The organism is Cryobacterium sp. MP_M3 (genome assembly GCF_015752155.1).
Classification (GTDB): domain Bacteria; phylum Actinomycetota; class Actinomycetes; order Actinomycetales; family Microbacteriaceae; genus Cryobacterium.
In genome coordinates, this window is the sequence record NZ_JADOVI010000004.1 from 1 (window position 1) to 56,042 (window position 56,042).

At 67.3% G+C, this 56,042-nt stretch carries 58 protein-coding genes, 2 tRNA genes and 1 other RNA gene; 28 read left to right on the top strand and 33 right to left on the bottom strand.

What is annotated here, in order from left to right; genetic code table 11:
* Positions 1-55 precede the first annotated feature (55 nt).
* Entirely contained in the window at positions 56-247 is a 192-nt protein-coding gene (locus IWX89_RS06085; protein ID WP_196902680.1) for a hypothetical protein, read from the bottom strand.
* Between IWX89_RS06085 and IWX89_RS18975 the strand changes: the two genes are divergently transcribed.
* The 5 genes from IWX89_RS18975 to IWX89_RS06110 all read left to right on the top strand — a co-directional run bounded on the left by IWX89_RS18975 (position 230) and on the right by IWX89_RS06110 (position 6,432).
* Complete coding sequence (locus tag IWX89_RS18975) at positions 230-1,573, top strand: LeoA/HP0731 family dynamin-like GTPase (protein ID WP_196902681.1); 1,344 nt, start codon at positions 230-232, stop codon at positions 1,571-1,573. The two genes, IWX89_RS06085 and IWX89_RS18975, sit on opposite strands and share 18 nt — an antisense overlap.
* Before the next feature lie 41 nt (positions 1,574-1,614).
* Positions 1,615-3,180 carry a GTPase domain-containing protein gene (locus IWX89_RS06095; RefSeq protein ID WP_196902682.1) on the top strand — a complete coding sequence of 522 codons (1,566 nt, stop codon included), beginning with the start codon at positions 1,615-1,617 and terminating at the stop codon, positions 3,178-3,180.
* Between the two features lie 165 nt (positions 3,181-3,345).
* Positions 3,346-3,615, top strand: coding sequence for a DUF6112 family protein (locus IWX89_RS06100; RefSeq protein ID WP_196902683.1), 270 nt, complete (start codon positions 3,346-3,348; stop codon positions 3,613-3,615).
* Between the two features lie 30 nt (positions 3,616-3,645).
* Entirely contained in the window at positions 3,646-4,962 is a 1,317-nt protein-coding gene (locus IWX89_RS06105) for a conjugal transfer protein TrbL (protein WP_196902684.1), read from the top strand.
* A 3-nt stretch (positions 4,963-4,965) separates the two neighbouring features.
* Positions 4,966-6,432, top strand: a complete 1,467-nt coding sequence (locus tag IWX89_RS06110; RefSeq protein ID WP_196902685.1) for an SCO6880 family protein — start codon at positions 4,966-4,968, stop codon at positions 6,430-6,432.
* Between the two features lie 101 nt (positions 6,433-6,533).
* Here the strand turns inward: IWX89_RS06110 and IWX89_RS06115 are convergent, their stop codons facing one another.
* The 3 genes from IWX89_RS06115 to IWX89_RS06125 all read right to left on the bottom strand — a co-directional run bounded on the left by IWX89_RS06115 (position 6,534) and on the right by IWX89_RS06125 (position 9,001).
* A complete protein-coding gene (locus IWX89_RS06115) occupies positions 6,534-6,725 on the bottom strand; it encodes a hypothetical protein (RefSeq protein ID WP_196902686.1) in 192 nt (63 codons plus the stop codon).
* A gap of 291 nt (positions 6,726-7,016) precedes the next feature.
* Positions 7,017-8,420 (bottom strand): hypothetical protein, encoded by a 1,404-nt coding sequence (locus IWX89_RS06120; protein WP_196902687.1) that lies wholly within the window; start codon positions 8,418-8,420, stop codon positions 7,017-7,019.
* Positions 8,417-9,001 carry a hypothetical protein gene (locus IWX89_RS06125; protein WP_196902688.1) on the bottom strand — a complete coding sequence of 195 codons (585 nt, stop codon included), beginning with the start codon at positions 8,999-9,001 and terminating at the stop codon, positions 8,417-8,419. Before IWX89_RS06125 ends, IWX89_RS06120 begins: the two co-directional genes overlap by 4 nt.
* A gap of 174 nt (positions 9,002-9,175) precedes the next feature.
* On the opposite strand from IWX89_RS06125, the gene IWX89_RS06130 reads away from it, so the two are divergent.
* Together IWX89_RS06130 and IWX89_RS06135 are read left to right on the top strand one after the other, a co-directional pair.
* Complete coding sequence (locus IWX89_RS06130) at positions 9,176-9,391, top strand: hypothetical protein (protein ID WP_196902689.1); 216 nt, start codon at positions 9,176-9,178, stop codon at positions 9,389-9,391.
* Positions 9,392-9,689: 298 nt separating this feature from the next.
* Entirely contained in the window at positions 9,690-9,851 is a 162-nt protein-coding gene (locus tag IWX89_RS06135; protein ID WP_196902690.1) for a hypothetical protein, read from the top strand.
* Positions 9,852-9,860: 9 nt separating this feature from the next.
* Here IWX89_RS06135 and IWX89_RS06140 read toward each other — a convergent pair whose 3' ends face one another.
* Complete coding sequence (locus IWX89_RS06140; RefSeq protein ID WP_196902691.1) at positions 9,861-10,910, bottom strand: hypothetical protein; 1,050 nt, start codon at positions 10,908-10,910, stop codon at positions 9,861-9,863.
* 114 nt (positions 10,911-11,024) lie between these two features.
* On the opposite strand from IWX89_RS06140, the gene IWX89_RS06145 reads away from it, so the two are divergent.
* The 6 genes from IWX89_RS06145 (at position 11,025) to IWX89_RS06170 (ending at position 16,418) form a co-directional block, all read left to right on the top strand.
* On the top strand, positions 11,025-11,480 hold the full coding sequence (locus IWX89_RS06145; RefSeq protein ID WP_196902692.1) for a hypothetical protein: 456 nt from the start codon (positions 11,025-11,027) through the stop codon (positions 11,478-11,480).
* A complete protein-coding gene (locus IWX89_RS06150) occupies positions 11,477-12,970 on the top strand; it encodes an ATP-binding protein (protein WP_196902693.1) in 1,494 nt (497 codons plus the stop codon). The genes IWX89_RS06145 and IWX89_RS06150 overlap by 4 nt, the downstream gene beginning before the upstream one ends.
* Positions 12,967-13,545 (top strand): hypothetical protein, encoded by a 579-nt coding sequence (locus IWX89_RS06155; RefSeq protein ID WP_196902694.1) that lies wholly within the window; start codon positions 12,967-12,969, stop codon positions 13,543-13,545. Before IWX89_RS06150 ends, IWX89_RS06155 begins: the two co-directional genes overlap by 4 nt.
* Positions 13,542-15,314: a TraM recognition domain-containing protein gene (locus tag IWX89_RS06160; RefSeq protein ID WP_307836442.1), complete on the top strand. Its 1,773-nt coding sequence runs from the start codon at positions 13,542-13,544 to the stop codon at positions 15,312-15,314. Before IWX89_RS06155 ends, IWX89_RS06160 begins: the two co-directional genes overlap by 4 nt.
* 66 nt (positions 15,315-15,380) lie before the next feature.
* Positions 15,381-15,815, top strand: a complete 435-nt coding sequence (locus IWX89_RS06165; RefSeq protein WP_196902695.1) for a single-stranded DNA-binding protein — start codon at positions 15,381-15,383, stop codon at positions 15,813-15,815.
* A gap of 90 nt (positions 15,816-15,905) precedes the next feature.
* Positions 15,906-16,418: a hypothetical protein gene (locus IWX89_RS06170; protein WP_196902909.1), complete on the top strand. Its 513-nt coding sequence runs from the start codon at positions 15,906-15,908 to the stop codon at positions 16,416-16,418.
* A gap of 144 nt (positions 16,419-16,562) precedes the next feature.
* On the opposite strand, the gene IWX89_RS06175 is transcribed toward IWX89_RS06170, so the two are convergent.
* From IWX89_RS06175 to IWX89_RS06195, 5 genes are all read right to left on the bottom strand, one after another.
* The gene (locus tag IWX89_RS06175; protein ID WP_196902696.1) at positions 16,563-17,264 is read right to left on the bottom strand and encodes a hypothetical protein; all 702 of its coding nucleotides are present in this window, start codon (positions 17,262-17,264) and stop codon (positions 16,563-16,565) included.
* Positions 17,227-17,595, bottom strand: coding sequence for an excisionase family DNA-binding protein (locus IWX89_RS06180; RefSeq protein WP_196902697.1), 369 nt, complete (start codon positions 17,593-17,595; stop codon positions 17,227-17,229). Before IWX89_RS06180 ends, IWX89_RS06175 begins: the two co-directional genes overlap by 38 nt.
* 59 nt (positions 17,596-17,654) lie before the next feature.
* Complete coding sequence (locus IWX89_RS06185) at positions 17,655-18,899, bottom strand: tyrosine-type recombinase/integrase (RefSeq protein WP_165067444.1); 1,245 nt, start codon at positions 18,897-18,899, stop codon at positions 17,655-17,657.
* Entirely contained in the window at positions 18,896-19,102 is a 207-nt protein-coding gene (locus tag IWX89_RS06190) for a helix-turn-helix domain-containing protein (RefSeq protein ID WP_196902698.1), read from the bottom strand. Before IWX89_RS06190 ends, IWX89_RS06185 begins: the two co-directional genes overlap by 4 nt.
* A gap of 203 nt (positions 19,103-19,305) precedes the next feature.
* Positions 19,306-19,381, bottom strand: a tRNA-Lys gene (locus IWX89_RS06195).
* 116 nt (positions 19,382-19,497) lie between these two features.
* Between IWX89_RS06195 and IWX89_RS06200 the strand changes: the two genes are divergently transcribed.
* The 5 genes from IWX89_RS06200 to IWX89_RS06220 all read left to right on the top strand — a co-directional run bounded on the left by IWX89_RS06200 (position 19,498) and on the right by IWX89_RS06220 (position 24,044).
* On the top strand, positions 19,498-20,328 hold the full coding sequence (locus IWX89_RS06200; RefSeq protein WP_196902699.1) for an inositol monophosphatase family protein: 831 nt from the start codon (positions 19,498-19,500) through the stop codon (positions 20,326-20,328).
* Positions 20,328-20,825: a septum formation family protein gene (locus IWX89_RS18980; RefSeq protein ID WP_196902700.1), complete on the top strand. Its 498-nt coding sequence runs from the start codon at positions 20,328-20,330 to the stop codon at positions 20,823-20,825. Before IWX89_RS06200 ends, IWX89_RS18980 begins: the two co-directional genes overlap by 1 nt.
* 37 nt (positions 20,826-20,862) lie before the next feature.
* Positions 20,863-21,318 carry an Rrf2 family transcriptional regulator gene (locus tag IWX89_RS06210; RefSeq protein ID WP_196902701.1) on the top strand — a complete coding sequence of 152 codons (456 nt, stop codon included), beginning with the start codon at positions 20,863-20,865 and terminating at the stop codon, positions 21,316-21,318.
* A gap of 100 nt (positions 21,319-21,418) precedes the next feature.
* Entirely contained in the window at positions 21,419-22,597 is a 1,179-nt protein-coding gene (locus IWX89_RS06215) for a globin domain-containing protein (RefSeq protein ID WP_196902702.1), read from the top strand.
* A 232-nt stretch (positions 22,598-22,829) separates the two neighbouring features.
* On the top strand, positions 22,830-24,044 hold the full coding sequence (locus IWX89_RS06220) for a multicopper oxidase domain-containing protein (RefSeq protein ID WP_196902703.1): 1,215 nt from the start codon (positions 22,830-22,832) through the stop codon (positions 24,042-24,044).
* A gap of 43 nt (positions 24,045-24,087) precedes the next feature.
* On the opposite strand, the gene IWX89_RS06225 is transcribed toward IWX89_RS06220, so the two are convergent.
* On the bottom strand, positions 24,088-25,812 hold the full coding sequence (locus IWX89_RS06225) for a SulP family inorganic anion transporter (RefSeq protein WP_196902704.1): 1,725 nt from the start codon (positions 25,810-25,812) through the stop codon (positions 24,088-24,090).
* A 176-nt stretch (positions 25,813-25,988) separates the two neighbouring features.
* Between IWX89_RS06225 and IWX89_RS06230 the strand changes: the two genes are divergently transcribed.
* Positions 25,989-28,475: a bifunctional YncE family protein/alkaline phosphatase family protein gene (locus tag IWX89_RS06230; protein ID WP_196902705.1), complete on the top strand. Its 2,487-nt coding sequence runs from the start codon at positions 25,989-25,991 to the stop codon at positions 28,473-28,475.
* 101 nt (positions 28,476-28,576) lie between these two features.
* Here the strand turns inward: IWX89_RS06230 and ssrA are convergent.
* From ssrA to prfB, 5 genes are all read right to left on the bottom strand, one after another.
* Positions 28,577-28,951: a transfer-messenger RNA gene (gene ssrA / locus IWX89_RS06235) on the bottom strand.
* A gap of 165 nt (positions 28,952-29,116) precedes the next feature.
* Entirely contained in the window at positions 29,117-29,593 is a 477-nt protein-coding gene (gene smpB / locus IWX89_RS06240; protein WP_134509681.1) for an SsrA-binding protein SmpB, read from the bottom strand.
* Between the two features lie 81 nt (positions 29,594-29,674).
* Complete coding sequence (ftsX, locus tag IWX89_RS06245; protein WP_196902706.1) at positions 29,675-30,589, bottom strand: permease-like cell division protein FtsX; 915 nt, start codon at positions 30,587-30,589, stop codon at positions 29,675-29,677.
* Entirely contained in the window at positions 30,586-31,740 is a 1,155-nt protein-coding gene (gene ftsE, locus IWX89_RS06250; protein ID WP_196902707.1) for a cell division ATP-binding protein FtsE, read from the bottom strand. Before ftsE ends, ftsX begins: the two co-directional genes overlap by 4 nt.
* A gap of 77 nt (positions 31,741-31,817) precedes the next feature.
* A complete protein-coding gene (gene prfB / locus IWX89_RS06255) occupies positions 31,818-32,930 on the bottom strand; it encodes a peptide chain release factor 2 (RefSeq protein WP_196902708.1) in 1,113 nt (370 codons plus the stop codon).
* Positions 32,931-33,002: 72 nt separating this feature from the next.
* Here prfB and IWX89_RS06260 point away from each other — a divergent pair, with 72 nt between their 5' ends.
* Genes IWX89_RS06260 through IWX89_RS06270 form a run of 3 tightly spaced genes read left to right on the top strand, consistent with a single transcriptional unit; the run spans position 33,003 to position 35,426 of the window.
* Positions 33,003-34,283: an MFS transporter gene (locus IWX89_RS06260; protein WP_196902709.1), complete on the top strand. Its 1,281-nt coding sequence runs from the start codon at positions 33,003-33,005 to the stop codon at positions 34,281-34,283.
* Between the two features lie 40 nt (positions 34,284-34,323).
* Positions 34,324-34,767 (top strand): nitroreductase family deazaflavin-dependent oxidoreductase, encoded by a 444-nt coding sequence (locus IWX89_RS06265; protein WP_196902710.1) that lies wholly within the window; start codon positions 34,324-34,326, stop codon positions 34,765-34,767.
* The gene (locus tag IWX89_RS06270) at positions 34,767-35,426 is read left to right on the top strand and encodes a pentapeptide repeat-containing protein (RefSeq protein WP_196902711.1); all 660 of its coding nucleotides are present in this window, start codon (positions 34,767-34,769) and stop codon (positions 35,424-35,426) included. The genes IWX89_RS06265 and IWX89_RS06270 overlap by 1 nt, the downstream gene beginning before the upstream one ends.
* 25 nt (positions 35,427-35,451) lie before the next feature.
* On the opposite strand, the gene IWX89_RS06275 is transcribed toward IWX89_RS06270, so the two are convergent.
* The 10 genes from IWX89_RS06275 to IWX89_RS06320 form a co-directional block, all read right to left on the bottom strand.
* A complete protein-coding gene (locus IWX89_RS06275; protein WP_196902712.1) occupies positions 35,452-36,336 on the bottom strand; it encodes a DMT family transporter in 885 nt (294 codons plus the stop codon).
* A gap of 85 nt (positions 36,337-36,421) precedes the next feature.
* Complete coding sequence (locus IWX89_RS06280) at positions 36,422-36,916, bottom strand: pilus assembly protein TadG-related protein (protein ID WP_307836443.1); 495 nt, start codon at positions 36,914-36,916, stop codon at positions 36,422-36,424.
* 11 nt (positions 36,917-36,927) lie between these two features.
* Positions 36,928-37,443, bottom strand: a complete 516-nt coding sequence (locus IWX89_RS06285; protein WP_231382968.1) for a hypothetical protein — start codon at positions 37,441-37,443, stop codon at positions 36,928-36,930.
* Positions 37,418-37,822 carry a TadE/TadG family type IV pilus assembly protein gene (locus IWX89_RS06290; RefSeq protein ID WP_196902714.1) on the bottom strand — a complete coding sequence of 135 codons (405 nt, stop codon included), beginning with the start codon at positions 37,820-37,822 and terminating at the stop codon, positions 37,418-37,420. The genes IWX89_RS06285 and IWX89_RS06290 overlap by 26 nt, the downstream gene beginning before the upstream one ends.
* A 9-nt stretch (positions 37,823-37,831) precedes the next feature.
* Positions 37,832-38,008, bottom strand: coding sequence for a hypothetical protein (locus tag IWX89_RS06295; RefSeq protein WP_307836444.1), 177 nt, complete (start codon positions 38,006-38,008; stop codon positions 37,832-37,834).
* Positions 38,009-38,051: 43 nt separating this feature from the next.
* Positions 38,052-38,999, bottom strand: coding sequence for a type II secretion system F family protein (locus IWX89_RS06300; protein ID WP_307836445.1), 948 nt, complete (start codon positions 38,997-38,999; stop codon positions 38,052-38,054).
* Complete coding sequence (locus IWX89_RS06305) at positions 38,987-39,850, bottom strand: type II secretion system F family protein (protein WP_196902716.1); 864 nt, start codon at positions 39,848-39,850, stop codon at positions 38,987-38,989. Before IWX89_RS06305 ends, IWX89_RS06300 begins: the two co-directional genes overlap by 13 nt.
* Entirely contained in the window at positions 39,847-41,079 is a 1,233-nt protein-coding gene (locus tag IWX89_RS06310) for a CpaF family protein (RefSeq protein ID WP_196902717.1), read from the bottom strand. Before IWX89_RS06310 ends, IWX89_RS06305 begins: the two co-directional genes overlap by 4 nt.
* 122 nt (positions 41,080-41,201) lie before the next feature.
* A complete protein-coding gene (locus tag IWX89_RS06315) occupies positions 41,202-42,008 on the bottom strand; it encodes a 3-hydroxybutyrate dehydrogenase (RefSeq protein WP_196902718.1) in 807 nt (268 codons plus the stop codon).
* A gap of 59 nt (positions 42,009-42,067) precedes the next feature.
* The gene (locus tag IWX89_RS06320) at positions 42,068-43,474 is read right to left on the bottom strand and encodes an MFS transporter (protein ID WP_196902719.1); all 1,407 of its coding nucleotides are present in this window, start codon (positions 43,472-43,474) and stop codon (positions 42,068-42,070) included.
* Positions 43,475-43,620: 146 nt separating this feature from the next.
* Here IWX89_RS06320 and IWX89_RS06325 point away from each other — a divergent pair, with 146 nt between their 5' ends.
* The 4 genes from IWX89_RS06325 to IWX89_RS06340 all read left to right on the top strand — a co-directional run bounded on the left by IWX89_RS06325 (position 43,621) and on the right by IWX89_RS06340 (position 46,183).
* A complete protein-coding gene (locus IWX89_RS06325) occupies positions 43,621-44,571 on the top strand; it encodes a LysR family transcriptional regulator (protein WP_231382969.1) in 951 nt (316 codons plus the stop codon).
* A tRNA-Leu gene (locus IWX89_RS06330) sits at positions 44,559-44,640 on the top strand. Before IWX89_RS06325 ends, IWX89_RS06330 begins: the two co-directional genes overlap by 13 nt.
* Before the next feature lies 1 nt (position 44,641).
* Positions 44,642-45,310, top strand: coding sequence for a DedA family protein (locus IWX89_RS06335; RefSeq protein ID WP_231382970.1), 669 nt, complete (start codon positions 44,642-44,644; stop codon positions 45,308-45,310).
* Positions 45,311-45,451: 141 nt separating this feature from the next.
* Positions 45,452-46,183 carry a DedA family protein gene (locus IWX89_RS06340; RefSeq protein ID WP_196902913.1) on the top strand — a complete coding sequence of 244 codons (732 nt, stop codon included), beginning with the start codon at positions 45,452-45,454 and terminating at the stop codon, positions 46,181-46,183.
* Positions 46,184-46,259: 76 nt separating this feature from the next.
* Here IWX89_RS06340 and IWX89_RS06345 read toward each other — a convergent pair whose 3' ends face one another.
* Genes IWX89_RS06345 through murI form a run of 4 tightly spaced genes read right to left on the bottom strand, consistent with a single transcriptional unit; the run spans position 46,260 to position 49,411 of the window.
* Positions 46,260-47,171: a cation diffusion facilitator family transporter gene (locus IWX89_RS06345; protein ID WP_196902721.1), complete on the bottom strand. Its 912-nt coding sequence runs from the start codon at positions 47,169-47,171 to the stop codon at positions 46,260-46,262.
* A gap of 49 nt (positions 47,172-47,220) precedes the next feature.
* Positions 47,221-47,811, bottom strand: coding sequence for an RdgB/HAM1 family non-canonical purine NTP pyrophosphatase (gene rdgB, locus IWX89_RS06350; RefSeq protein WP_196902722.1), 591 nt, complete (start codon positions 47,809-47,811; stop codon positions 47,221-47,223).
* Positions 47,812-47,813: 2 nt separating this feature from the next.
* On the bottom strand, positions 47,814-48,548 hold the full coding sequence (rph, locus tag IWX89_RS06355) for a ribonuclease PH (protein ID WP_307836446.1): 735 nt from the start codon (positions 48,546-48,548) through the stop codon (positions 47,814-47,816).
* Positions 48,545-49,411, bottom strand: a complete 867-nt coding sequence (gene murI / locus IWX89_RS06360; protein WP_196902723.1) for a glutamate racemase — start codon at positions 49,409-49,411, stop codon at positions 48,545-48,547. The genes rph and murI overlap by 4 nt, the downstream gene beginning before the upstream one ends.
* A gap of 246 nt (positions 49,412-49,657) precedes the next feature.
* Here murI and IWX89_RS06365 point away from each other — a divergent pair, with 246 nt between their 5' ends.
* Both IWX89_RS06365 and IWX89_RS06370 read left to right on the top strand, forming a co-directional pair.
* A complete protein-coding gene (locus IWX89_RS06365) occupies positions 49,658-50,890 on the top strand; it encodes a beta-ketoacyl synthase (RefSeq protein ID WP_196902724.1) in 1,233 nt (410 codons plus the stop codon).
* A gap of 47 nt (positions 50,891-50,937) precedes the next feature.
* Complete coding sequence (locus IWX89_RS06370; protein ID WP_196902725.1) at positions 50,938-52,260, top strand: nicotinate phosphoribosyltransferase; 1,323 nt, start codon at positions 50,938-50,940, stop codon at positions 52,258-52,260.
* Between the two features lie 9 nt (positions 52,261-52,269).
* Here the strand turns inward: IWX89_RS06370 and IWX89_RS06375 are convergent, their stop codons facing one another.
* From IWX89_RS06375 to IWX89_RS18985, 3 genes are read right to left on the bottom strand one after another with little or no spacing between them, the layout of a single operon-like run.
* Positions 52,270-52,554: a DUF3039 domain-containing protein gene (locus IWX89_RS06375; protein WP_134509720.1), complete on the bottom strand. Its 285-nt coding sequence runs from the start codon at positions 52,552-52,554 to the stop codon at positions 52,270-52,272.
* 42 nt (positions 52,555-52,596) lie between these two features.
* The gene (locus IWX89_RS06380) at positions 52,597-54,171 is read right to left on the bottom strand and encodes a hypothetical protein (protein WP_196902726.1); all 1,575 of its coding nucleotides are present in this window, start codon (positions 54,169-54,171) and stop codon (positions 52,597-52,599) included.
* Positions 54,147-55,922, bottom strand: a complete 1,776-nt coding sequence (locus tag IWX89_RS18985; protein ID WP_307836447.1) for an ATP-binding cassette domain-containing protein — start codon at positions 55,920-55,922, stop codon at positions 54,147-54,149. Before IWX89_RS18985 ends, IWX89_RS06380 begins: the two co-directional genes overlap by 25 nt.
* Positions 55,923-56,042 lie beyond the last annotated feature (120 nt).

The window sequence follows — 56,042 nt, forward strand, 5'->3', positions numbered from 1 at the left end:
GAAGTGGCCCGCCAAACGCCTCCACCACGCACAATGGCCACAACCCCTCCACGCCTCAGAAATCACCATTCAAAACGCTTAACTGAACGGTCTTGAGGCAAGCCCGGTTACAAGCGCACTGCGCCACTGCCGATTCGGACCGCTCGACCTCGTCGACGTCCCAGGGTTTCAGAGCGGTCGAGACAGCCATGATGCCGCTGCTGCGGAAGCTGCCCAGGATGCCGCGCTCGTGATCGTGGTGCTTCACGTCAACCTGCTGATTGGTGACACCTCCGCACTGGAGCGTCTGCTCGTTGGTGACGAGGCAAGCATCGGGAGCGCCAGCCGCACTATCTTCGTGATCGGGCGAATCGATGAGGTCGGAGTGGATCCCCATTTCGCTGCACGCGACTTCCTCGTGCGCCGCCATCGGAAGATCGAGGAACTGCTCACGATCTTCCGGTCAAAGAGCATCGTCGTCAGGCCACAGCAGGTACTCGCCGTCGCCGCTGATCCGTACGGTCTGGTCGGCGACCGTTCACCCGTAACGCAGGCAGACTACGCACCCGCCGCGCGGGTCTGGGATGGCGTGGCCGCGCTGTGTGAACCACTGCTCTCACTTGATGGCGAGCGCCTGCTCAGTCTTGCCGTGGAGGCGGCGCTGGATCGTGCGCGCTCGGCACTCCGACTTGCGAAGCACCGTGTGGAGTCTGAGATCGATGACCTAGATGCGGCCCAGTCCGCACGCGCGCGGCTGGAGCGGCTCGTCGAGATGTCGCTGGCCGAACTGAGGCTGCTGACGCGCTCGATCAAGGGGCGGACTCGTCGCGTTGCAGAAGACCACGCCAGCGAAGTTTTGGCCGAAGCGCTCGGAGCCGGTCCAGACGCGGTCGATGTCATGGCGAAACGGCTGGATACCTGGTGGGAGGATCCGCGGCTTGGAAGCGCGATGGACTCGCTGTCGGTAGAGATTGAGCGCGAACTCGACGAGTGGTCACGCCGTCACGCATCCGAGTTTGACCGCGAGCTGAAGCGTTTCGAGTTTGCGGCGGAAACCAAGAGGAGCGGGAAGGACCAAGGCGGGGGGCTGGCTGGAGGCGTTCACGCGGCGGCCGTCGGCGTCAAACACGTCGGGGTCGTCGTAAAGGCGATCGGCAACCGCGACGCCGTGTACGCGATCGGAAAGGCATTGGGTGCGAAGTTCAAGCCCTGGGGAGCAGTGAAACTGGGAGCGAAGGTCGGCAAGGCGGGCGCCATCTTGGGGGTCGTGTCCGTGGGCTTTGACATCATGGACTGGGCGATGGACGCCAAGAAGGAGGCGCGGCGCGAGCTGGCCCGCCAGACAGCCGCAGAGCATATCCGGGCCACGACGGACGATGTTGTGGCAGGCCTGCTTGACCAAGAGGAAGGCCCCATGAACTACGTCCGGGGGGTCGATGCGCTATTCGCCGGTCACCTCCAACAGCTCGTCGACCAAGGAATGCGCCAACAACAATCGATGGTCGACGCCGCCCACCGTCGGGACGGCATGATGGAGTTGCACGCGGCTGGCGAGAGCTTGGCCGAGGTACCTACGGAAAGAGCTGCAAGATGACAGTGCACTCAGCGACAGAACTCCAGTCGTGGATCAGCGACGTGTCTGGAGAGGACGACACCGCGAAGTTGAGCGTCGAGTGGGCAGAGTTTGCCGGACGGCGGCAGCCCGTCCTCACTCTGTTCGGTGCGTTCGATACGGGCAAGAGTTCAATCCTCCGACGTCTCTTGGTCGAGGCGGGCCAGCCGCTGCCCGAGTGGCTAACCATCAGCGCTCGGCACGAGACCTTCGCAGAGAACCTGATCGAGGTCGACGGCTGCCTGGTCCGCGACACTCCGGGCCTCTCCCCGGAGGGGCAGGATGCGCGGTCGCTGAGCAACTCCGAGGTAGCGCGCTCAACGCTCGGCCTGACCGACGTGCTTCTGGTCACGTTGAATCCGCAATTGTCGACGGGCGAACGTCCCGAGCTACTCGAAGTGCTCTCAATGGGGTGGCCCCCCGGGTGCGTATGGTTCCTCATCTCGCGGGCGGACGAGGGTGGCGTGGACCCTACGCTCAACCTGGACGGGTTCAAGGAGTGGGCCGCGCGTAAGCGCGATGAATTACGCGAGTCGCTGAGCTTGACCGATGCACACCGCATCTTCGTCATCGTTCCTGACTTCGCTGGACTGGGTGCCTTCGAGTCCGCCCCAGAGTCGAGCGTCTGGGACTCATCGCGGTCGTGGGATGGGATGGACGAGCTCCATTCGGCGCTCGTCGAGTTGTCCGGGGAAGACCACAAGGATGCTCGGTGCGCTGCGGAGCTGCGATTCTGGACGCGAGCCGCGTCTGTTCGTCTCGCGAGCGCTACTGCCACGGTTGACGACCTGAAGGTGTCCGCCGATGTCGCCAACGCTTCACTTCAGCGGAGGAGTCTCTTCCTGAAGCAGGTCGACGCGCTCGTCGGGGCCGCCGAGGCTTCGCTCAACGGTTCGATCGAGGATGCAATCCGACGCGCCGTCAACAACCCACAGGTGGACGCCGAGTCGATTCAAAACACTGTCGATCCCGTGCTTGAGGAGTGGTGGCAGAAACAGCAGGTCGGTCTTGCGCGCATCCGTCAGGACGCAATTCAGGCGCTCGACCAACAGCGCGAGGGCCAGGGCTGGGCGAAGTTCGAGTCCGTCTATCGGCGGTTCACTCAACCTGCGGAGGAAGATGCAACGAGGGCGCCAAGCCTCGTTCCGCGGCTCGAAGAGCTGGGCCAGAAAGCCATCGGCGCACTTCAAGGCGCGGACCGTCTGTGGCAGGCACACCTGGCGGCCAAGCAACCTGGAAAGGTCGCCGAAATCACGAAGTCCGCTGGCAAGCTGGGCCTCGCCGGTGGCATCGCCTCCGCCGCACTGCCCGTCGTCGCCGAACTTGCCTCGATGATCGAGGACAAAGTCCAGATTGACCGCGACAAGGTGCGCCAGCGGGAACAACGGGAGCAACTACACGCAGCGGTCGCCGAAATCGTGAAAGTTGCGGCCGATGAGGCAATGCGGGCTATGGAACCCAGCATTGAGGCCCTCAGGCGAGAGATCACGGCGCAGACAGTTGAAGAAGCTGAGGTTAGAAGTCTCGAAGCGGCCGTGCACGAGGCCAGCGATCTCGTGATCCGAGGCAAAGCGCTTCTATCTCACTGAGAATCGCGGCCTGGCCCCGCATGATCTAACTGATGTTCAGGCAGGGCGAAAACCTCGCAGCGCCAAATCCTCAGCACGTTCGCAGGCACGCGACTCACGTGTCGCCGGGACGCCGTACGCACCTTCCAAGCAGGTTCTTCTTCCGCCTGCCAAAGGAGCACACCAGTGATTGACATCGGCCCCAACACCGACGGCCTACCGGGCATCGAACAACTGCGCGTCATCGTCGGCGCAGCGATGACCGTGGGGCTCATCCTCGCAGTCCTCGCACTCATCATCGCGGCCGTCGTCTGGGGCTTCGGTGCAAACTCCTCCAACCCTCACCTCGCGTCCCGCGGCAAGCTCGGCGTGCTCGTGGCATGTGGGGCGGCGATTGTCTGCGGCGCATCCGTGACCCTCGTGAACTTCTTCTGGACCGTCGGCCAGTCGGTCTGACGCCTCATCGACACTTGGGCGGCAGAGCCGATGAGCGTGTGTGACGTGCCGGTCATCGCGACTGTGTGCGATTCGGTTGGCGAGGGCGTCGCATCGCTCGTGTCAGCACCGTTCGATTGGCTCGCGCAGGCGATGGGTCAGGCGGCCGCGTGGATGTTCGAGGCGGTCTGGGGTGTGTTCGACACGACCACGCTCGTTGATGTGACGGGCGGGCAATACATCGACGTGTACAACGTGCTCTTCGGTGTGGCGGTCTTCGTCATGCTCATCTTCTTCTGCCTCCAGCTCATCACCGGCCTCGTGAACCGCGACCCGATGGCACTCTCACGGGCGGGCCTCGGCCTCGCCAAGTCAGTACTCGGCTCGTTCATCGCGATCTCGCTCACCGCGACGCTGCTCGAAGTGGTGGATCAACTCGCCATCGGAGTTGTGCAGGCGACCGGCAACACGATGGAGGGCATGGGTGATCGGATCACGCTGCTCGCTGCCGGGCTCACGACCATCAACATCGCCTCACCCGGCGTCGGCGCGATCGTCACGATCTTTCTCGCCGGTCTCGGCATCGCAGGCGCGGCGATCGTGTGGTTCTCACTACTCATTCGCAAGGCGCTGCTACTGGTGGCGATCGTCTTCGCACCCATCGCGCTCGCCGGGTTCACCTGGGATACGGCGAAAGGATGGTTCGCTAGGTGGGCCGCCTTCGTCATTGCCCTGATCTTCTCGAAGCTCGTGCTGGTCGTCATTTTCCTCGTCGCCATCGAGCAGGTCAGCGCCCCAATCGACCTCGACCTCGCCTCAATTAGCGATCCAATCTCGGGCATCGTGCTCATGTTCATCGCAGCCTTCGCCCCATACCTGACCTACAAGTTCATCTCCTTCATCGGCTTCGACATGTACCACGCGATGTCGAGCGAGCAGGAGGCGAAGTCGGCGATGAATCGGCCGATCCCGATCCCGGTCAAGCCCCAGCCGAACGCCGCGAAGTCAGTGCTCGACGGGCAAAGCAGCTCGGGCGGCAGCCCTACTCCCGCGCCGAACGCGGCAGCCACGGCGACTCCGGCCACCAGCGGAACGGCAAGCGGAGCTGCCGCCTCGGGCAGCGGCGCTGCGGCGTCGAGCGGAGCGGCAGGAGCGGGGGCGGCTGCCGCCGGCCCTGCCGCCGCCGCAGTCGTTGGCGCACAGGTCGTCAAGGCCGCGACCACCGCAGGGCCGAAGGTGGGGGCCGCGGTGGGCGGCGCTGCGATGGGGCACGCAGAGGCCGCTCCCCCGACGTCTGCTCCCTCACCGGCCTCCACCGTCCGCCAGCGACCGCCCGCTCCCACGCCCGTCGGGTCACGAAAGGGGTAGATCATGGCGACGCATCACGACCCGACGAACGGCCAGCAGCTCTCATCGATGCAGTTCTCCCGGCTGCCTCGGCGCGGTATCCTGCTCGGGCTGTCGGTCTCGCAGCTCCTCGTTTTCGGCATCGGGATCGTCACGTTTGTGATCGCGATCTACTCGGGCGGCGCAATGGTTGTCGTCGGGTCGTCGCCAATCTGGCTAACCTGCCTCCTGCTCGCCTCCGTCTTGGTGAGGGGCCGCAAGCTCGTCGACTGGCTGCCGATCGTCACCCGCTGGACGTGGCGCAGCACGGCAGGCCAGCTGATCTTCCGGCATCGGGTCATCAAACCGCGGCCCGTGGGCACGCTCTCGTTGCCGGGTGACGCGGCGGCACTCCGTGAGTGGGTCGATCCCGAGACCGGCGCAGCGATGGTGCACGATCCGCACGCGCAGACACTCACCGCCGTCCTCGGCGTCACACACCCCGCCTTCGTGCTGCTCGACCCCGGCGAGCAGCAACGGCGAGTCAGCGGCTGGGGACGAGTGCTCGCCACCGCATGCCACTCGGGCAGGATCGCCCGCCTCCAAGTATCGGAGCGAACCCTTCCCGACTCCGGCAGCGGACTCGCCGAGTGGTGGGCGACGCACGGCAAAGACGACGACTCCTGGCCCGCGACGACGTACCGCGAACTGATCGAACGCGCGGGGCCGACCAGCGAGCGTCACGCGACGACAATCTCGCTCGCGCTCGACATGCACGCTGCGGCGCGGCAGATCCGCTCCTCGGGCGGCGGTCTCCGCGGGGCTGCCTCGGTGCTGCGGCAGGAGATGACCACGCTCGTCACCGCGCTGCGCGCCGCCGACCTCACGACGACCGGCTGGCTCTCACCGGGTGAGGTCGCGGTCATCCTCCGCTCGGCCTACGATCCGGCTGCCGCGCCCGCCCTCGAACGACACTCCGAGATCAGCCGGTCGCTCGCCACCGCGGGGCCGGTCGCGTTGACCGAAAGCTGGGACAAGATGCGGACAGACTCGGCGCACCACACGGTGCTCTGGATCTCAGAGTGGCCGCGCTCGCAGGTCTACCCAGGGTTCCTCGCCCCCATGCTGCTGACCTCGGGAGTCAAGCGCACGTTCTCGCTGATCTGCACACCGGTGCGCGCCGACCTGGCGGTGCGCGACATCCGCAAGAAGAAGGTTGGGCTCCTCTCGGACGCGGCGCAGCGCGCGAAGATCGGGCAGATCGAAGACGCTGCCCGCACCGCCGAGTACCAGGACGTGCTCCAGCAGGAGTCCGACCTCACCGCCGGCCACGGTGTACTCCGCTACACCGGGCTCATCGCCGTCTCGGCTCCGACCGTCGACGAACTGGATGCCGCCGTCGCCGCGATCGAACAGGCCGCCGTACAGGCGTCGTGCGAGACGCGGCGGCTGGTCGGGCAACAAGCCCAAGCGTTCGCCGCGGCCGCTCTGCCACTCTGCCGGGACGTGTGACCGATCCGCGGGAGCACATGAATGGCCGTGACCTCAGGACTGGGCTGGGGCCATGCTCTCCAGCCGTCCCGCTGCCCTCTCCGAAAGCTTCGCCAAGTCCGTCAACACCTCTCGGCCTTCGCGTGGGCGTCAGCTTGCAGAGTGGCGTAGTCGGCGCGGCGGTCCTTGTGGTCCGCGAGTTCCAGCCGATAACGCTCCATCCGGTTGCGATGCTCCGAAGGATCGTCCGCCTCGCAGTAGTCATCTTGGGCCCGTTCGAGATCGCGCTGAACCTTGGTGATCTGCGTGTCCATTCCAGCCAAGATTGGGGCGCTGTCACTGAGATCCGGGCCCTCCGGCACCTCCAACCATTGGCGAGCCCGCGACAATCCAAGCCAGGATCGCCTCGTGTTGCCCTTGCTGGCCGCTACGAAGACGTTCCTTTGTACTCGCAGGCGAGTCCTTGGCCTGCCCTGGATACAACTCGACCCCCAGTGGAATCCAGGGGTCGAATCGTGCAATCAGAGATAGAAATGGAATAGAGAGTCCGTCACCAAGAAAATCCAAACACGGGGTTTGCCTACCGGACAAGTACCAGCAAGGAGCTAGCTACGCTCACGACCGGTCAGCAAATCAATATCCTCACGTGCGAGCGGCGACTGGAATGCCAATAGCCGTGTCGCTTCCACAAAGGAAGCTACCGGCGCGTTCGGTGCTGATGCGGTCATAGCCCCGAAATCGACAACGATCGCGACATTCTCCTCGTCGTACTCTCTGCGGACTGTTGCGGATGGAACATGAAAATCATCCTGGATCGTATTGCGAATACTGAGGACATCTTCGAAGACGTTTGCCGACTTTTCCCCTTCAACGCGTACGGACCGAGAGAGGCCTTGCAGCTGAACTGCCCCGACAATGAGTGAATCGAAAAGTGGGAAGAGATTGTCCCACCTAGCTGCCCCGCGGGCATCTCGACCCTTCAAGCGACGTTGATCCGCAGTCAGGAACATCGTCCAGGGCCCTACATCTGCGGCGAGCAGGCGAGCTTTGATTCGCCAACCCGACGAAGGAGCCACACCTTCAATCTCCTCCGCAAACGTTAATTGAGCCCGTGAAGCGCCCCACCTTTCCACGTTCGCTGAAACAAGAGGAGTGAGGTCTAACCCAGCAAGATCGTCGGCGATGGATTCGAGCCTGCCCAGATCCATTAATCCGCCGACCGCTGCCCAATACGATCGATTCTTCGTAACTCGCTCGTCCGCAAGCAAGTAGGGCAGCAGTACGCGAAGTTCACTATCGGACAGTCCCGCGTCTTCGTCAAGGGCCTCGATATCGCCGAGGTCAGTTTCAAGGCCAAGCCGGATAAGTCGAATGGCTTCATGAAGGCGCGAAGCGGCAGGTGCGAGGAACAGCTGGTCAATCTGGGTTTGAAACGCCATCATCGCTTCAGCTGAATCGGTCGAGTCATTGCCGGACTCAACGAGCGCACGAGAGTCCTCTTCTGCTAGAACCCCGCGGCCCCCTCTCACGATGCTGCCACGCACCAGATCAAGGATGGGCGCCTTTCGCACTGTTGAAGTGCTTGGTACTTCGACAGCGACTCTGGTCAAGTCGGCAACGGCCGACAACTCGGTTACGAAAGCACGGGGTGCTTCCTTGAATTGATCCCGCACCTCCTCGATGAGTTCCTTTTCGTCCTCAGTACGTAGGCCAAGCATGACGGGTTCCAGCCCGGCCAGCGCTTCGGCTTGATCCCCCATGGCCATCGATCCAAGCGAGTTACGCAGGTAGATACGCCGCTCACGCTTCTTGCCCGAATCTCGCCACTGGATCACCATGTCTGGCACATATGAATGATTGAAGTAGTCCGTGAACACAATGTTTGCGTCCGGATCAAGCATCGTCAGCTCAGCGGCAACGGCAGACTTCACTCCCTGGACTACGTCGCCCTCGCGGCTGGCACTCATTGCTTCGCGGACGGCTGCGACGCTGTCAAAGATTTCGCTCATTCTGTTCCCCTTCTTCCGAGGACGCTGTGCACTTTGTCCAGTTCTACTTGGGTGAGATTAAGTTGGTGCTGCCGAGCGTTTACCACCAGCACCCAGAGACGGCCCGCAACTCGGGTCAGGAGGTCTTCGTCTATATCCAACCCGTTTAGTACCTCAGGATGCTTCTCGGTAACCGCAGTCTTGAGGCGTTCACGAGTGGCGAGTTCAACCCATTTTGTTTGCTCAAACGGATGGGTCGTCACCCACATGAAATTCGCTTTGGGATCTCCGATCCCCTTAGCTTCCATCTTGGCACTGACACTGTATGCATTAGCGAGGAACTCCCAGAACTCGTCAGGCTGCTTCCCGCCCGGCCCCCCGTAGTCCTTCACTTCGACATACAGCGGTTCCTTCGTTGAGAGGATCTTGCCGAAGAGATCATAGGTCTTTATCTCACCGTCAAGGCGTTCGAGAGTGCATAAAGCGGTGTAGTAGTAGGAGTCAAAACCAAGCTCAATATGCGTGGTGCTTTCGAGCCAGCGCTTGGAATCGAAAACGCCTTTACGACCCTTCTCATGCGCCCCTTCGCGAAGTGATGCCAATTATCTGCTCCTAGTCAGGTCGTTATTGGAACATTAGCTGCTCTCAGTATTCTCGTGTTTCATTGTCCTGCCCGTTTCCTGGGGGCACGCCGGTCCCCCGAGGAAACTGACCAACGGTCATCCGAACGAAGCGAACCCCTCGTCGTAAATTGTCCGACTCGGTAGCATCGGGGGATGCCCACAGGACCCGACCACGCCCGCGCCGTCAACAGCATCGTGAATGGCGAACTCACGCAGGAGGCATTTCCCTGCCGTTGCATGATCGGGGAGGACCACATCGAAGGTCCGACATCGCTGAACTATGAGGAAGAGCCTGAAGACCACTCGTTCGCGGGAGCCGAGGAAATTTGGGATTCGAGCGGCAGGGACGAGGACTACGACTTCCGCTAGTTGAAAGTGACTGAGGCGGGCCGCCGCGCGAGAGTCAAAGTGCTAACGCGCCTACTGCGTCGAGAACTTTCATGGTCGCCAGCACAGCGTTGCCCCAGTACTGCTTGCTGCCTGCCACCTCGCGGACCGCAACTGCCGACCATGAACGAAGACTGGCACGACGATGCTGTGTGCAGTAACAACGGCAACGAGTCGCACCGCCCCTACCTGCGTGAGTGAGACGACTTCGTGACCAAGGCCGAACTCAAGGAGTCGGCGCGCGATTACGCGGCGGAACTCAACGCCGGTTGACACGCCTATGACCAACCAAGCGGCGAACCCGACGCCGTGGGCGCACCTCGACCTCGATCGTCGCTGCGGGATTCCTACGACGACTGCCGACGTCGAGCGAGGTGGGACCGAGGCTGCGCTCGCGGCGAGCATCGACGAAGAACTTGCCGAATCGGCTTACGCCGAGTAAGCGCCGCTGCTACTCCGCTGGGCGAACAAGCAACGTAGCAGCGGGGTCGACACCCTCAGACCACGCGAGGGTGGGCAGATCGGCTCCGTTGAGCCCGGCGAGCTGTAGCGCCGCCTGGCCGGATAGATGCGCGGAGTGGATCGACTGTCCGTTGGCGACCGCAGCGTAGAACTGCGCCGCGTAGCTGATCGCATCGCCGTCGTCGATCTCGTCTGCCATGCCGATTGCGAACGGCACAACGTCCTGAACGAGCGCGTCGATCTGGCCGGCCGACCTGCACGAGTTGAGCAGCACGAGCAACGGCGGGTCGTCCGTGGCGCGGATCGCGGCGGCGAATGCTCGCGCGGTCACGATTACGCCTTCGTGGGGCTCATCGCGCTCGTCCTCGAAGACGATGAGGTCTTCATTGCTGTGCCCGGAGAAGTGCACGACGTGCGGGCGGAACTTCGTGATGCCGTCCATGAGGTCTGCAGTCGTGGCCGCCGGGCGTACGTCCAGCGTGATTCGGTCGCGATGCAGCGCGGATTCGACGGCGGCACGGATGCGCTTCTGTTCACGCCCGACGCGGAGGTCTCCCTCGGAGGAGGCGCCCAGGATCAGCACGCGAAGCGTTTCCGGCTTGGGCGGGCGCAGCTCACGGATTGCCTGAGTCACGGATTGCTCAGTGTGGACAAGGCGCCGCTCGACCGACGCACGCGCTACGGCTGCCTGCTGCTGGTCGCGTTTGCGACGCTGTTCGGCCGTGTTCGCCTCTGAAAGCTCTGCCTTGACGAGTTTGCCGGCCAACGCAGCCTCCTCTTTCGCGTATCCCGCAGCACGCGATTGCCAGCGACCTGCTTCTTTGCCGGCCGCGGCTGCCTCGGACTCACGCCTTTCGGCGTCCCGCAGCTTGGTCTGCACCATGCTGGTGCTCTTGGACTTTGACGCCGCAGAGCGGGCAGCCCCTGCTTCAGCCCGCTTCTTGGATTCCTTGCTGCGGTATTCGCCCGCCTTCTTGTCGGCGTCAACACGCTGCTTACGTTTCCGCTCAAGTTGGCCGCGGTACATACTCGCGCTCATCCGACCCCTTTGCTGTGACTGACCCCGACCTTACCTGGGGCCTCCGACGTAGGGCGTGTGACGCCGGGTAGCGCCGGCGTACCTCCTTGGTAATTCCGACCATCAGGAGCCCCGATGCCAACCTTCCACGACCCTGTGGCCGATGCCGCGGAAGCACGCGAGGTGCTGCGGGCATTGGCTCACGCCTCACGCACGTTCGATGATCCCGCGCACACGTACACGGTGATAGGCGAGTTGCTCGGCGGTCTCCGGTCGCTCGTGCAGGTGCTGGAGCAGGTCGCCACTGCGCACACCTGGGATGAGTCCAGGGCGCACACCGATAGCGGCGACCACTGGGCTGGCGTAGAGGAGGCATTCGCCGCCGCGAACGCGCTTCGGCGGGCGGCGAGTCTCGTGCGTCGCGCCGAGCTGGCCGTCGATCAGGCGTCCCAGCATTCCGGTCGCGTCGCGTGGGCACCGGCTGCGGAGCGCCGAGGCACCTCGCCTGAGCAAACGCCTCGGGCTCTCTTCGGCGACGGCGACCGGTTCGCACATCGTGCGCTCTCCGAACGGCGGGGGCTGTCGCTGTGAACGACGACGAGCGCGAGCGCCTCCACACGACAGTGCTGCTCGACCCGGCGAACGAGCGTCGATCAGTGCGAAGGGCACGGCGACAGGCGGCGCAGCGAATCGCTACCGACGACCGCAAGGCGCACCAGGCACAGGCCCGAGCCGAGTGGGAAGCCGAGCGCGATGCGCAACGCGCGACGACTTACCTGCCGAGCGCGGGCGAGGCCCGCCCCGCCGCTTTGCGCACGCCGGGCAAGCTCCGCCTCCCGCGCCACCAAGACACGAGTGCGACGCTCGCGGGCGCATACCCGTTCCTCGCCGAGGGTGGGCTGGGATCGCAAGGTGTCTTCGTCGGACAAGATCTCTACTCCGGGGCATCCTTCGTCTACGACCCGTGGGTGCTCTATGCGAGGGGCGCCATCACCGCGCCGAACATCGTGCTCGCCGGAATCGTGGGCTCGGGCAAGTCGTCACTGGCGAAGAGCCTCTACACCCGCAGCATCCCGTTCGGCCGTCGCGTCTACGTGCCCGGAGATCCCAAGGGTGAGCACACGGCCGTCGCCGAAGCCGTAGGCGGCCGGGCCATCGTGCTCGGGCACGGGATGCCGAACCGCCTCAACCCGCTGGATGAAGGCCACCGCCCCTCGGCACTCAGCGACACCGAATGGCTGAGCCAAGTCACATCGAGGCGTCGCGACCTCATCGGTGCGCTCGCCGAGACGGTGCTCGATCGACCGCTCACACCGCTGGAACACACCGCTATCGACCTCGCCCTCGCCGACGCCGTGCGATCGTCCGACGTTCCGATCCTCCCGATGGTCGTCGACCGCATCCTCGCGCCCGCCATCGACAACAATGTCGACGGCCGCCTCATCGAAGACGGTCGTGTCGTCGGTCACGCGCTGCGGCGGCTCGTCGCTGGTGACCTCCAGGGCCTCTTCGACGGGCCGAGCACGGTGAAGTTCGATCCGTCCCTGCCGATGATCTCGCTCGATCTCTCGCGCGTCGCCGAGAACTCGACCCTCGTATCGGTGCTGATGACCTGCTCATCCGCGTGGATGGAGTCGGCGCTGCTCGACCCGCAAGGCGGGCAGCGATGGGTGATCTATGACGAGGCGTGGCGCTTGATGTCGCACCCCGCGCTCCTTCGGCGAATGGATGCACAGTGGCGGTTGGCGAGGCACTTCGGCATCGCCAACATGCTGATCTTCCACAAACTCAGCGACCTCGACAACGTGGGCGATCAGGGTTCTGCGATGCGCGCTCTCGCGTCGTCGCTGCTCGCCAACGCGGAGACCAGGATCATCTACCGCCAGGAGTCCGACCAGCTCGGCGCAACGGCGAGCGCGCTGGGGTTGACCGGCACCGAGGAAGGGCTGCTCCCGGGGCTCGGCACCGGACAGGGGCTCTGGCGCATCAAGGACAGAAGCTTCGTCGTGCAGCACCAGCTCCACCCCGCCGAGCTGGCGGCATTCGACACGACCAGCCGGATGACAGGAGGCGTGCGATGAGCAGCACACTGACGAAGCGACGCAAGCCCAGCTCCAGCAGCGAGACCGAGGCTGCGCGGCCCATACAAGTACCCCCGGTGCTTCCGATCATCGTGATGACCGTCCAGCCGGATGCAACGCTCAGCGTCGCCGTCGATGGGCAGCCGCTCGACTCGCCGACCTTCGCCCCGCGGTGGCAGCGCCACTCGTTCGCGCAGGTCATCAGCCAGGTGATCGAGCAGCGTCATTCGCCCGTCCGCGTGGTCATCAACGAGCAGGATGGCAGCGTCTACACCGACATCGTGACGCAGCCGATCCTGGGCACCCTGGCGACTGAGCCAGGCGAGGAACCGGCGCCGGTTACGGCTGAACCGAGCGCGGGCATATCTGCGCATTTGCTGGCCGTGCACGGCGACGAGGGATTCATCCCCGGCGAGCAGGTCGCGGTGGCGATCATCATCCGCCACACTGACGCGCAGAGCGAAGGCTCCGCCCGAGCGCTGATCGAGCCGGGACTACTCGACCTCAGCCCCACCCGCGAGGTTGTCCTTCTCGGGCGCATGTCGGGCACCTGCATCGTCGGGCAGCCGACGTGAGCAGCGCGTCGACGCGATCGGGCTCGTTCGGCGACGAGCTGACAAACCTCGCGCTCGGCGCACTGATCGGTGCGATGGTGCTAGCCGGAACACTGCGGCTCGCGGGCAACGTGGCGGCGTTCCTGACGGGACCGGCACAGCCGACGGCGGGCCTTGAGGCCGGGTTCGGCGTCGTCTTCCACGCCGACGACCCCGGCTCGGCACTCGGCTCGGAGACCCTTCATCCCGTGGCCTACTGGCTGACTGCCGGTGTGATGGTCGCGGGTGCCGGAGTCGCCGGATGGTTTCTCTGGCGATTCGTCCACGAACTGAGTCGTCGCTCGAAAGCCGACCCGAACAAGATCGTCGGTATCGCCGAGACCGGCGACATCGTGCGCTCCGCCTCGGATCGCGCGCTGCTCACCCGCGCGGGCATCCTTCGTCCCTCGCTCGACAAGCCCCGACCCGTGGACGTCGGCTATCTGATCGGCACCGCTCACGGGAAGCGGGTCTGGACCTCGGTGGAGGACTCCATCCTGCTCATCGGGCCGCCACGTTCTGGCAAGGGTACGCACATTGTCATCAACAGCATCCTCGATGCCCCCGGCGCGGTCGTGACTACCTCGACGCGCCCCGACAACCTCACTGCCACGCTCCGCGCACGCTCGCAGCACGGACCGGTCGCCGTCTTCGACCCGCAGCGGCTCGCCCAGGGCGTGCCTGCTGGTCTGCGTTGGAATCCGGTGCGGGGGTGCGAGCTGCCGCTCACGGCGATGATCCGTGCCACCGGGCTCGCCGCGGGCACCGGGCTCTCCGGCCCCGCTGTGGAGAACGGCGGCTTCTGGGAGGGCAAGACCCGCACCGCACTTCAAGCACTGCTGCACGCGGCCGCCCTCGACGGCAGACCACCCACCGAGCTGTTCCGCTGGACGCTCGATCCCGCGGCGGCAGCGGATGCCGTCGCCATCCTGTCCGCCTCCTCCGGTGCGGCGACCGGCTGGGCGGAGTCCCTCGACGCGATGCTCCAGTCCGACCCGCGTACGCGCGACTCGATTTGGCAGGGGGTCTCGTTGGCTCTGGCAGCGCTCGCCGACCCGCGGGTGCTCGAAGCAGTCAGTCCGAGCGAGGACGAGCAGTTCGACCCCGAGGCATTTCTCCGCAACTCGGGCACGCTCTACCTGCTGGCAACGGGTGCCGGTGCTGGTGCATCGTCGGCACTCGTCGCCGCATTCGTCGAAGACCTCGTGGAAACCGCGCGCCGTCTCGCCGCGCGCTCACCCGGCGCACGACTCGACCCGCCGGTGCTGCTCGCGCTCGATGAGATCGGTAACCTCGCGCCCCTGCCGTCGCTCCCAGTACTCATGGCCGAGGGCGGGGGTACCGGGCTGACGGTGATGCCCGTCTTGCAGTCGATGGCCCAGGCGCGCGAACGCTGGGGTGAGAATGCGGCGACAGCGATCTGGGATGCCAGCATCGCCAAGATCGTGCTCGGCGGCGCATCCGGCTCCCGCGACCTTCAGGATCTCTCCACCCTCATCGGCGACCGTGATGAGATCACCGACTCCGTGACCATCGGCGAGCGCGGGTTGCGCTCGAATCAGCGCTCGACACGGCGCGTGCCGATCATGCCGCCCGACGTCATCCGTACCCTGCCGTATGGCACGGCGCTCGTGCTGCTCCGCTCCGCTCCGCCCATCGTGACCCGGATGCGCGAGTGGACTGCGCGCCCCGACGCCGCCGATCTGAGCGCGCAGCGGGCTGGGGTCGAGAGGCTGCTTCGCCGGGGATAACGCGCGCACCTGTCTAGCAAGCCGAGACCCATTTGGGTCACCTGACCAGACTAAGGAGCATCTCTGATGGCGATCCACACCCAACAATCCCTCTCGGGATTCATCGCCACTGATCCGCAACTCTCGTTCAATGCCAACGGCGAAGCACGTCTGCATGCGCGTATCGGCCAAGAGCATTTCGAGCGCAATCCCGACGGCAGCTTCACGCAGCAGGAGACAACGTTTCACGACCTCGTGATGTACCGCCGGAGTGCGGAGCGGGCATTCGCGCAGCTCGCCAAGGGTGACAATTTCGTCGCCGAGGGCTACGTGCACCCGTACAGCTACGAGCGCGATGGACAAACCATCACCGGTGAGGAGTTCGTCGCCAAGCGTCTCGGACATGATGCGGCCCGGTCGATCTACGCCGTGGACCGCAGCCGCGGTCAGGGTGCGGGGATCGAGCAAACCGCCCCGGACGCCGCGGCGGCGGCGAAGCCGAGCCGCCCGATCACGCTGTGAGGCCCGACCATGCCAATCGACGACAACACGCTCGCCATCCCCGGCTTCGACTTCGAGCCGCCGCCGGCCGATGAACCCGAGCCCGAGCTGATGGCCGCACCCGGCGAAGACGATGCGCACACCCCGGAGCCCCCTCGACCAATCAACTGGAACCTGCTCACCGCCGAGGAGGCGCAGGTCGAATGGCTGGAGCTCAACGCCTGGATCACCTGGCTGCGGCACACCTACGGACTCAACGTCGGCATCATCCCACCGCTGTGGCACCGGCATCCCGAACTCATCTGGGAGCTGTCGGCGTTGCGCCAACACTGGCTGAGCGCGTACGACCCGAAGCAGCACGGTTCGGCCCCGACCGGCTGGCACCGTGACTTCGCTGACGCCAAGCAACGGCTGCACGACTGGGTTGCCGCCTGCGGCACCCGCCTCGACAGCGACCGGCCAACAAGGCAGGCCGCGTGGCCCGGCGAAGACCCCGCCCCGACTATCGAGGAATCGGCGATCACCAACCGGGACGAGGACTTCGTGCAGTTCGTCCGTGACGACATCGCTCGGCGTCGCGCAGCAGAGGACGCGTTCTACGCGCAGCTCGCTGTGGATCATTAGGCCGTCGCGCTTGGCACGGTGACGCATGGCGCAGCGGCACCTTCGGAAGCCTTCGCCGGGGCAGCTCAAGTTCGACCCCTGGGGTCTCGACGAGGCAACCTCCGACGAGACCCTGGCCGCTGCACGCGACGGTGCGACGCTGAGCTACGGGCGGTCGCGAGCACGGCGGCAGTCCGCGCAGAGCCCGTCAATCAGCTCGCCGAGCTGGGCCACGATCGTTTCGCAGCTCAGGCACCGTGTGCCCCGGAAGATCACCGAGGGCTCTCGGTGGATGCTCGGTGAAGGCCCGACATTGTGGAGATCGGCGTGCGCGGCGAACAACCGCGGGTGCTGGCGTGCTACCGCGCTATGGAATTGGGCCGCGGTGGTCGGCGGCGCGACTTGGCGTTCGACGAACAGGTCGATCACGAGTGCATAAGCCTCGCGGGTCAGCCGCTCGGCGAGGAACAAGTCGGGGTTCACCGCCGATATGCCGAGGCTGATGAGGTCGACTTCAGCGAAATCGTCCACGTCTTCGGTGACGAGGAATGTCGCTCGAGCCGCCTCCGCGTCGGCGAGGATCTGCCTGTCGTTGCCTTTGGTCGATGCAAACCGGCCCACGATGTCACCGGTCGGCCCGAGTGGGATTTCGAACCGGCGGCGAACATCAGCGGGTGTGACGGCGCGCGGACGTAGGTGCCGAGCGGCTTCCTGCTCCGCAGTTTCGCTCCAGAGCGCATGGAAGCCGCTCGGCATGCCTCCGACCATGAAGAGAGTGCGGGTGACCGGTTTGGCGAGGACGTTGGCGTCGAGGAAGACGAGGATGGCGCTACCGAGCGTCACCAAAAAGGTCCGCCTCGATGTCATCGCGCACCAGCTCCACCATGTCGCCCATCGTCTTGTCCCAGAACCGCTCGAACTCCTCGTACGGGACGCGGTTGCGATTGCCGACCTTCACCGCGTGGATCTCGCCAGCTTTGATCTTCCGTGAGATCGTCGACCGGGAGACCCCCATCGCTTCGGCCACCTGCTCGGGCGTCAGCATCCGCTGCTTCGACGTCAGCGTCACCGTTGCGCCCTCGGCGGCGGCCCGCTGTACGTAGGCGGCAACCTGCTCCAGCCAAACCGGGCGCGAGCCAGTATCCCGCGTACTCGCGCGTACGTCTTCGGGATTGATCGTCAAGTGTGCCAGTGACATGACCCCATCCTACTTCAGCTTGCACACTCGGTCCAGGGTAAGTGTGCAGTGAATTTCGACTAAGCGACATCGTCGACACCCTCATCAAGCTCGACGGCGCTGAGCGTCAACTCGCCACCATCCGGCGCGAGTCGTTCGAGAATCTCGGCGGTGACCGGGTTGACGCGCTTCGTAGGCTGAACGTAGTAGGTCTCGGTGACCTCCTTCGAGGCGTGGCCGAGCAGTTCTGCGGCGAGGTCTATGGAGGCTGCCTGGTCGATTGTCGTGGCTACGGTCTTGCGGAATGTGTGCGGGGTGATGTCACTCAGGTCGAGGTCCTCCGGCAGCCCCGCCGACGCGAGCACGGCGCGAAGCTGGCGGCGCAGATTGTTCGGGGAGATGAACGTGCCGTTGCGGGTGCTAAAGATCGGGTGATCGTCAGGCACGTTGCCCAGCATCGCGAGCCGTGAGCGAATGGCTTGGGCCGTGTAGCTCGGCACGGCGATGATTCGCCAGTCCTTCGAGTGCTTGACCTGAGGCTGCCGGTACAGACTGTGCCCCCTGCGCTGCACGAGCGTTCCGCTGATCGTGACCTCCGGTGGCGAGACGGTCATGTCGACGTCGCACTTGCGGATCGCCAGCGCTTCGCCGATGCGCGCAGACGTTCCAAGGATCGTCTCGATGACGTCGGCGAGCTGACCATCGGGCTTGGGACCGTGCACCTTCTCGCCCGTGCGCCACTTCGCCACGGCGTCACGCAGCCGCGCCAGTTCGGCGTGATCGAGGCTGCGAATCTCCTTGCGCCCGCGCGGAACGGGCGCGGTGTCGCGCACCGGGTTCTTGCCTACCGCGTCGTGTCGCACGGCGAGATCGAAGACCAGCGCGAGCACGATCTTGGCCCGACGGGCGCGCGACGGATGTTCGGGGGCCAGCGCCTTCAGGAACCGATCGACGCGGCCGACGGTCAGCTCCCGTAGCCGCAACTGACCGAGCGCCGGGAGCACGACCACCTCCAGACTGCGCTCGTAGGCATCGAGCGTCTGCGGAGCCTGCCGCCCAGTAACGCGGACCTCCTCCAGCCAGTAGCTCGCGAGGTCGCGCAGGCTGGTGTTGCGATCCAGATCGCTATCACCCGCTGTGTCCGCTTGCTCGGCGATCTTCGCCTTGAGCGCGTTCGTGGCCTTTGTCTCGCTGGTTGCCGTGGCCTGGATGCGGAGGTAGTCGCCGTCCATGTCGCGGTAACGCGTGGTGGCCGCATACTTCGCCCCGAGCTTCCTGACCGAGATTGACCCGTAGGTGCCCAGCGGCTGAACAGGGCGGCTCACGACTGCTCCTCCAGCCAGTCGATCACGTGACTCTCGGGGTAGCGCAGCGCACGCCCCACCTTGACCGCGCGAGGACCGACCTTCTGCGTGCGCCACTCGTAGAGCGTCTTGACCGGCACGCCGAGATAGTCCGAAAGCTGCTGCACCGTGAGCAATCGCTCAAGGCGGCTCGGCGGCTCTGCGAAGGGGCGAGGCTCGTTCATACCTCGTAGGTAGGAACGGACTCCCGGCACCACCCGGAAGTGGGCGGGAAACACCCCGAAACAACCGGATGATGACGCCCGCGGAGGGCGTGTCTGCGGTGGTTTTTGACGAGTTTCTGACGACTTGAGTGTCGCTGAGGGTATGGGTGAAAACATTGAAGCCTCGTAGTTGTGAGGTAACTACGAGGCTCAGGCCCAGTGACTGGTGCACCCCCCCGGACTTGAACCGGGAACCCACTGATTAAGAGTCAGTTGCTCTGCCAATTGAGCTAGAGGTGCGTGTTTCCGGCCCGGGCTGACCCGAACCGACTCTAGAGACTAACATCCCGGAGGGCTCCGATGCGAATCGAGACGCAGACCCGCGAGCCGCTCCCGCAATTACTATTCTTGGACGTGTGACCGAGCCCCGAACGCCTTCCCTGGACGACGACCTTGCCCTCGCGACCCACCTCGCCGACGTGGCCGATGCCATCTCCCGGGAGCGGTTCACCGCCCTGGATCTCGTCGTCACCGAGAAGCCGGACCGCACCCCCGTGACGGATGCCGACCAGGCCGTGGAACGCGCCATCCGTGCCGCACTGGCCGAGCACCGTCCGGCCGACGGCATTCTCGGCGAGGAATACGGCGCCGAAGGCACAACCGAACGGCAATGGATCATCGATCCCATCGACGGCACTGCCGGCTTCCTCCGCGGAATCCCGATCTGGGGCACCCTCATCTCCCTGGCCGTGGACGGGGTTCCCGTCGTCGGAATGGTCAGCGCGCCGGCGCTCGGCAAGCGGTGGTGGGCGCGCACGGGCGGCGGCGCCTGGATGACCGACGAGCGCACTCCCGGCGCCGCCCCCGCCAGGCTGCACGTCTCCGGAGTGACAACCCTGGACCACGCCTCGCTCAGCTACAACAGCATCCAGCAGTGGGACCAGGCCGGGCAGCTTGATGCGCTCGTCCGGCTCTCCCGGCAGGTCTGGCGCACGCGCGCCTACGGCGACATGTGGTCCTACATGCTGCTGGCGGAGGGGCTCCTCGACATCGCGGGCGAATTCGACCTCAAACCGTACGACATGGCGGCCCTCGTCCCCATCGTGCAGGAGGCCGGCGGCCGGTTCACCTCCGTCGACGGCCGGGACGGCCCCTGGCACGGGAGCGCCCTGGCCACGAACGGCCTGCTGCACGAGGCGACTCTGAGCACCCTCGGCCTCGCTGAACCAGCCCCCCTCGTCCCCTAGTGCCGGCCAGCAGGCATCGCCCGGCGGCGGCCCCGATCTGCGCGCTGATCGGGGCCGCCCTCACCCTGACCGGCTGCAGCGCGGTCGCCGATCTGCTACCGGCGGCGCCCCCGAGTGCGACCGCCACCACCCGACCGGTCGCCACGCGCATCGCACCGCGCCTGGCGGTCGCCGATTGCCTGGACGACCTCGACGCCGCCTCCCCCGCCGGATTTCCGATCGTCCCGTGCGCCGCCGCGCACGCCTACGAGGTCTACGCGATCCTTCCCGTCCCGGGCGAGGACTACCCGGGCGACGACGCGGTCACGGCAGCCGCCGAGTCAGGCTGCGCCACCCGGTTCGATGCCTTCGCGGGAATCGCTTACCGCGGTTCGGCCCTCGACTTCGCCTACCTCACGCCGACGGATGCGACCTGGGCCGGCGGCCGCGCCGTGACCTGCGTGATCTACGACCCGGCCGGCGCGGTGGCCGGCACTCTGGCGGGCGCCGGCCGCTGAGTGACCGGGACTCCCGAGGGGACCGTACTCTGGAACCATGAGGATCAATGCGTTCACTGACGTGTGCCTGCGGGTGGCCATGCTGCTGGCCGCCGCGCCGGACGGCGTGCTGCTCACCTCACGCGTGATCGCCGACGGCGTCGACACCCCGTACAACCATGTCAGCAAGGCGATCATCCGGCTGCGGGAGCTGCAGGTCGTCGAGGTGGTCCGCGGCCGGTTCGGCGGCGTGCGCATCAGCTCGGCCGGTCTGGAGACCACGGTCGGCGCTCTCATGCGCCGACTGGACACCCGTGCCGACGTGGCCGACTGCGAGACCCCCCACGGGGACTGCCCGCTCAGCGGCGGCTGCGGCCTCCGCGCCGCCCTGCGCCGGGCACGGGAGGCGTTCTACGCCGAACTGGACGACACGACGATCTCCGGCCTCGTGCCTCGTCGAGGGTCCGGACCCGTCGCCCTGACCTTGGGCGCGATGATCGGCAACGCACCGTAGAAGCGGGCGGGTTGCGCATCCGTTCGAGCGCCGAAGAAGCAAATTGGCATTTCAGATGCTAGTTTGAGAGGCACCCCCTCACCCCTCTCAAGGAGCCGGCATGCTGTCACCCCAGTCCCTTCCCCTGATCAACGCGACGCTGCCGATCGTCGGTGAACGCATGCCCGGTATCGCCGAGAACTTCTATGGCCGCATGCTCACCGCCCACCCCGAACTCTTCGACGGCCTCTTCAGCCGCTCGAACCAGAAGAGTGGAACCCAGCAGCAGGCCCTGGCCGGCAGCATCGCCGTCTTCGCCACCTACCTGGTCAAGAACCCGGACACCACCCCGGAGGCGATGCTCTCCCGGATCGCCCACAAGCACGTCTCCCTCGACATCCGCCCCGAGCAGTACGACGTCGTCTACCGATACCTCTTCGAGGCCATCGCCGAGGAACTCAGCGACGTGATCACCGCCGAGATCGCCGCTGCCTGGACCGAGGTCTATTGGCTGATGGCGCACGCCCTGATCAAGATGGAGAAGGGGCTTTACGCCGGCGCGGCCAGCGACAAGCCGCTCGCGCCCTGGGTCGTGACCGGCAAGGCGGCGGCCGGCACCGACGCGATCACGTTCACCCTCGAGCCGGCCGACGACACCCCGGTCACGCCGAGCCTGCCGGGCCAGTACGTAAGCGTCACCGTGCGGATGCCGGACGGCATCCGCCAGGTGCGCCAGTATTCCCTCTCCGCGGGGACCGCGACCACCCGGGTCTTCACCACCAAGCTGGACGCCGACGGCGAGGTCTCTCCCGCACTGCACCGCGACGTGCAGGTCGGCGACACGCTGATCCTGTCGAACCCGTGCGGCGACATCACCCTGGCCGAGGGCGACACCCCGCTCGTCCTGGCCTCGGCCGGCATCGGCTGCACCCCGAGCGCCTCCATTCTGCGGTCGCTGGTGGAGAGCGCGTCCACGCGCGAGGTGCTGGTCCTGCACGCGGAGAGTTCCCTGGAGAGCTGGGCGCTGCGGGAACAGATGCGTGAAGACGTCGCGCTTCTCGAGACGGCCGAGCTGGAACTGTGGTTGGAAACCCCGAGTCTCGACACCCCGGCCGACGGCACCCACGACGGCTTCATGTCCCTGAAGAACGTGGCGATCCCCGAGAACGCGTCGGTCTACCTGTGCGGCCCGCTGCCGTTCATGCGCAGCCTCCGGGCGCAGGCGCTGGAGTCCGGCGTTCCGGCCGAACGCATCCACTACGAGATCTTCGGCCCCGACCTCTGGCTCGCGAGCGTCTGACCCGTCGCTCCATGACCGAAGCCCGCCGGAGTACCGGCGGGCTTCTTTCGGATCGCGGCCTCGGCGCGGTCGGCGATACCAGGCTGGCTCACCGTCGCCAACTGACGCCGCCCGGCCGGTCGAATTCGACGGAAATTGACCACCATAACCTTTTCCCATGGACCCGGACCTAGCCTGCCGAGTAGGCCATCGGGTGTCACCGGTCGGCCGATCTGACCGAATGAGGTGCATCGTGTCCGAGACCGTCGCCCGCAAGGTGGAGCCGTCCTCAAGCCACCCCGCACCCCGAAGGCGGCGGCACCTCGGCATCGCCGCCCTCGGAGCCGTGGTGGCGCTCGCCCCGGTGCTGTTCCTGTCGGGTCTGCTCGGCGGCGGTGCAGTGAGCGTGCAGGCGGGCAGCTCCTATCTGCCACAGACCCGCACCTACTTCCTTGGCGCCGACGAGGTCGTCTGGAACTATGCGCCCGCCGGGGTCAACCAGATCACCGGCCAGCCGTTCGACGCCGACGCGGCGGTCTTCGTGGAGCCCGGTCCGCAGCGCATCGGCAGCAGCTATCTGAAGTCGCTGTACCGGGAATACACGGATGCCTCATTCGGCACGCTCAAGCCGCGCAGCGACGCGGACCAACACCTGGGGATGCTCGGCCCGGTCATCCGCGGGGTCGTCGGGGACACGATCAAGGTCGTCTTCCGCAACAACCTGGACCGACCGGCGAGCGTGCACACCCACGGCGTGTTCTACAAGAAGAGCAGCGAGGGAGCGCCATACGACGACGGCACTGCGCCCACAGACAAGGCGGACGATGCCGTGCCGCCGGGCGGCACTCACACCTACACCTATGGGGTGCCGGAGCGGGCCGGGCCCGGCCCGATGGACGGCAGCTCGGTGATGTGGATGTACCACTCGCACACGAATGAGGTCGCGGATGACTATGCGGGACTCGTCGGACCGATGGTCATCACCAAGGCGGGTGCCGCCCGCCCTGACGGGACCCCGCGCGACGTCGACCGGGAGTTCTTCCTCCAGTTCAAGGTCAGCGATGAGAACCAGAGCCCGTACCTGGCCCGCAACATCGCCGATTTCGCCGGGGACCCGGCATCCGTCAATCCGCAGGATCCGGAATTCGGCGAGAGCAACCTGATGCACTCGATCAACGGCTACGTCTACGGCAACCAGCCGCTCGACACGGTGACCATGAGGAAGGGCGAACGGGTGCGCTGGTACCTGATGGGGATGGGCACCGAGGTCGACCTGCACACGCCGCACTGGCACGGCAACACGGTCACCGCCCTCGGGATGCGCACCGACGTCGTAAACCTCTTGCCGGCCAGCATGATGGTGGCCGACATGGTTCCGGATGACGCCGGTACCTGGCTGTTCCACTGCCACGTGAACGACCACATCACCGCGGGCATGTTGACCCGCTACCGGGTGCTCCCCCGGTAGCGGTTCGTTCTCCCCTCGTGGTGCCGACAGCGGTCGGCCCGCGTCAGGCGTCTTCGTCCCAGCGAGTGCCGTCGAGGTCGCCGCGCAGTGTGCCGGTGGCCTCGTCAACGGCCGCTCCCACGGTGTCGGCGAACCGCTCAGGCGGGAACCGTCCGTTCAGCCCGTAGTCGCGCAGATGGTCCTTCACCGGGCCCTTCATCTCGGCGAAGATGAGGGTGATCCCACGGGAGCTGAGGAAGTCGTCGAGTTCGATCAGCTCGTCGACGGCGGTCGTGTCGATGTCGGTGATCGGCTCGGCCGCGAGAATGACGGTGTGCACCCCGCCGCCGGCCGCGGTCACCGTCGCCCGCACGTAATCGTCGAAGATCCCGCCGTTGGCGAAGAAGAGGGGCGCGTCGAACCGCACGATCACGATGCCCGGCAGTCGCTCACCGTCGGGGTGCCTGGACAGGTCGTGGTAGCCGCGCAGGCCCCGGATCCTGCCCAGCTCGGCCCGGTACGGCCGCCAGGCATGGCTGACGAAGGCACCCAGCGAGAGCACGATCGCCACCGCGATTCCCTCGATCACCCCGACCACCAGCACCGCCAGGAACGCGGCGAGCGAGAGAGCCGCATCGACCTTGTTCATCCGGACGAGCGCGACCAGGCCCCTGACGTCGATCAGCCCGGCCGCAGCGACCATGACCACGGCCGCGATGGTCGCCGCCGGGAGGTACCCGGTCAGGCCGGGCGCGAGCAGCATGAACGCAAGGATCAGCACGGCCCCGACCACACCGGTCAACTGGGTGCGTGACCCCGCATTCTCCGCCACGGGCGTGCGCGACGACGACGCCGAGATGGGGAAGCCGCCGAGCAGCCCAGCGGCGATGTTCGACGCCCCAATCGCCGCCATCTCCTGGCTGCCGTCGACGTTCTCCCCCCGTCGGGCTGCGAACGTGCGCGACAGCACGGCGGTGTCGGCGAACGCGATGAGGGCGATCCCCAGCGCCGGGGCGATCAACGCGGTGACATCCGCCCAGTCCAGTCCGCCGAGCGCAGGCGCCGGGAGCCCCTTCGGCAGCGCACCGACCACGCGCACGACATCCTGCAAACTGAAGAGAACGGTCAGGACGGTGGCGATCACCACGGCGACCAGCACCCCGGGGATGCGGGTCCGGCCCCGGGAGAACAGCACGATCAGGCCCAGTGAACCGAGCCCGAACAGCACGGCGGTCGGGTTGATCCGGCCTTCCACGATGCCGGACACGATGGCGACGACATCGCCGTAGGGCGACGCCGACTCGATCGAGAAGCCGAGGAACGCCGGCAGCTGGGAGACGATCACCAGCAAGGCCAGGGCGTTGAGGTAGCCGACCCGGATCGGCTTCGAGAGCAGGTCGGTCACGAACCCGAGGCGCAGGACCCCGCCGAGGAGCAGAACCAGCCCGACCATGATCGCGAGAAGCCCGGCCAGGGCGACGGCGCGCCTGTCATCGCCGAGGGAGAGCGGCAGGATCGCGGCCGCGATGATCGGGGCCAGCGCCGAATCGGGGCCGAGAACCAGCACCCGGGACGGCCCGAATATCGCGTAGGCGGCCAGCGGGATGATCGTGGCGTACAGGCCGGTGGCCGGTGGGAGTCCCGCAACCTCCGCGTAGCCGATGCCCACCGGGATGAGGAGGGCCGTCAGGACCGCGCCCGCGCGGAGATCCGGAAGCAGCCACGCGCGCCGGTAGCCCAGCGCCGTGTCGATCCCGGGCACCCACCTCCGCAGCCACTTCGCAGCCATGCAGTTCCTCCCACGGCCCATTGTGGCGCATCGGCGTGCATCCATCGCCGACCACTGGGGAATTGGCTCCCGACCTGCGAGATCTTCGGCCCCGGCTCGCGAAAGTCGTCTGACGTTCATCCGGAGTCTCGACGAACGGCCTCGGGGCGTCGTGCCCCGTTCCTACCGTGGGGACCATGACAATCAAGACATCCACCGGGCTGGTCGCCCTCATCGCGCTCGGCCTCGTCGGCGGGATTGCGGCGGCCGCGATCGTCCCCACTGTCGCCGGGCCACAGGCGAACGGAACGGCGATCACGCCGGTGGGCCAGCGGGTCACACCGGAGGGGCGCCAGACCAGCCTGGGCGATCTCCCCCTCAACTCCGCTCTCTCGCCCGACGGGAAGACGCTGCTCGTCACCAATAACGGGCAGGGCACGCAATCGCTGCAGGTCGTGGATGTGGCGGCCGGCACTGTCGCGCAGACCATTCCGTATTCCACCCCGGAATCCCTCTACATGGGGCTCGCCTGGAGCCGTGACGGCACGAAGGCCTTCGCCAGCGCCGCAGCCAACTCCAAGATCCGCACCTACTCGTATGCCGACGGTGTCCTCACGGAGGGCGCCTCCCTTCCGCTGCCCACCACCGCGCCCGACGGCACCGCCCTCAATCTCTTCCCGGCCGGCCTGGCACTGACCCCCGACGGCGCACACCTGGTCGTCGCCGACCAGCTCGCCGACGCGGTCTCCGTGATCGATCTCGGCACCGGCGCCGTCACGACAACCCCGGTCGGGCACCGTCCGCTCTGGGTGACGGTGGCCACGGACGGACTCACCGCGTATGTGACCAACCAGGGGGCCGCAACCGTGTCGGTGGTCAGCCTCGCCGGCGGCGTACCGGCCACAACGGGCACTCTGGAGACCGGGCTGCACCCGAACAAGTCGGTGCTGGCCCCGGATGCCGGCCACCTCTACGTGGCCGACGGGGACGCCGACACCGTCTCCGTCATCGACCTCGCCGCCGGCACCACGTCAGCGATCAGCGTGGCGCCCACGGCGGACTCACCGATCGGATCGAATCCCACCGGGCTGGCCCTCAACGCCGACGGATCGAAGCTCTTCGTGAGCAACTCCGGCAGCAACGACGTGGCGGTCGTCGATCTCGGCACGCAAACCGTCGACGGGGTCGTTCCCGTGGGGTGGTATCCCACCTCCCTGTCCTTCGCCGACGGCCGGCTGCACACCACGAACGCCAAGGGGCTGGGCGCCGGACCCAACGCCGGTTCCGGGCATCCTGACCCCGAGTCGGGTGCGGAGACGGCCGAGGACCAGTACAGCGGCTCGATGATCACCGGCACGCTGAGCAGTTTCGAGGTTCCCGCGGCCGGGGACCTGAAGCGGGCGACCCGGCAGGTCGCCAGCAACAACCGGTCCGCGGAGGCGGAGGGCGAGGTGATCCCCCGCAAGCCCGGCCAGGACAGCCCGATCAAGCATGTGATCTACGTCGTGAAAGAGAACCGCACCTACGACCAGGTGCTCGGCACCCTCGACCGGGGCGACGGGGACCCGGCCTTGAACCTCTTCGGCGATGAGTCGGCTCCGAACGTGCGCGCACTCTCGAAGCAATTCACCACCATCGACAATTTCTACGCCGATGCCGAGGTCAGTGCGAACGGCTGGAACTGGGTGGCCTCGGCGAACTCCAACCCGTACGCGGAGCAGATGTGGCCGGCCAACTATTCCGGCCGGAAGGCCCCGTACCCGAACGAGAACGCCGACCCCGAGATCGCGGCACAGGAACCCGACAACACGTATGTCTGGCAGCGCCTCGCCCAGGCCGGCGTCAGTTTCCGCAACTACGGCTTCTTCGTCGGCCTGGCCGGAGGGCAGGCCACCGCCCAGGACCCGGTGCTCGACGCCCAGACCGACCACGACTACCGGGGCTACGACCTCTCCTGCCCCGATTCCGCGGGCACCTTCGCACCGCTGAAGGCGGACTGCGGGTCACCCCGGATCGACGAATGGTCCAGGGACTTCGCCGCCAATGTCGCTGCCGACACCGTGCCGACGGTGCAGTTCGTCCGGCTGCCCAACGACCACACCCAAGCCACCCGGGCGGGCAAACCGACCCCGAAGGCCTACGTGGCCGACAACGATTTCGCCCTGGGCCAGCTGGTCGACACCGTTTCGCACTCCCGGATCTGGGGTGACACCGCCATCTTCGTCACCGAGGACGACGCCCAGAACGGACCTGACCACGTCGACGCCCACCGCACGGTCGCCCTGGCGATCAGCCCGTACACGCAGACCGGAAAGGTGGATTCCACGTTCTACAGCACCGCCTCGATGGTGCACACCATCGGACTGCTCGCGGGCATCCAGCCGATGACCCAGTTCGACGCGTTCGCGACGCCGATGAGCGCGTCGTTCACCTCGACCGCCGACGACAACCCGTATTCGGCGATCAGGCCCAGCTACGACATGACCACGATCAACGGCGCGAACGCACCGCTGGCCGGAGCGGTCGAAGGACAGAACACGGACACCGAGGACAAGATCGACGAGCAGCTGTACAACCGGGCCATCTGGAAGTCGGTGCGCGGGTCCGGTTCGGTGATGCCCGCACCGAAGCACGACATCATCGGGTCCGGAGCGGCAGCCGGAACGGACGACGACGACAACTGATCGAAGCAGAGAAAGGCCCGGGTCCCTGGGGATCCGGGCCTTTCCCGGTCGACCCGTGGGCCGACGTTCTCGGTGAGTCAACAGCGTGCGATAGCGACCGATGGTGGAGATGCGGGGAATTGAACCCCGGTCCACTGCTGTGGTCATATGCCTTCTACGGGTGTATCCAGTGAAATCGTTCTACTCGGCTCCGGAATTTGACACTGTCATCTAATCCGACGAGCCCAGCCCTCGTTCAAGTCCCCCTACACCCCGCGGCTCAGAGTAGGAGCAAGCTCTCTAAATGACGTCAGGATCCGGGTAGAGAGCATTCCCGGTCTGGCGGACTTCTTAGTGCGCTCGCTTAGGCAGCGAGGGCGAAGTCAGTGCGGTTTGAATTGGCACTTATTGTTTTGCAGAGATCGTTTACGAGATAACCCTGCATCCTCGACCCGCTTCTCATAATTGCGCAGGCAATGTCGAAACCGATCATCCCCCTATGCACTCACTGCCGGCGCGCGGCAGGGCCGTCGCGGCATTCGAGTGGGTCACTATCACACGCTGTTGAGTTTCCAAGGGTGCGCGAGCCGTTCCGTAGAACACCCCGTGCAGCCTTTAACTCTACAACAGAAACGCTCCCCCGTCGAGACCCGGAGCGCGCCCTAGTCGCCCAGGTTCTTCCTCGCCGAGATCGCCCGGTCGGACTCGCGCTTGTCCTGGCGTTCCCGCAGGGTCTGGCGCTTGTCGTATTCCTTCTTGCCCTTGGCGACCGCGATCTCCACCTTGGCGTTGCCGTTGCTGAAGTAGATCCGAAGCGGCACGAGGGTGTAGCCACCCTCTTTGGTCTTGTGGCTGATCTTGATGATCTCCTGCTTGTGCAGGAGAAGTTTGCGCTTGCGCCGCGGCGGGTGGTTGGTCCAGGTGCCCGCCTTGTATTCCTGGATGTGCACGGCATCCAGCCAGACCTCGCCGGACTCGATGAACGCATAGCCGTCGACGAGGGAGGCGCGACCGGCCCGGAGCGATTTGACCTCGGTGCCGCTGAGCACCATCCCGGCCTCGTAGGTCTCTTCGATGAGGTAGTCGTGGCGTGCCTTGCGATTGGTCGACACGACCTTCTCGCCTTGTTCCCTGGGCACGGCTTACTCCTCAACAATGGTGGGTGTGGCTGCCCGGTGGCAGCCAGCCCACCAGTCTAGCCTGCGGGTGAGACTACCGGGTCACACCTTGAGATAGCGGGTGATCGCGAAGTTCGCCGAGAAGGCCGCGAGCACCGCGCCGACCACGAGCAGGATGGGCACCACGACGAGGGCGTCCTGCATCCCGACCAGCGAGAACCCCTTGAGCCTCTCGCCGAGGTAGCCCTGCACGAACCAGTTCACCAGGGCCACGATCGCCCCGCCGGCCAGCAGGGAGCCGAGCAGTGCCGCGAAGACACCCTCGAGGATGAACGGGGTTTGAATGAACCGGTTCGACGCACCGACGAGCCGCATGATCCCCAGTTCCCGGCGTCTCGAGAACGCGGAGAGCCGGATCGTGGTGGCGATCAGCAGCGCGGCCGCCACCAGCATCAGGGCCGCGATTCCGATGGCCGTGTAGCTGGCCACGTTGAGCACCGAGAAGATCTGATCGAGGTACTTGCGCTGGTCGGCGACGTTCTCGACCCCCGGGATGCCCGACAGGCTCTCCACGAGCACGTCGGATTGCGACGGGTCCTTCAGGTTGACCCAGAAGGTCTGGTTGAGCTGATCGGGCGTCACGTAGTCGGCCACCGGGTTGCCGGCGAACTGCTTCTTGAAGTTCTCGAAGGCCTGGTCGTGCGTCTCGAAGTAGTACTTGTCGATGAACGGTGCGAGCGTGGGCGACTCGAGCTGGGCCTTGACCGCATCGATCTGATCTGCGGACGCCTCGCCGGCCGTGCAGGTCTCGCCCGGGGAGATGGCGGTGCACATGTAGATCCCGACCTGGGCGCGGTCGTACCAGAAGTTCTTCATCTGGCCGATCTGCATCTGCATCAGGATGGCGGCCCCGACGAAGGTCAGGGAGATGAAGGTCACGAGCACGACCGACACCACCATGGAGGCGTTGCGGCGCAGGCCGTTGGCGGCTTCGGAGAGCACAAGTCCGAGTCTCATCGGGTGGGCCCTACATTCTGTTCGCCGGACGGGTCCGTTTTCTCGCCGGGCGCGCGCAGGCCGAGTTTCTCGGCGAGCGTCAGCTGCTCGGGCACGTCGTGCTGGGTGACCGGCAGCGCCGGCCGTGCCATCGGGCGGCCTGGGTCGGCGGCCTGGGTCGGTTCCGGCTCCGGTTCGACGTGCGGAAGGGGCATGCCCGTGTCGGCGGCGATGGCGGCGGCCTGCGCGCGCCCCGCCCTGGTCGGAGCGGGTTCATGCCGCACTGCGGGTGCGGGTGCGGGCGCGGCGACGGGTTCGGCCGCCGGCGGGAAGGTGAGCGGCTCGGAAGGCGTCGGCGCGAAGGCCGAGGCGAGCCGTGGCGCCGCGGCGGGAGCCTGGGTGGCAGGGATGGGGGCCGCTGGAGCCGGGGCCGCCTGGGCGCTCGCGCGCCGGTGGGTTCCGGCGCCTTCGGTGATGGTCGGGATCGCCGCGGTGGCGTAGCCGCCCTGGCGCTCGTCACGCACGATCTTGCCGCTGGCGAGTTCGATCACGCGGCGTTGCATCTGGTCGACGATGCCGGCCTCATGGGTCGCCATGATCACGGTCGTCCCACCGGCGTTGATCCGTTCGAGCAGGGCCATGATCCCGGCGCTCGTGGTGGGGTCGAGGTTTCCGGTGGGCTCGTCAGCGAGCAGCACCTGCGGCTTGTTCACGATCGCGCGGGCGATGGCCACGCGCTGCTGCTCACCGCCGGAGAGTTCATGCGGGAACCGCTGGGCCTTCTCGGCCAGACCCACCATCTTCAGCGTGTCCGGAACCGCTTCCTGGATGAATCCTCGGGACTTGCCGATCACCTGGAGGCTGAACGCGACGTTGTCGAAGACCGTCTTGTTCGGCAGGAGGCGGAAGTCCTGGAAGACGACGCCGAGATTGCGCCGGAAATACGGCACCTTGCGGTTGGAGATCGACCGGAGATCCTGGCCGAGCACGTGGATGCTGCCGCTGGTCGGTCGGTCTTCCTTCAGGACCAGGCGCAGGCAGGTCGACTTGCCCGAGCCGGACGCACCGACGAGGAAGACGAACTCGCCGCGCAGCACTTCGACGTCGATATCGTCCAAAGCGGGTCGGTTCGTTCCCGGATACTTCTTGGTGATGTGGTCAAAACGGATCATGGCCCCTTGAGCCTAAGCAGGCATCCGGGTTTTTCCTACTGCGACATACCGAACCACAGACTCGGTCCGAAAGCGGTTCAGTCCTTCGGCGCCTGTTTGCGCCAGCGGATGCCCGCGGCGATGAACGGATCGAGGTCGCCGTCGAACACCTGGCTCGGGTTGTTCGTCTCGTAGTTGGTGCGGAGGTCCTTGACCATCTGGTACGGCGCGAGCACGTAGCTGCGCATCTGGTCGCCCCAGCTCGCGGTGATGACGCCGGCCAGTTCCTTCTTGGTCGCGGCCTCCTGTTCGCGCTGCAGGAGCAGCAGCCGGGACTGCAGCACGCGCAGGGCGGCGGCGCGGTTCTGGATCTGGCTCTTCTCGTTCTGGCAGCTCACGACGGTGCCGGTCGGAAGGTGGGTGATCCGCACGGCGGAGTCGGTCGTGTTCACCGACTGCCCGCCGGGGCCGCTGGAACGGAACACGTCAACCCGGATGTCGGTGTCGGGGATCTCGATCGATTCGGTCTGCTCGATCAGGGGCACGACCTCGACCGCGGCGAAGGAGGTCTGGCGCTTGCCTGCCGAGTTGAACGGGCTCATCCGCACCAGCCGGTGCGTGCCGGCCTCCACGCTGAGGGTGCCGAAGGCGTAAGGGGAATCGACCTGGAAGGTCGCGGACTTGATGCCGGCCTCCTCGGCGTAGCCGACGTCGAGCACCTGCACGGGGTAGTTGTGCTGCTCGGCCCAGCGCAGGTACATCCGCAGCAGCATCTCGGCGAAGTCGGCCGCGTCGACGCCGCCGGCGCCGGAGCGGATGGTGACCACCGCGGGGCGCTCATCGAATTCGCCGTTGAGCAGAGTGTGCACCTCGAGGTCGCCGAGCACCTTCTTCAGGCTCGCGAGCTCGGCAGTCGCTTCCTGGGCGGACTCCTCATCACCCTGGCCCTCATTGGCCATCTCGACGAGGACTTCGAGGTCGTCGAGGCGGCGTTCGATGCTCTCGATGCGAGCCAGTTCCGACTGGCGGTGGCTGAGCGCACTGGTGACCTTCTGGGCGTGCTCGGAGTCGTCCCACAGGTCGGGGGCTCCGGCCTGGTCGTTCAGGTCGGCGATGTCGGTGCGCAGTTGGTCGATGTCGATCACCGCCCGAATGTCGCCAAAGGTGGCCCGCAGTGCGGCGATCTGCTCCGAAAAGTCCAGCTCAATCATGTCGGACCCCAGCCTACCGGGCGGTTCCGTGCAGACCATGGCCGTGCGGCGCTGAAGTAGCATCGAGGAGCCATGAGTAACGCCGAACGCTCCTTCAGCCTGCGCTCCGTTGCCCTCGCCGCATTCCTGCCGACGCTTCTCTTCTCGATCGGAGAGGGGGCGATCATCCCGCTCATCCCCATCGTCGCCAACAACCTCGGGGCATCCCTCGCCGTGGCCGGTCTCATCGCGGCCATGATCATGGTCGGCGAACTGATCGGCGACATTCCCAGCGGCTGGGTGGTCTCCCGGATCGGCGAGCGCAACGCGATGATCTGGGCCGCGATGCTCTCGATCATCGCCGTGTTGATCTGCATCGCCGCGCCGAACCCGTTCGTGCTGGGGCTGGGCATCTTCCTGGTCGGGCTCGCGACGGCCGTGTTCGCCCTGGCCCGCCACGCGTTCATGACCACGTATGTCCCGCTCGCCTACCGGGCGCGGGCCCTGTCCACCCTCGGCGGCATCTTCCGGGCCGGCTGGTTCATCGGCCCGTTCATCGCCACCGCACTGATCCGGCTGACGGGCAGCACCCAGTCGGTGTTCTGGGTCTTCGTGGTCTGCTGCCTCGGCGCGGCGGCCATGCTGCTGCTGCTGCGCGACCCGTCGAGCACCTTCGGCACGCCCGAGCCGGTCGCCGCCGCCGACGGCACGACGCGCAGCGCGGGCGAGGAACTGGCAGCGGAGGAATCCGAGGGCCTCTTCCGCACCATCTGGAGCTACCGGGCCGTGCTCGGCAAGCTCGGCACCGGGGCGGGCCTGATCGGCGCCATGCGCGCCACCCGCACGGTGCTCCTCCCGCTCTGGGCGGTGAGCATCGGCATCAACGAACCCGACATCGCGCTGATCATCGGCATCGCCGGCGGCATCGACTTCGCTCTCTTCTACGCCAGCGGGCAGATCATGGACCGGTTCGGACGGCTCTGGACGGCGCTGCCGTCGATGGTCGGGCTCGGGGCCGGGCACCTCGTGCTCGCGTTCACCCACGACCTGCCGAGCAACGTGGAGTGGTTCATCGCCGTGGCGATGTTCCTCTCCCTGGCCAACGGGATCGGCAGCGGCCTCCTGATGACCCTCGGGGCGGACCTCGCCCCCGAGAACAACCCAGCGCCCTTCCTCGGCGCCTGGCGGTTCACCGCCGACCTCGGCGGCGCGGCCGCTCCCTTGGCGGTGTCAGGCCTGACCGCACTGGTCTCGTTGTCCCTGGCCAGCGGCGTGATGGGGGTCTTCGGCCTGTTCGGGGCGGTGCTGCTCGGGCGCTACATCCCGCGCTACGCGCCCCGGCGCCCACGCCCGGGGCCACGCCCAGGGTCGTAGAGCAGGAATGCCGGCCGTGCCGATGGCGTTGAATAGTGACATGCCACTGCACGGAGAATACGAACCGAGCCCGCAGAAATGGGTGCGCGACCAGGTCGAGCTGTACGAGAGCTCCGGCGGAACCCAGGGCACCACGATGCGCGGGATGCCCGTGATCGTGCTGACCACGGTCGGCGCGAAGTCGGGCAAGCTGCGCAAGGCCCCGCTGATGCGGGTCGAGCACGAGGGCCGGTATGCCGCGATCGCGTCGCTCGGCGGCAGCCCGAAGAACCCGGTCTGGCACGCGAACGTGGTCGCGCATCCGCTGGTGGAGCTGCAGGACGGCCCGCGCAAGTGGGACATGGTCGCCCGCGAGGTGACCGGCGCCGAACGTGACGAATGGTGGGTGCGGGCGGTGGCCGCGTACCCCGACTACGCGGACTACCAGGTCAAGACCGACCGGGTGATCCCGGTCTTCGTGCTCGAACCCGTATCCGCGTCCTGATGAAGGCCCGCTCGGCGACCCGCGGTCCGCTCCTCGACCCGATCCGGCTCACCGGGCTGGATGCCGCCGACGGTTCCGCACTCAGGGCCGGCGGCAGCTACGACGCGCAGTCCTTCGACGGCTGCGATCTCTCCGGCCGTGACCTCACCGGCATCGGCTTCCTCGAGTGCGAGTTCCGCGGGGTGTCCCTCGACGACGCGACGCTGCGCGGCGCATCCGTGGCCGAGTGCGTGGTGAGCGAACTGCACGCCGCTGTGCTGAAGGCGCCACGGTCGGGCTGGCGCGACGTGCGGATCGAACGATCCAGGCTCGGCTCGGTCGAGCTCTACGAGTCAGAGCTGCGCAGCGTGCAGATCGACGGCTCCAAACTCGATTTCGTGAACCTGCGGAACTCGAAGCTGACCGATGTGCTGTTCTCCAACTGCATCATCGAGGAACTCGACCTCGGCAGCGTCGTCGCTCAGCGGGTCGAACTGCGCGGCTGCCGGATCGGCACGCTCGACCTGTCCGGCGCCACCCTCAAGCACGTCGACCTGCGCGGGGCCGACTTCAGCGTCATCCGCGGCCTCGACGGCCTGCGCGGAGCGACCATCGACGACCAGCAGTTGAGCCTGCTCGCTCCCCTGCTGGCCGGTCACCTCGGCATCGTCGTCGAGTAGCCCGGTCGGGCCCGGCCCGCCGGCGTCAGGAGATGACGCCGGCCGTGATCTCCAGGTCGGATTTCGGGCGCTCACGCTGGGTGGCGATCGCCGCCCCGGCCGCCACGCACACCACGAGGATCGCGATCTGCTGCTGCAGCAGGAACGTCTCGCCCAGCACCAGGGCGCCGAAGAGCGCGGCGATGACCGGGCCGAAGCTGGTGATGATCGCGTAGAGCCGGGGGGTGATCCGGCGCAGGATGAACGTGTCGAGCGTGTACGGGAACGCCGACGAGAGCACCCCGACCGCGAGGAGCAGCCCGAGGACATCCCAGTTCAGGCTGGAGTAGTCGACCGTGATCAGGGCGAACGGCACGAGCAGGGCCAGGCTGACCACGCTCGCCACCGAGATGCCTTCCAGGCCGGGGAAGGTCACCGCCACCCGCCGGGTGAGCAGGATATAGGCCGCCCAGGCCGCCGCGGCAGCGAGGGCGAAGAGGATGCCGGGGAGGTTGAGCTCCCCGGTCGACCAGGTGAGCAGGAAGACCCCGGCGGCGGCCGCGCTCGCGCAGACGAAGTCGATCGGCCGACGCGACGACGCCAGGGCCAGGGCGAACGGGCCGAGGAACTCGATCGTGGCTGCGACGCCGAGCCCGAGCAGGTCGACGGCCTCGTAGAAGGTCAGGTTCATGATCGCGAGCACGAGTCCGAGGGCCAGGGCCGGCCACAGCCTGCGCCAGGACAGGGTCGACAGCTTCGGACGGTAGAACGGCAAAACGGTGCAGGCCATCACGAGCTGCCGGGCCGCCACCACCACGGGTGAGCCGACGAGCGGTATCGCGAGCCCGGCGAGGGATGACCCGAAGTTGATGCTGACTTCGGTCGCGAGCTGGGCACCCGCGCCGGTCAAACGGTCGCGCTGGGCGGTCACGGCTCTCCTCGTCCGCACCCGCTCGGGCGCGCTTTCCGAGAGTACCGGGTCGCCGGTCTCGATCGGGCACCCGGGTGTGCGTCGCCTACCGGAACACCGACCGCGCCACAGCCGAGACCTCCAACGGCACGCCCTCCGGCAGGAAGAAGACCACCACCGGCGGGCGCCAGACCGCGCCCAGCGTGACGCTCGCGCTCTGCCCGTCGGCCGAGCCGGCCCCGGTCAGTTCCACCCCGTCGACGCCGCCGTGGGGTGCCGCCGCCAGGTAGTCCTCGGCCGCCGCCCGCACCTCGTCGGACCGGAGCACGGGTCGCGGCACCGGCCCGGACGGGTCAGCGGTGACGCCGACCGCGTCGAGCGAGAAGGACTCAGCCCCGGCGAGCGCGGCACCGTCGGCAAGGGTGAGCAGCCGTTTGTGGTCCAGGTAGAGCGAACTCGCGGCCACGACGACGAGGATCAGCACGAGTGCGAGGAAGGCGTAGAAGATCGTCAGGATCAGGGTCGAGCCATCCTCGTGCGGGCCGCGGCTGCCCCAGATGCGGCGGACCGCAGCGAACCACCGGCCCGATCGACCCGTCACCCCCCGGGACATCAGCCGGCCCTGCGGAACCGGGACACCGTCTGGGTGGCCACGGCTTCCATCGGGATGCTCGCCGCGCTGCGCAAGGACAGCAGATCGGGGACAAGCGGCAACGCCACCCGAATCCGCACCGTGACGGAGACCGTGCTGCGCCTGGCCAGGCAGCCTCCGGCCCCGCAGTCGATGCTCACCGCGGCGCTGTCTCCGGCGATGCCGTAGTCGTCGAGCCCGACCTGCACCGCCCGGAGCGCCCCGGCCCGGGCAGCGGCTTCGTCGGGCGCCTGAACGTAGACGCGGGCGGCCTGCCGCGCGGCACCCTCCACCGCGAACGCCCCGCCCTGCAGCGCCGACATGGCCAGCACGAGGTAGACGAGCGGAACGAGGAGGATCGCCCCGGCGGTGATCAACTCGAGCGCGGCCGACCCGTCTTCCCCGGCGAGGAGCCGGCCGGCGGACCGGTGAACGCCTTCGGTCAGTTTCGCGTCCGACTGGCGGCGGCTCCTACTCGAGGTCTTCCACGGCGGCATGCCCCACCACCTCCAGACCGCGATCGAGGCCGAGGAGACCGAGCAGCGGCAGTGGGGCGATGACCCGCACCTGCACGCTCGGGTAGCCGTCGTATTCGGTGTAACCGGCAACGACATCCGTGGCGTAGCCGGGACCAAGCGCCACGGTGACCAGTTCCCGGGTGCGCGCGACGCCCTCGGCCAGGCTGCTGTCGGCCACGGCGGCGAACCGTGCGCCTTCGGCCGCCGCGTCGAGAGCGGTGTTGCGCACGTGCAGGGCGAGCGCGAGTTGCATGACGGTGAGGGTCAGCACCGTGAGCAGCCCGCCCACCATGACGAATTCCGCCGCCGCCGATCCTGTGTCACCGGACGGGGCGGATGCGCGTCGCAGGAGAAACATCGTCCGGGGTCAGAAACCGCTCACGCGGTCGATGGCCTGCTGGAACACCCCGCTCAGGGCAGGGCCGGCCAGACCCCAGATGATGATGACCAGACCGGCAGTCATCAGGGTGATCAGGACCCAGCCGGGGACGTCCCCGGTGTCGTCGCTCCACAGGGTCAGGAAACGCCGCCGCAATGTGGTCATCATGCTCCTCTTTTCCGTGGGAATCACTTGGTGGGTCGGTGGGTCAGAAGCCCGACTGCAGGATGAACAGGCCGGGGAAAACCGCGAACAGGATGGTCAGGGGAAGAATCAGGAAGACCAAGGGCACGAGCATGGCCACCTCCTTCTTGCCGGCCACTTCGAGAAGTTCCCGCTTGGCGCTGTCCCGGGAGTCCTGCGCCTGGGCTCGCAGAACCTCGGCCAGGGGCGTGCCACGGTCCAGCGCGCCCGAGACCTGGTCGACGAGACGGGTCACCGCCGGAAGGTGCAGACGGCCGGCCAGCGTGCCCAGCGCGGAGTGCAGCGGCACGCCGATCCGCACATCGGCGACGACGCCGGCGAATTCCCGCGACAACTCCCCCGTGCTCGTGCGTGACACCCGGGCGAGCGAGTCGAGGATTCCCTCGCCCGCCGACAGGGAGAGCGTGAGGAACTCCAGGATCGTCGGCAGCTCGCTCTGCATCCGTGCCAACCGCGCCGTCGCCGCACGGGTCAGCAGCCAGTCCCGCGCCAGGGCGCCGCAGAGCCCGGCCAGAACGGGCACGACGACCGACACCACGACGGGTGCCGTCCGGAAGATCGGAAGCATGATGGCAAGACCGGCACCCAGCCCGAACGCGACGAGAGCCCAGACCACCTGCTCCGACCGGAATCGATCGACGCTGTGCTCGGCCCCGGCTTGGCGCAGTCGCCGCTCGATGCCATCCGCACCGCCGAGCACGGCCCCCAGCAGCCGCTTGAGGGCGCCGAAGGCTGGGGCGAACAGCGTGCCGAGCACGGGGATCGGGTCGACCGAACGCCGGCCGACGAAGGCGCGAGCCTCAACCGACACGTCCAGGATGTAGGGGGCCAGCCTGTGCACGAGTCGCGGCCGGCTGAGACGCGGGATGGTGCTCACCATCGACCACAGTCCGATGCCCAGCGCGCAGCCGCAGAACAGGCCCCACGCCAGCGACGCACTCACCGGAACCACCGGCGTTCCTCAGGGAGCCGGCCCAGGGCCACCATCACCCGGTAGGCCACGACCGACATGCCGAGACCGCCGAGCACGACGGCCACCCCCGCACTGGTGTTGTACGCGACGGCTGCCTCCGGCCGCGACCCGAGGAGGAGCAGGATCACCCAGGGCGCCGCCACGCCCAACCGTGCGGCGTTCACCACCCATGACTGGCGGGCCTCGACCTCGGCCCGGATGGCCGCGTCCTGCCGGAGCCAGGCCGCAAGGCTGCGCAGCACGATCGTGAGGTCGCTGCCGCCGACCTCCCTGGCCATCCGCAGGGTTTCGAGGATGCGATCGGCGACCGGGTCGGCGAGGGACTCCTTCAGGCGGTCCACGGCATAGGCGAAATTGCCGGTGGACCGGTAGTCTCCGGCGAACGCCGCGAACGCGGCCCTGGTCGTCACCGGGCCGGCGTCCGCCAGGCTGCTCACGCTGTCGGGCAGGGCGAGACCCGACCGCACCGCGGACACGAGATGGTCGACGACATCGGGCCAGACTGTCCGGTTGGCCCGACGCGTTGCCCGCGCGCGCCAGGTGACAACCAGCACGGGCACTGCCATGCCGCCCAGCCCCGCGACGACCGACAGCGCCCCGATGCCGAGGAGCGCCTCGGCAAGCGCGAAGCCGGCCAGTCCAAGGACGAGGGAAATGGCCGCGAACGCGGGCAACGGAAGCGCACCCAGGCCGGCCTGGGCCAGGTCTGCCCGGAACGCCCCGCGCGGCCGGCCCCGCCCGGGATCGGCCGTCCCGCGCGCCGGCCAGAGGAACGGCGAGGCCAGCAGCAGCAGGCCGGCCCCGAGCAGGCTCCCGAGAACGATGGTCATGCCGCACCAGCTCGCAGCACAATGGCGGGGTCGAGGCCCGCCGCGAGGAACTTGGTGAGCTTGCCGGGGTGGCCGCCGGTCGCCGTGAGCGTTCCGCCCTCGATGAGGAAGATGGGGCTCGCCTCGATCACGGGGCCGGCAAGCCGACCACTCGGCGCCAGGATCTCGATGACCCGGCGACGGCCGTGCCGGTCGATCTCGCAGTGGACCACGATATCGATGCAGCCCGCGACGGTCGGCAGCACGAAGGCCGAGTCAATGTTGCGACCGGCCAGGAGCGGGAGCGTGGACAGCTTGGCCAGGGCGTCCCGTGCGCTGTTGGCGTGGATCGAGCACATCCCCGGCAGCCCGCTGTTGAGCGCGATCAACAGGTCGAGGCTTTCCGCCTCGCGCACCTCGCCGACGATGAGGCGGTCGGGCCGCATCCGCAGGGATTCCTTGATCAGCCGGCGCAGGGTGATCTCGCCGGTGCCCTCGAGGCTCGGCTGGCGGCACTGCATGGCCACGACGTCGCGGGCGGCGAGGTCGAGTTCAAAGGTTTCCTCCACCGTCACGATCCGCTCGTTGCGGCGCGTGGCGGTGAGGAGCGCGTTGAGCATCGTGGTCTTGCCGGTCTGGGTCGCGCCCGAGACGAGGATGTTCTGCCCTGACAGTACGCACATCCGCAGGAATTCCGACGCCTGCTGGGTCAGCGAACCCAGCCCGACCAACTGGTTCAGGTCGCGGATGCGCCGGGTGAACTTGCGGATGTTCACCGCCCAGTGCTTGCGGGTGATGTCCGGGATGACCACGTGCAGCCGGGAGCCGTCGGGCAGGGACGCATCGACGAACGGGGAGGACAGGTCGACCCGGCGGCCGGATGCCTGCAGCATCCGTTCGACCAGGTCGCGCACCTCTCGCTCGGAGAGCACCATGTCGGTCAGTTCCGGAACCCCGTCGCGGGCCACGAACACCCGGGACGGCGCGTTGATCCAGATCTCCTCGATGCCCGGGTCGTCGAGGAACGGTTGCAGCGCCCCGAACCCGGTCAGCGACGCCACCACTTCCCGGGCTGCCTGACGCTCGTCGGGGATCAGCGGCAGGGAGGAGCCGAGCGCCCGCTCGCTGTAACGCTGCAGCTCGTCGTGCACGTATTTCTCGGCCAGCACCAGGTCGGTCGAGAGATCGACGCCGTCGCGGCGCACCCGGGACCGGACCTGCTCGGTGATGATGCGGACGGCCTCGCTCATCCCTGAATGATGCTCCGCCGTGGCGATGCGCCGGGGAACTTATCCACAGCCCCGTCGCCAGACCCGGGTGAGTTGCAGAGAAAACACCCTCGTCGCGCTGGCGAGGGTGCTTTCTTCGCAAGTCAGCGGGCGGACCAGCCGCCGTCCATCCCGTAGCTGGAGCCCGTGACCATGGCGGCATCCGCCGACGCCAGCCAGGCCACCAGCGACCCGACCTCCTCCGGCTCGACCAGCCGTTTGATGGCGCTCTCCGTGAGCATGATCCGGCCGAGCACCTCCGACTCCGGGATGCCGTGCACGAGCGCCTGGTCTGTGATCTGCTTCTCGACCAGGGGCGTGCGCACATAGCCGGGGCTGACGCAGTTGCTGGTCACCCCGTGTTCCCCGCCCTCGAGGGCGGTCACCTTGGAGAGGCCCTCCAGCCCGTGCTTGGCCGCGACATACGCCGCCTTGAACGGCGAGGCGCGGATACCGTGCACCGACGTGACGTTGACGATGCGCCCGAAGCCGCGCTCGTACATCTGCGGCAAGGCCGCCCGGATCAGCAGGAAGGGAACCTCCAGCATGAGCGTGATGATGCGGCGGAAGTCCTCCGGGGCGAAGTCCTGGATCGGGCTGATCGTCTGGATGCCCGCGTTGTTGACCAGGATGTCCACGCCCGCCAACCGCAGGGACAGCTCCGGGTCGGTCAGCGCGGCCGGGTCCAGCAGGTTCACCGCCCAGCTCGACCCGCCGACCTCCGCGGCGAGCGCCGCGGCCCCCGCCTGGTCCATGTCGGCGACGACGACGTGGGCGCCGCGGGCCGCAAGCGCCCGGACGGTGGCCGCGCCGATCCCGCTCGCTCCCCCGGTGACGAGGGCTCTCCGGCCCTGAAGGGGCCCGGAGCCGCCCCCATCGTGGAGGGAAACGGTCTCTGGTGCTGCGGTCATCAGGTGATCCTTCGTGATGCGGGCTGGCGTGGGCGTGCGGGGACGGTCATCCGGCCGGCTCAGCCGGCCACCGTCGCCGGCTCCAGGCCGTGCCTGCGGGCATCCTCAGCATCGACCTCGCGCAGCGAGATGCCCCTGGTCTCCTTGAGCGTGACCACGGCGACGACGGTGATCGCGCAGGCGATCACCAGGTAGAACGCCACCGGCAGCCAGGACTTGTACTGCTGGAGCAGCGCCGTGGCGATGATCGGCGCCATCGAACCGGCCAGGATCGAGGTGACCTGGTAGCCGAGGGACACCCCGGAGTAGCGCATCCGGGTCGGGAACATCTCGGCCATGATCGCGGGCTGCCCGGCGTACATCAGTGCGTGGAAGCACAGCCCGATGGTGATGGCCGCCACGATGACGACCGGGTTCAGGGTGTCGAACATCGGGAAGGCGAAGAACGCCCAGGTCGATCCGAGCACGGCGCCGGCGAGGTAGACCGGCTTGCGTCCGAACCGGTCGGAGAGTCGGCCGACCTGCGGGATCACCAGGAAGTGCACGACGTGGGCGAGCAGCAGGGCGAGCAGGAGCTGGCTCGTGTTGTACTGGTGCACCGTGACCAGGTAGACGATCGAGAAGCTCACGATCGTGTAGTACAGGATGTTCTCGGCGAAGCGCAGGCCCATGGCCCCCAGGATCCCCTTCGGGTACTTGCGCACGACCTCCATCACGCCGTAGCTGATCGCCTTCTCCGCCTCGACCTGCGCGCGGGCCTCGAGGAAGATCGGAGCCTCGCTGACGTGGGTGCGGATGTAGTAGCCGATCACCACGATGATCGCGGAGAGCCAGAAGGCCACCCGCCAGCCCCAGCCGAGGAACTGCTCGGCGGGCAGGATCCAGGACATGGTCAGCAGCACGAGGGTGGCGAGCAGGTTCCCGACCGGAACGGCCGCCTGCGGCCAGCTCGACCAGAAACCGCGGGTCTTGTTCGGGCTGTGCTCGGCAACGAGCAGAACCGCACCGCCCCATTCCCCGCCGACCGCGAAGCCCTGGATGAAGCGCAGGATGACGAGCAGCGCGGGCGCCCAGTAGCCGATGTTGTTGTATCCCGGCAGGCAGCCCATCAGGAACGTGGCGGCTCCGACGAGGATGATCGTGACCTGGAGGGTGTGCTTGCGACCGAGGCGGTCACCGATCTGACCGAAGACGATGCCACCCAGCGGGCGGGCGATGAAGCCGACGGCGTAGGTGAGGAATGCGGCGATGATGCCGTCCAGTTCGCTGCCCGCGTTGGGGAAGAAGAACTTGCCGAAGACGAGGCTGGCGGCCGTGGCGTAGAGGAAGAACTCGTACCATTCCACGATCGTGCCGACCATCGACGCCGCCACGATCTTGCGCAGCCCCGATTTCTCCTCCGGACTGTCCTGGCCGGACCCGGTCGGTCCTGGCTTCCCGGCTCCGACGCGCTGATTGACGCTCATGTCTGTCTCCTTCGGTGTCGTCGCTGACACTTAGTGGTGGATGGCCGGGGGTTGAGTTCCACCCAACACGGCTCCACTGAGTATTCACGGAGTCCCCCTGTGCATCAATGACCACTTCCACAGACGGCATGTGCATAATTGCAGACATGACCCTCGCTGCGCCGCCGTCACCGACCCCCAATCCCGACGATCTCCTGGTCCTGCTCGCGGTCGCCCGCACGGGCCGGTACACCGCGGCGGCCGACAGCCTCGGCCTGAACCACACCACGGTGGCACGCCGGATCACCGCCCTGGAGAAGGCCCTCGACGGCCGCGTCCTCTCCCGCACGGTGGGGGGCTGGGAGCTCACCGAGCTGGGCAAGAGGGCCTTCAGCGCGGCCGAGAACGTGGAAGCGGCCGTGGCCGTGCTGAACGGTACCGCCGGTCAACTGGGGCAACTGTCCGGCGTCGTGCGCATGTCGGCGACGGACGGCTTCAGCGCCTACATCGCCGCTCCCGCCGTCGCCGCCCTGCAGCGCACCCATCCCCATCTCCGGGTGGAGATCGTCACGGTGACCCGGCGGGCCCTCCAGCATCGCTCCGGCCTCGACATCGAGGTGGTGGTCGGCGAACCGCAGGTGCACCGGGCCGAGGCGGTGCGGCTGGGCCACTACCGGCTCGGCATGTACGCGTCGCGCGCCTATCTCGCCGAGAACGGAACCCCGGAGAGCGTGGCCGAGCTCACCCGGCATCCGCTGGTCTATTTCGTCGATTCGATGCTGCTGGTCGACGATCTGGATGCCCCGCGCCGGCTGGTCCCGTCGATGCGGGCCTCGCTCAGCTCGACCAACGTCTTCGTGCACGTGGAGGCGACCCGGGCCGGCGCCGGCATCGGCTTCCTCCCGTGCTTCATGGCCGACCAGCACCCCGACCTTGTGCGGCTGCTCCCGTCCCAGTTCAACGAGCAGCTGCAGTACTGGATGGTGCTCCGCCCCGAGTCCCTGCACCAACCCGCCGTCGCCACCCTCGTCGCGGCGCTGCGGCATCAGGTCGACTCCTTCCGGGAGGCTCTGCACGGCGCACGAACTACACTGGAACCGCAGTCGCGGGAGTGGTGAAATTGGCAGACACGCAGGATTTAGGTTCCTGTGCTTTCGAGCGTGGGGGTTCAAGTCCCCTCTCCCGCACATGAACAATGCGTCAGCGCTGGACGGCCAGTTGAACGATCTGCTCGCGGACACCGGGGCAATCGTCTTCTACCTGCTTGTCTGGGCGCTCGTCTTCGCGGGCACGGCGGTGTTCCTCGGCGTCTTCATCCCCTTCATCACCGGGGATTCCTTGCTCTTCGGCTCCGGCCTGGTCGCGGCCTCGACCCCGAACCTCAACATCGCCGTGCTCGCCATCGGCACCGGACTCGCCGCATTCCTCGGCGACCAGGTCGGATTCCTTTTGGGGCGCCATTTCGGCCGCTCCTACCTCGACCGGCACGGCGGGCGGCGCACCAGGTCCGCGATCGCGAGAACCGAGCAGTTCTATCGCTCCTTCGGCTGGTGGTCCGTGGTGATCGCCCGGTTCATGCCCTGGGCGCGGGTGTTCGTGCCGGTGATCGCCGGGGTCGGCCGGATGAACTACTACAAATTCCTGAGCAGCAACCTGGTCGGCGCGATCGCCTGGGGTGTCGGACTGACCCTCACCGGCTACTTCGCCGCGGCCATTCCGAGCGTGAAGAGCGCTGCCTACGTCATCGCCGGGCTGTTCATCGCTGCGTCGGTCGCGTTCGGCGTGCGCACCTGGCGGTCCGAACACGGCACCCGCGCCACGCTCGCACCAGCGGATGACGTCGCCCCCGAAGTCTGATCGCTGACCGGCGCATACGGGGTTCTCCCGTAATCTGGCGATAGCCTGTACCACAGCACCCACGATCACCGCCGCCCGGCCGTTGTGGCCACCGACTGGAGCTCATTCGTGATTCCCACCGCCCTGTTTCACACCGCGTCGATTCATTCGGCCCTCATCCCGTGGCTTGACCCCAAGTACCTGATCGACGGGTTCGGTGCCTGGGCGCTGCTCGGCGTCTGCGCGATCATCTTCGCCGAGACCGGGCTGCTGGTCGGATTCCTCTTCCCCGGCGACACCCTCCTCGTCATCACCGGCATCCTCACCTTCAGCGGCGCCATCAAGATCGACATCTGGTGGGTTGCCCTCGCCATCGGCTTCGCCGCGTTCCTCGGCGGGGAATGCGGCTACCTGATCGGCCGCAAGTTCGGGCCGCGCGTGTTCGAGCGCAAGGAATCCGGGTTGTTCAGCGTCAAGAACGTGGAGCGCACGAACGCGTTCTTCGAACGGTTCGGCGGCTTCGCCGTGATCGTCGCCCGTTTTGTCCCGATCGTGCGCACATTCGCCCCGGTGGCCGCCGGCGTCGGCCGGATGAACTACCGCCGGTATTCGATCTACAACCTCGCGGGCGCCCTGCTCTGGGGCGCGGGAGTGACCTACGCGGGCTTCTTCCTCGGCTACATCCCGCCGGTGCGCGACTTCGTCAGCCACTACATCGACCTGATCCTGCTGGGCGCGGTCCTGATCACATTGATCCCGACCGTGTTCCACTACGTTCAGGCGACCATGAAGGCCCGCCGAGCCACCCGGGCAGGGGTGACGACGGCCACCGGAAGCCTGGTGCTCGACCCCGACGTGTTCGACGGTCACCACGAGCCCAAGCACGACGCCTGACGACGGATTCCTGACGCCTGACGCCTGACGACGGTTACCGGCGCCTCACGACGGATGCCTGGGGCCGGGCGCCGGGTCAGTGGTGCGGGTAGTCCTCGTGCGCGGCGTGCTCCGCCGGCTCCAGCTGGAACGTCGAGTGGTCGACGTCGAAGTGTTCGGCGAGGCACGCGGACAGGGCATCGAGCAACTCCCCTGATCCTCCTGACTGGAGCACCACCGGTTCCACCACCACATGGGCGCTGAAGACGTGCGCGCCGGACGTGATCGCCCAGACGTGCACATCGTGCACGGCGACCACACCGGGAGTCTCCAGCAGGTGCCGCCGGATCTCCGTGACATCCGTGTCGATGGGCGCTGACTCGCTGAGCACCCGCACGACGTCGCGGAGCAGCACGAAAGCCCGGGGACCGATCATCGCCGCGATGACCAGCGAGGCGATCGCATCCGCCTCGGCGAAGCCGGTGAGCAGGATGACCGCCGCCGCGACGATGACCGCCACCGAACCGACGGCGTCCCCGAGCACCTCGAGGTAGGCCCCGCGCATGTTGATGGAGCCCTTCGCCGCCGGGCGCAGGAGCAGCAGCCCGGCGATGTTCGCGACCAGGCCGATCGCTGCCACGATCAGCATCGGCATCGCCAGCACCTCGACGGGCGAGGAGCTGACCAGCCGGGTCACGGCCCCGACCAGGACGGAGATCGCCACGGCCACGAGGATCAATCCGTTGATCAGCGCGCCGAAGACCTCGGCCCGCTGGTAGCCGAAGGTCTGCCGGTCAGTGGCAGGCCGGGCGGCCACGACCGTCGCGACGAGCGCGATGACCAGGCCGGCAAGGTCGGAGAACATATGGCCGGCATCCGCCAGCAGAGCGAGGGAACCGGTGAGAGCGGCACCGATGATCTCGACGACGAGCACCGCGGCGACGATGCCGATCGCCACCGTGAGGCGAACGCGGTTCGTCTGCGAGGTGTGCGCGTGATCGTGGCCCATGCGTCAAAGGTAGCGCGCGCCGGATGATAGCCGGTTGCGACGGGCGCGGTCAGCCGGCGAGCAGTTCCCGGATCACCGGAACGAGCTGTTCGAAGGCCCTGGCCCGGTGGCTCTGCTCGTTCTTCACGTTCGGCGTGAGCTCGGCGGCCGAGATCGCATAGCCGTCGGGAAGGAAGATCGGGTCGTAGCCGAAGCCGTGCTCCCCGGACGGCTCGGGCAGGATCTGGCCCGGCCATTCCCCGGTGAGATGGCGTTCCGTGCCGTCGGGAAGGGCCAGGGCCGCGACGCAGGCGAAATGCGCACCCCGGTGGTCCTCCGGCACGTCGGCCAGTTGCCAGAGCAGCAGCCTCAGGTTCGCCTCCGCGTCCCTGGCCGGCCCGGCCCAGCGTGCGGAGAAGATTCCCGGCGAGCCGCCGAGCACGTCGACGCAGATGCCGGAGTCGTCGGCGATGGCGGGCAGTCCGGTGTGAGCGGCCGCGGCGCGCGCCTTGATCAGGGCATTCTCGGCGAAGCTGGTGCCGTCCTCGACGGGCTCAGGCCCGTCGTAGGCGAGAACCTCGATGCCGGGGAGCCGCGGGGCGAGGATGCGACGCAATTCCTCCACCTTGTGGGGGTTGTGGGTGGCGAGGACGACCTGCACGGCTAGCGTCCCAGCGCGTTCTTCTGGAACTCTGTCAGCGTGACAGTGCCGGCCAGCGCCAGGTCGAGCAGGGAATTCAACTCGCTGCGATCGAACGGCGCTCCCTCGGCGGTTCCCTGAACCTCGACGAACAGCCCGCGGCCGGTGACGACCACGTTCATGTCGGTCTCGGCCTTCGAGTCCTCGGTGTAGGCCAGGTCGAGCATGGGGACGCCGCCGACGATGCCGACGGAGATGGCCGCGACGCTGTCGATCAGCGGCTGCGCCTTCTGGCCGAGGAACTTCTTCTCCCGGCCCCACTCGAGCGCATCCGCCAGTGCCACGTAGGCGCCGGTGATGGCGGCCGTGCGGGTGCCGCCGTCGGCCTGCAGCACGTCGCAGTCCAGGACGATCGTGTTCTCGCCGAGCGCCTTCATGTCGACGACGGCGCGGAGGCTCCGGCCGACCAGGCGGCTGATCTCGTGGGTGCGGCCGCCGATGCGGCCCTTGACCGATTCGCGGGCCATCCTGTCGTTGGTGGACCGAGGCAGCATGGAGTACTCGGCGGTGACCCAGCCTGCCCCCTTGCCGGCCATCCACCGTGGGACTCCGTTGGTGAACGAGGCTGTGCAGAGCACCTTGGTGCGGCCGAAGGAGATCAGGGCCGAGCCTTCGGCCTGGTCGCTCCAGCCTCGTTCGATCGTGACCGGCCGAAGCTCGTCTGTGGTTCGTCCGTCGGCGCGCACAATGTCGTTCACGAGGTCTCCTTGTTGGTGTTCGGATGCGATGCCGCGAATTCGACGAGCTCGCTCAGGTTGAAGGTGCCGGTCTCGACGAGGTCGACCCGGGCGATGTCCTGGCCGACGAGGCGGTGCGCGAGGCTGAGGAAATCCTCGGCGCTGCCGCCGGTCGCCTCGTAGCGGTAGCTCGGCGGGCGTCTGTCCGCGCGCTCGGCGCCCTGGCTGACGAGGGCCCGGTAGACGTCGTTGGCCGTCTCGGTGTCGCTGGACACGAGGGTGACCGTGTCGCCCATCACATAGGAAATGGCTCCGCGCAGGAATGGATAGTGGGTGCAGCCGAGCACCAGGGTGTCGACCCCCGCTTCCTTGAGCGGGGCAAGGTACTCCTCCGCAACCGCGAGGACCTCGCCGCCCGTGGTCACCCCGGCTTCGACGAATTCGACGAAACGGGGGCAGGCCTGGGTGAAGAGGCGGATGTCGGTGGCCGCCGCGAAGGCATCCTCGTAGGCACGCGACTTGACGGTGCCGAGGGTGCCGATCACGCCGACCCGGTTGTTCCGGGTGGTGCCGACTGCGCGGCGCACCGCGGGCTGGATGACCTCGATCACGGGCACGCTGTAGCGTTCCCTGGCGTCGCGGAGCACGGCGGCGGATGCGGTGTTGCATGCGATCACCAGCATCTTGACGTCCTGGGCGACGAGGTCGTCGAGCACCTGGAGTGCGTAGCGGCGCACGTCGGCGATCTTCTTCGGGCCGTAGGGCGAGTGCGCGGTGTCCCCGATGTAGAGGATCGATTCGTTGGGCAGCTGATCCTTGATCGCCCGGGCGACGGTCAGGCCGCCCACTCCGGAATCGAAGATTCCAATCGGTGCATCCGTCACGACAATCGAGCTTAGTCGGAATCCCTGGATCCCGGCGAAGTGCCCGGCCCGGCCAGGGTTTCGAGCGAGCGCGCCTCTTCGGCCCTCACTCCGGCCGATTGTGGGCGTATTCTCAGGGTCCGCGGAGCGGCCGTCACACGTACCAGAGCGGGAATATGGGCGTAACTACACTCGGAATATGGAGCCCGCCAACCGACGGTAACCGCGCAGGAAGACGACCCATTCGTCGTTTGAGGAGATGACCCAGTGAATGATCGAGTCGTAATTACCGGGCTGGGCGCCTTGACGCCGCTGGGAAACACATGGCGGGAAACCTGGTCGGGTCTCACGAACGGGCGGAGCGGGGTCGCTCGGATCACGCAGTTCGACCCTGAGGGTCTGCCGACCCAGATCGCCGGCGAAGTCAAGAACTTTGTTCCGGCCGAGCAGATGTCGATTAAGCAGGTTAAGCGGGCCTCCCGCGCATCCCAGCTCGCGATCGCCGCCGCCCGCGAGGCCGTGGCTGACGCCGGCTTCGGCCCGTCCATGGAGGGAATCGACTCCGCCGTCGTGGTGAACAGCGCCGTTTCCGGCTATGCCGAGATCCAGGAGGCCACCGAACTCGTCAACTCCGGCGGTTCGCGCCGCATCCCGCCGCGTTTCGTGCCGTCATCGCTGCTCAACATGGCCGCCTGCGAGGTGGCCATCGACCTCGGCGTGCACGGCCCGGTCAACGCCAGCGCCCTGGCCTGCGCGAGCGGCGCCTACGCCCTGCTCGAGGCCCGCACACTCCTGATGATGGGCGACGCTGACGTCGTCATCGCCGGCGGCGTCGAAGCCGCGATCACCCCCGTCATGTTCGCCGGGCTCAACGCCATGCACGCGGCGTCCAAGAACAATGACTCTCCCGCTGAGGCGAGCCGCCCGTTCGACGCCGACCGTAACGGGCTCGTCTTCGGTGAGGGCGCGGTCATCTTCGTGATGGAGCTCCTCTCCCACGCCAAGGCCCGCGGAGCCCGCGTCTACGCCGAGGTTCTCGGCGGGGCGCTGACCAGCGACGGCCACAGCATCGTGGCCCCCGAACCGACGGGGAAGTACGCCAGCCTCGCGATGACACGGGCCCTCGCTAAGTCGAAGCTGAACCCAAGCGACATCGACATGATCTGCGCGCACGGCACCTCGACCCAGGCGAACGACCGCGCGGAGTCCTCGGCGATCCGCCAGGCGCTCGGCAATTCGGCCGACGGAATCGCCGTCACGGCTCCGAAGTCGATGACCGGCCACCTGATCGGCGCGGCGGGAGCCCTGTCCGGCCTGCTCTGCGCCCTGTCGATCCGCACCGGGATCATCCCGCCGACGATCAACTACGTCACCCCCGACCCGGACTGCACCCTCGACTACGTTCCCCTGACCGCCCGGGTGAAACCCGTCCGTTACGCTCTCGCGAACGCATTCGGCTTCGGCGGCCAGAACTGCATCGTCGCCTTCGGAGCCCTGTAGATCGTCACCTGGGCCGATCACCGGCCGGTGCGGATAGGGTTTATCGGGTGACCGAATCCTCAGCATTCCGCACCGACCGTTACGAACTCACCATGGTGGACGCCGCCATCCAGAGCGGAACCGCCGGTCGTGAGTGCCAGTTCGAGGCCTTCGCCAGGCGGCTCCCCTCCGGCCGCCGCTACGGCATCGTCGCCGGCACCGGACGCCTGCTCGAACTCATCCGCGATTTCAGGTTCACGGATGCCGAACTCGCCTGGCTCGATGCCAACGCCGTCGTGCGCCGTCCCACCCTCGACTGGCTGGCCGACTACACCTTCCGCGGCGACATCTGGGGTTACCAGGAGGGCGAGGCCTACTTCCCGGGCTCGCCGCTCGTGACGGTCGACGGCAGCTTCGCCGAGTGCGTCGTCCTCGAAACCCTCATCCTGAGCGTGCTCAACTACGACAGTTCGGTTGCCGGCGCTGCAGCCCGGATGGTGTCGGTGAGCCTGGGCCGGCCGCTCGCAGAGATGGGCTCACGGCGCACCGGGGAATACTCGGCCGTCGCAGCCGCCCGGGCCGCTTACATCGCCGGATTCGCGTCGACGAGCAACCTCGAGGCCGGGCGGAGCTGGGGTGTGCCGACGATGGGGACGGCCGCGCACTCGTTCACGCTGCTCCACGACAGCGAAGAAGACGCGTTCCGCGCCCAGGTTGCCGCCTTCGGGGTGTCGACCACCCTCCTCGTCGACACCTACGACGTCACCCGCGGGATCGACCTGGCCATCAGTGTGGCCGGGCCCGGCCTCGGCTCGATCCGGATCGACTCGGGCGACCTGCCGACCGTCGTCGCGGGGGCACGGGCGCAACTGGATTCCCTGGGAGCCGTGAACACCCGGATCACGGTCACCAGCGACCTCGACGAGTATTCGATCGCCGCTCTCTCGGCGTCGCCGGTCGACGCGTTCGGGGTCGGCACATCCGTCGTCACCGGTTCGGGAGCCCCGGCCGCCGGGATGGTCTACAAGCTGGTCGCGCACCGGGACGACGCCGGCGAGTGGGTCTCCGTCGCCAAGACGTCCACCGCCAAGGCGTCGGTCGGCGGCCGTAAACGCTCCGTGCGGCGCCTCGACGCCGCCGGAATCGCCCGGGCCGAGATCGTGCTGGTCGGTGAGGCCGACGAAGTCCCCACCGGGTTCGAGACGCCGGACGGTCACGACCGGGCCCTGCTCGTGCCGTTCGTCACCGACGGCGTTATCGACGAGGGCCACCTCGGGGCCGCCGGCACCGTGCGCGCCAGGACCCACAACGCCCGCGTCATGCAGGAACTGCCGATCGAGGCGTTCCGACTCGGCCGAGGCGATCCCGTCATCCCGACGCTGTACCGGTAAGGCCTCCGGCTAGCCCTTCATCTTCTCGTAGATGGCCTTGCAGGTCGGGCAGACCGGGAACTTCTCCGGATCACGTCCGGGCAGCCACTTCTTGCCGCACAGGGCGCGCACGGGCTTTCCGGAGATCGCGGACTCGAGGATCTTGTCCTTGGGTACGTAGTGGGAGAACCGCTCGTGGTCGCCCGGCTCGATCTGCTCCTGGTTGATGAGCTCCTCGAGCTCGCGGTCGAGCGTAGAGGTGCCGCCGCCCGGCTGGCCTGGTTCTGCAATGCTCGCGCGAAAGTCTTCAGTCATACCAACATTGTAGGCAGGAGCGGGGCATCCGTTGTGGGTGGCTCAGGCTCGGATCGCGGACGCGAGCATCTCGGGACCGCGCCGTTCGAACGTGCGAGAGCCGAGCCAGATTCCGCCGCTGAGGGTGAGCAGGCCGACTCCGACGCCCGAGAACAGCGCCGGCAGGTGCCAGATCGGATCGGCGAATATGCCCAGGACGGCGAAACAGATCGACGGCAGTGACAACAGGATCGAGCCGGTGAAGGTCAGCGACTGGATCATCGCCGCGGCGGTGTCGGTGGATTGGGGCTGCGCGAACGGGCTGTCTCCCGGTTTCGTCGAGGGGTAGGGGAACCGGGCCGAGGTGTAGCTCGAGAAGCCGAGCCCGGTGAGGAGGATGCAGGTGCTCACGCCGAGCACGGACGGCAGCACGGTCCAGTCGCCGAAGAACGACACGCTGATGGCTGAGCCGATCCCGATCAAGGGGATGCCGACGAACAGGGTCGGCACAAGGCGTCCGATCCGGTCGGCGAATCCGCGGGTGCCGGAGGCGACGTGGAGCCAGATGGCCGTGTGGTCATAGGCGACGTCGTTGTGCATCGTCCAGCCGAGGAAGATGCACATGAGCGGGACAGGGAGCAGGGCGAGGTACGGAAGCGGCACCCCGGCGAAGGACAGGGGAAGGATGACCAGCACCGGGATGACCGGGATCATCACCAGCGACATCCAGTACCGCGAGTCCCTGCCCCAGTAGGTGAGGCTGCGGGCCGCGATGACGCCGATCGGGGTGTGCGGCATCCGGTCGAACCAGCCGAGCCCGCCGTACTGGCGGGCCTGGGCCTCTCGGCCCGGAGTGACGAGCATCCGTGCCACGAGGGCCTGCCAGGCCAGCCACAAAAGGTAGACCGTGGCGGCGGCGATCAGCAGTTTCAGGACGGCCGGCCCCCACGCCCCGGCGGCGGCGTCTCCGGGGACCGCCCAGGCTGCGCCCAGGGGCGTCCAGCCGAGGATCGCCGAAAGCCCCCCGAGCAGGTCGAGGCCGTAGCGCTCCCAGTCGAGATTGAGGATGAGCAGCACGACCGGGGCGACCATCACCAGGAAGAGCACGCCGATGATGCCCGTGAACTCCCGGGACCGGCGGGTGGACAGCAGGAATGCCGCTATCGAGGTGCTCACCCGTGAGGCCAGCATGCATGTTGCCAGGAGAAGAGCGGCCGCCACGATGGCCAGCAACGTCTCGACCACTCCCCGCGACCAGGTCACGATCGTGCCGAGGAGCACCAGCGCCAGCACGAGGGCCGGCACCCCGACCAGCGACGCGAGCGCCAGCCCTGCCGATAGTCGGCGCTTCGGGATGCCCATGGTCGCGAACTTCCGCGGGTCCATGCTGTCGTCGATGCCGAAGACGAGGGGAACGAGGAAGAACCCGAGCACGACGATCGACCCCGCGACGACAAGTCCGTCGCGGACGGCGACGACATCTCCGACGAAGCGGAGCCCGACCAGCACGATGACGAGGCCTACGGCCACGGCGAGGCCGTAGACGAGCGCTATCGCGATGCCGACGACCTGCCACGGACTGCGCCGGAACAGGTTCGCGAGCAGACGGAGTTTCAGTCCGAGAAACTGTGCAACCACTCCATGCCCTCCGCAACCTTGCGTCCGCCGGCAAGCTCGATGAACCGCTCTTCAAGGGTCTTCTCACCCCGGACCTCATCGATTGTCCCTGAGGCGAGAACCGTGCCTTGCACGATGATGGCCACGTGGTCGCACACACGCTGGATCAGGTCCATGCCGTGGCTGGACAGCACCACTGTGCCACCGCTGGCCACGTACTTCTGCAGGATCTCCGTGACGTTGACCGCGGAGACAGGGTCAACCGACTCGAAGGGTTCGTCGAGAACGAGGAGCCTCGGCGAGTGGATCATCGCGCAGGCGAGGGCGATCTTCTTGGTCATTCCGGCCGAGTAGTCGGCCACGAGACGGTTGAGCGCGTCCTCGAGGCCGAACGCCGCGGCCAGGTCTGCCGATCTCTTGCGAACCGTCGCACCGTCGAGTCCGCGCAGGACGCCGGAGTAGTAGAGCAATTGCGCCCCGGTGAGCCGGTCGAACAGCCGCAGCCGGTCGGGGAGCACGCCGATGATGCGCTTGGCGGCGATGGGGCTGCCCCAGACATCGATGCCGTGCACGTGGACGGAACCCGCGTCGGGCCGGAGGAGCCCGGTGATCATCGACAGGGTTGTCGTCTTGCCTGCGCCGTTGGGTCCCACGATGCCGTAGAAGGAGCCCTCACGCACTTCGAGGTCGATCCCGGAGACGGCCACGGTGTTGCCGAAGCTCTTCTTCAGCCCGGTCACCGAGAGTACGAGCGGGGTGAGGGGACCGTCCTGGATCGGCGGGGCCGACTTGGGGCGCCGTTTCGTCGACGTGCGCGGCGGCCGTGCCGGCGTCTTCCGTGGTGCCCGCACGGCCGCTGCCGGGGGCGCAGCGGGATCCGCGTCCGGCGCCAGGACCGGGACTGCGTCGTCGGGCGGAAGGGTCTTGGCGGCCGAGGCCGGCGGGACAACGGTTTCGACAGCTTCGTTGACCGGTTCGGGCGTCCCGGCCTCAGCCTCAGCGGCCGCGGGCTCAGAAGCTGTGGGCTCGGAAACTGTGGGCTCGGCGGCTACTGCCTCAACCACGGTCGGCTCGGCGACAGCCGGCTCGGCGACAGCCGGCTCGGCGACAGCCGGCTCGGCGACAGCCGGCTCGGCGACAGCCGGCTCGGCGACAGCCGGTTCGGCGACAGCGGGTTCGGCGACAGCTGGCTCGGCGACGGCATGGAGGGATGCGGCGAGTGCAGCGGCCCGGGTCGCTGCGGCCTTCGCGGCGCGCGCCTTCGCCGTGTCGGCTCGGGCGGCACTCGATTTCGCGGCCGATTCGGTCTTGGCGGTGGCCGTGCGAGCGGTCGTTGCCTTCGCGGCCGCGGTCCGTGCGGCGGCCGGCGTTACCGGTGCGGGATCCTGAGATTCGACGCCCGGTTGCGCCGCTGCGGCTGCGGCGGCCTTGGCCCGAGCGGTCGCGGGGCGTGCTGCGGTCGAGCGCGCCGCGGGCCTGGTCGCCCGGGGCTTCGGTGCCGCCCCGGTGGACGTCGACGGAGCCTCAGAGCCGTCGGCTGGCGTCACGGCGGATGGTTTCGCGCGCGCAGCAGGGGTTCGGGTGGAACCCGTCGGCCGGGCCGGTGCCTTGCGAACCGGGGCCTTGCGCACGGGCGGCTTGGGTGCCGCCGACGGGGACACCGGAATGTCACCCTCGTCCGCGGGAATCTCCGGTTTCGCGGGCGTCTCGACCACCGCGGCCGGGACTGTCGTCGGCTCGTCGGGCTCGGAGTTGGGGGGCACAAGAGTCACCCCGCTAACCTACCAAGGACCGTCTGACACCGCAGGTTCGAGGTCAGCCGACGACACAAAAGCGGAGCTGAAACCACGCCCGTGGTCACGGAATAAGCACGCTCAGGAACCGCCTCTTCC

What these genes read in the sequence shown, in the direction of transcription:
- IWX89_RS06165 (WP_196902695.1), top strand. Translation starts at nt 15,381, where the DNA reads ATGGCGATCCACACCCAACAATCCCTCTCGGGATTCATCGCCACTGAT.
- IWX89_RS06290 (WP_196902714.1), bottom strand. Translation starts at nt 37,822, where the DNA reads ATGTTTCTCCTGCGACGCGCATCCGCCCCGTCCGGTGACACAGGATCG.
- IWX89_RS06110 (WP_196902685.1), top strand. Translation starts at nt 4,966, where the DNA reads ATGGCGACGCATCACGACCCGACGAACGGCCAGCAGCTCTCATCGATG.
- IWX89_RS06325 (WP_231382969.1), top strand. Translation starts at nt 43,621, where the DNA reads ATGACCCTCGCTGCGCCGCCGTCACCGACCCCCAATCCCGACGATCTC.
- IWX89_RS06180 (WP_196902697.1), bottom strand. Translation starts at nt 17,595, where the DNA reads ATGTCACTGGCACACTTGACGATCAATCCCGAAGACGTACGCGCGAGT.
- IWX89_RS06320 (WP_196902719.1), bottom strand. Translation starts at nt 43,474, where the DNA reads ATGAGCGTCAATCAGCGCGTCGGAGCCGGGAAGCCAGGACCGACCGGG.
- IWX89_RS06260 (WP_196902709.1), top strand. Translation starts at nt 33,003, where the DNA reads ATGAGTAACGCCGAACGCTCCTTCAGCCTGCGCTCCGTTGCCCTCGCC.
- IWX89_RS06120 (WP_196902687.1), bottom strand. Translation starts at nt 8,420, where the DNA reads ATGAGCGAAATCTTTGACAGCGTCGCAGCCGTCCGCGAAGCAATGAGT.
- IWX89_RS06230 (WP_196902705.1), top strand. Translation starts at nt 25,989, where the DNA reads ATGACAATCAAGACATCCACCGGGCTGGTCGCCCTCATCGCGCTCGGC.
- IWX89_RS06335 (WP_231382970.1), top strand. Translation starts at nt 44,642, where the DNA reads ATGAACAATGCGTCAGCGCTGGACGGCCAGTTGAACGATCTGCTCGCG.
- IWX89_RS06170 (WP_196902909.1), top strand. Translation starts at nt 15,906, where the DNA reads ATGGCCGCACCCGGCGAAGACGATGCGCACACCCCGGAGCCCCCTCGA.
- IWX89_RS06210 (WP_196902701.1), top strand. Translation starts at nt 20,863, where the DNA reads ATGAGGATCAATGCGTTCACTGACGTGTGCCTGCGGGTGGCCATGCTG.
- IWX89_RS06175 (WP_196902696.1), bottom strand. Translation starts at nt 17,264, where the DNA reads ATGACATCGAGGCGGACCTTTTTGGTGACGCTCGGTAGCGCCATCCTC.
- IWX89_RS06265 (WP_196902710.1), top strand. Translation starts at nt 34,324, where the DNA reads ATGCCACTGCACGGAGAATACGAACCGAGCCCGCAGAAATGGGTGCGC.
- ftsE (WP_196902707.1), bottom strand. Translation starts at nt 31,740, where the DNA reads ATGATCCGTTTTGACCACATCACCAAGAAGTATCCGGGAACGAACCGA.
- IWX89_RS06105 (WP_196902684.1), top strand. Translation starts at nt 3,646, where the DNA reads ATGAGCGTGTGTGACGTGCCGGTCATCGCGACTGTGTGCGATTCGGTT.
- IWX89_RS06130 (WP_196902689.1), top strand. Translation starts at nt 9,176, where the DNA reads ATGCCCACAGGACCCGACCACGCCCGCGCCGTCAACAGCATCGTGAAT.
- IWX89_RS06225 (WP_196902704.1), bottom strand. Translation starts at nt 25,812, where the DNA reads ATGGCTGCGAAGTGGCTGCGGAGGTGGGTGCCCGGGATCGACACGGCG.
- IWX89_RS06115 (WP_196902686.1), bottom strand. Translation starts at nt 6,725, where the DNA reads ATGGACACGCAGATCACCAAGGTTCAGCGCGATCTCGAACGGGCCCAA.
- IWX89_RS06310 (WP_196902717.1), bottom strand. Translation starts at nt 41,079, where the DNA reads ATGAGCGAGGCCGTCCGCATCATCACCGAGCAGGTCCGGTCCCGGGTG.
- prfB (WP_196902708.1), bottom strand. Translation starts at nt 32,930, where the DNA reads ATGATTGAGCTGGACTTTTCGGAGCAGATCGCCGCACTGCGGGCCACC.
- IWX89_RS06285 (WP_231382968.1), bottom strand. Translation starts at nt 37,443, where the DNA reads ATGCCGCCGTGGAAGACCTCGAGTAGGAGCCGCCGCCAGTCGGACGCG.
- IWX89_RS06295 (WP_307836444.1), bottom strand. Translation starts at nt 38,008, where the DNA reads ATGACCACATTGCGGCGGCGTTTCCTGACCCTGTGGAGCGACGACACC.
- ftsX (WP_196902706.1), bottom strand. Translation starts at nt 30,589, where the DNA reads ATGAGACTCGGACTTGTGCTCTCCGAAGCCGCCAACGGCCTGCGCCGC.
- IWX89_RS06305 (WP_196902716.1), bottom strand. Translation starts at nt 39,850, where the DNA reads ATGACCATCGTTCTCGGGAGCCTGCTCGGGGCCGGCCTGCTGCTGCTG.
- IWX89_RS06375 (WP_134509720.1), bottom strand. Translation starts at nt 52,554, where the DNA reads ATGACTGAAGACTTTCGCGCGAGCATTGCAGAACCAGGCCAGCCGGGC.
- IWX89_RS06135 (WP_196902690.1), top strand. Translation starts at nt 9,690, where the DNA reads ATGACCAACCAAGCGGCGAACCCGACGCCGTGGGCGCACCTCGACCTC.
- IWX89_RS06345 (WP_196902721.1), bottom strand. Translation starts at nt 47,171, where the DNA reads ATGGGCCACGATCACGCGCACACCTCGCAGACGAACCGCGTTCGCCTC.
- IWX89_RS06155 (WP_196902694.1), top strand. Translation starts at nt 12,967, where the DNA reads ATGAGCAGCACACTGACGAAGCGACGCAAGCCCAGCTCCAGCAGCGAG.
- IWX89_RS06190 (WP_196902698.1), bottom strand. Translation starts at nt 19,102, where the DNA reads ATGAACGAGCCTCGCCCCTTCGCAGAGCCGCCGAGCCGCCTTGAGCGA.
- IWX89_RS06315 (WP_196902718.1), bottom strand. Translation starts at nt 42,008, where the DNA reads ATGACCGCAGCACCAGAGACCGTTTCCCTCCACGATGGGGGCGGCTCC.
- IWX89_RS06145 (WP_196902692.1), top strand. Translation starts at nt 11,025, where the DNA reads ATGCCAACCTTCCACGACCCTGTGGCCGATGCCGCGGAAGCACGCGAG.
- IWX89_RS06140 (WP_196902691.1), bottom strand. Translation starts at nt 10,910, where the DNA reads ATGAGCGCGAGTATGTACCGCGGCCAACTTGAGCGGAAACGTAAGCAG.
- IWX89_RS06270 (WP_196902711.1), top strand. Translation starts at nt 34,767, where the DNA reads ATGAAGGCCCGCTCGGCGACCCGCGGTCCGCTCCTCGACCCGATCCGG.
- IWX89_RS06215 (WP_196902702.1), top strand. Translation starts at nt 21,419, where the DNA reads ATGCTGTCACCCCAGTCCCTTCCCCTGATCAACGCGACGCTGCCGATC.